We start from the raw sequence: 57671 nt of genomic DNA on the forward strand, positions 1-57671 counted from the left end.
GCTATTTTTAAAATCTGCCATGGTATCGTAATCACGTTGAAAAAAGAATTGAAAATGAGTACATAAGGAATTAAGAACAAAAAACCTATTACATGGAAAATAAGAAACGGTACCACAAGATATGGGAAGAATAAAAGGAGTAAAAGCAGCATAAGTAAAAAAGGCATAAAAATCAACCTGCCTTTGTGGTGGAAGTATTGCTTTTATTATATCAAACAATTTTATTTTGTGATATGCTTGTAGAGTATCGTGATTAAATGTCACTATGAAGAACGAGGTGCGTTAATACTGTTTTGATTCCACTATAATCTGTCTTCTGTGGATACCTTTAGTTTTGATTTTAGTAGCGAGTTCACTTAGAGAGAGGTTTTTATTGCGAATGTAAGCCTCTTTTTCTTCTTTAATTAGATCCTGTTCGCTATATTTCTTTACTATAGGGATTTCGTAGTTAGAGTCTACTACCTCTAATAACCAACCATTTATTTTGAGTAAACTAACTAGCTCAGCCTTAAGTCTGTCAAAGTCAGTGTCTTTTATAACTGGAGCCACAACTGGCGAGAAAACAGATTGGCTCAGATTAAAATAATAGTTCCTACCACCTCTTCCTTTCTCAAGTAATTGATCCGAAATAATATCTCGAATTTGGTAAACCCTAAATATAACTAAATAACCTTCTTTTAAAACGTCAAAGTATTTACATGGAGCCTCTGGATGCCATATCGAAAAAAAGCCTTCTTCATACAGTTTCTTAAACAATTCTGGGATAATTCGAACTTTTAGCTGACAATCAACATAAGCAATAAAGTTTAACGAGAAATTCTTACTCGATATAATGTTTAGATAATTGACTCCAATTTCAGATAATCTATAATCAGGCCCTGACCGTTTGGCATAAAGAAGAAAGGGCCCGGTTCTATTTTCGGGAATAGGCGATTTCTTGCACAAAATAATCTGGTGAGAGTGTTTGAAAGGTATTTTGCCATATGACATAGCAAATACATTAATTTTTTCATCTCTTAGAGCAAACTGTATTTCCAAAGTAAAACCTCCCCATTTTCGAACGATTTCACCTAACATTGGATTAGCGAACTCGTTAAGTTCGTTAGAACACCCATCCCCCCTAACTTTTCCGCTTTCTGACGCCAGCAAGTCCTGGGTGAATACTGCTCCAGTATTTATCACCTAATAGTAACTTTGTCGCAAATTCCTCTGCCCACCGCTCATTTCATTCTTTGTTCCCCACTAATTATGTTATAAGTCCACACCCTCACCAGATCCACCGGCACACAGGAGTTGTAGGCGTACTATTTCAAACTTGCGACATCACCGATAGCATAGATGACCTGGCCACCACGAAAGATATCGGGGGTGAATACCAGTTCTAAACCAGTAGCATCTTTGGACACTTCCCAGGCTATTTCGCCGCGAAGTTTTCTGCTAGGGCCAATCTCCCCGTCAAGAGAACTTTTGATATCTGTCAGGAATGCTTGATTTAATTCGTATCCTTCTGAGTCATACAGGGAGAACTGCATCATTGATGATAAATTTATAGTTTCATCACCCAAATTTTCTACGGTAATGTCAGGAATTACATATATATGGCCTTCCTTTGCTTTATCCCACTCTCCGCCGGTAGAAGTACGTACACTATTGACTGTAATAGCTACATTGCCTATCGTAACTTTGTCTCCGATGGAGTAAATCTTGGCTTTTTCCTGTTGGCCTGTTGCTTCTGACGATTGTTCCGAGCCCTCTGCGGAAGGTTCATTTCCTACCATAGAAAAAGCTTTAGCAATATTACCAGTTACAGCATTAAGCAAATCGTCATTATCTTGACTGATCTTCCAAGTTCCATTAGCTTTGACCAAATTTATTTTTACTTGAGAAGTAGTCATTGGAGCATTGGGGTCGGAAATGCTGTTTTCCAAGTATTGTTCTAACATTTTATCTACAGCTTCTTGCGAAGTACTTTCTGAAAACGCTGCTGCAAAAGCCATAGGCAGCATTTCTTGAATGGCCTTCCCGACTATTCTGAGTAGGTCCGGCGAAGTAATTTTGGCGTTTACTACAGCGGTATCACCGTCAACTGAATAGTCCCCGACTTCATAAGTAATACGGGACAATATTAGTTTGGCTGTTTTTTCGGCTTCCTCATTTTCGAAATAATTTTCTACCAGGTTCTTATCAGAAACGACAAATGTTTTTGCCGTTTCAATATCGCCATCCTGCAGAGCTTTCAAGAAGTCATTTGTCACCTGTTTAGGTGTTGGGCCAGCCGAACAGCCGGCTATTACCACTAACACACCCACCAAAAGGACCGATAAGTATTTTTTTAAAAGGTTCACTTTCAACACCCTTTCATTCTGTTTGTAATTGGAATTCACGCTGCTTATGAACGCCTGTTAGCCGTATTTATCCCGTACGCTCTCCGTACTGTACCATCCCCCTTCCTCGGCTACATGTTCAAATGACTTCAGCTGAATATTGAAAAGCTCACGCCTTTTACCTTAATGCCTGTCATCATGAAATAAGCGTTCAGAAACATTAGTTTCCGGTGAATGTCTTAAATTGTTCTTTCGAGTGTTATATTCAATTCGTACAAGTATTTTCAAAAATTCTGCGTAAGAATAAATTGCCGCCCAAACTACCACTCCGACTATAATCACCAACAAGAACCGGAGAAACGGGTCTAAATTCTCTACTAACATTGCTACCCCGATCATTGAGATGGCGCTCACAACAACACTCATGATAGTAAAAATTGTTATAATGATGTGAATCGCCGGATAGTCTCCCACTTTTATACCCCCTCACTCCGGCCCCCACACACCATCAAATCATAAATCGGTGGAAGCTCACCTATTGGAATTCTTTTGATCTTTTCCCTCTGCCGTTCCAGGACCAACTTTGCCCGTTTCGCCGATACCCTGGCTTGCATGTAGGCGATGACGAGGCCGGGTTTTTTGGGTTTTGTGGTGTTATGCCTCCCCTTTTCAACGTGACCGGATACCATGGAAGATCCTCCCCGGGCTGGCATTTGTGTCAACTCCCTTAATTTAAGGCCATAAACCTAATTAAATAATGAAATAGAATCAGTTTCTATTGTTAAGATAAGATATTTGAATTCTTCGGCTTTTGCAGGAGTGACTACCAGTGTTACTTTGTTCCATGAGCCAGGCTTGAGCTCGTCAACAAACTTTTTTTCAAATGAGTTAGGTTTACTATCAAATGCGGTCAACCCTTCGTCCATTTTTTCAAAGCTAGAAAACAAAGTTTTTGCCCAATAACCTTTTAGAGTAAAACCGTTATAAGTGGCATAGGAAGGATTTCCGATACTTAAAAACACTTTAAAGCCATCTAGATATGGCACGACATCCAACACTGAAACTAAAAAGGTTCCAGTTTCAGAATCTAGTCTGACATAACCGCCTGGTGTTGTCCCAATAATTGCAATTCTATGTCGGTATTTTTGATTGAACTTTAAGTCTAAAATGTCTTGTTCAGCTTGACTTAACCTGTCATTTATCTGCCGAATATCATTTATTTTAGTCTGCATTGAGGAAGATCTGATCTTTTAAATTTTCGTTTTGTTTAGAAATCTTGCTAAGATTCATTAGGCTAATAACACTTATTGCGATAGCTATTAACGCAACAAGTGACACTAAAAGAAGCTGCCATGACTTTTCCTTTTTTTGTTCAACAAAAACATCGGTTTCTTTATTTAAAGAAAGGGTTTCTTCTGTAACTGCAACTCCCGTTTCTTCTAGTGTCGCAAGTTGTTTGCTAAATTCACTACAGAACTTACCATCGCTTTCAGTCCCACATTCTGGGCGCTTCATGAAAATCCCCTTTCTCTAAACATGTTTTTTATAAAACACACGGCGCTTTCCCCATAGGCAGGCTTGTCCTCTCCCGGGAGCATCTCCGGCGCAAATTGATTGGCCTGCCGCTCGTATTTACCACGGGTGCCGTGCTGTTTAACAAGGTATTGACGGCCATTTTGATGAACCTCCAAGCTGCTTACATTTTACACCACCTCTTTTGTCTAAGATTGTCTAAGTTTGTCGAAACCCCATAAGAAAGCGAAAACTACTACCGGTTGTTGTTGGTAGTAATTCTGTTTGGCAAGTATAAAATGCTGAATTCGGCAATTAAAAAATACATAGTTCGTTTGCCATCACGCTCAAAGATATGTTTTTTAAATCAGAACATCAGTTCGCTAATTTAGATTCTTAGTTCTGTTTAGCTTGTTTCATCCGGGATAGCCGACAGTGCCTTCTGCAAACGATAACTTTCACCTTCAAAAGCCAGTATGTGGGCACGTTAAACAAAAGCTCCGCTCCGTCACGGTGTAGGGGTACAAATCCCAGTTCGTCAATGATGAGAAGATCCGCCTTTTTTAGGGCGTCCATTGCCTTCCCCAGACGCCCTTGACGGTGGCTTTCCAGCAAGAAGTTCACAAGATCAAGGCAACGGTAAAAGCGGACTGTCTTTCCTTCTGTACAGGCCCTGATTCCCAGAGCAATAGCCAAATGAGTTACCGTTGCAATAGGTAGATCAGCAGTGTATACAAAAACTTTTAAAGGTTGGTTTTGGCAATAGCATAGCTAGCCCGACCTAGGTCGAGTTTTTGAGAAAAGAATATTTCGGATTGGGACGGTATCTATATGGCCTTTATCACTCCCATATGTCGAAATAGCTTGTTCTCATCGTAGGCTTCACGACGGCGCATGCATACGTACATAACCGTTACTAGTTTTGAAGCTACATGCCCCAAGGCCACTTTGGGGGGGTTCGGCATAGGGTTGCCGGCCAGAAGGCGCTGATAATAGTGCTTGAAAGGGTTGTTTCCAGTGCGTTCACCAATTAGCTGCATGGCCATCAGGTAAAGCTCTCTGGCAGATAAAGATAAAGCGCCTGACCTTGTTCCATTTTGGTAACAAGACTGTTAGTTCTACTCTGTGTGCCGGGTAACATCGTAGGTAACTGGCGTTACACGCATATACGCCTACAGCCGACAAATGGCTTGGGATATATCTGGTTGCCAAGAAGGTTTTAGGTTCTGTTGGCTGCAGTGAAACTATTTACTTGTCGATTTCCGGTTTAAAAAAATTCTTAAAAAGAAGGAATTTTTTTATGTAAGTAGAATAAATTAACAACAAAGGGGATAAAGTTACTCCACTTACTCCAGAAGGGAATGAGATTGTGCAGCTATCACGCCAGGGAGATTATGCTATTCGGACTGTTTTAGAATTAGCAAAAGTCTATCCGGAAACATTAGCCATAAAACATATTGCTACCAAACAAGATATTCCGCTGCCTTTTTTAAAAAAAATAATTCAATCATTAGCCAAAAGCGGGCTGGTGGAAACTATCCGGGGTGCTCAAGGCGGCGTTAAATTATGGTCACCTCCGGAAAAAATTACATTGCGGCATATTATTGAAGCTATAGACGGCCCTATAACCATTAACCGCTGCCTCATGGGGGAAAACGTCTGCTTTCGCCAGCCTACCTGCGCTGTACATCGGGCCTTGGCCCAAGCCAAACAGAGTTTTCTCACCGAACTGGAAAAGCACAGCGTGGGATCGCTCCTGGCAGCGGAAGCTAAAGCAAGAAATCAAAAAACAAAATCACAAAGGTAATTAAGTTTTGCTCAAAAGGGGACAAAGTGGGTCTACTTTATCCCAAAAGGAGGTGTTTACTTATAAAAAAACGACACAGTCTTGTGAGCAAATGAATTTTTAGATTGGTTAATAAAAGGAGGTTTGCTCTATGGGTGATGCTGTTCTGCTCTCTAAAATACAGTTTGCAGTATCGGTAGGTTTTCATTATTTGTTTCCACCGTTGACTATTGGTATGGCCTGGATCATATTTTTCATGCAATCAATGTATTTAAAAACTAAAAATGAGCAATATGACCGCATGGCTTATTTCTGGATAAAAATTTTCGCCATCAGCTTTGTAATCGGTGTAGCCAGCGGAGTGGTGATGGAATTCCAATTCGGCACCAACTGGTCCGAATATTCCCGGTTTGTGGGAGATGTTTTTGGTGCACCTCTAGCAGCAGAAGGCGTATTTGCTTTCTTCCTGGAATCGGTTTTTGTCGGAGTATTGATTTGGGGCAAAGATAGAGTTTCACAAAAACTTTACTGGGTCTCTTCGTTAATGGTTGCCATCGGTTCCACATTATCAGCTTTCTGGATTATTGTAGCTAATTCCTGGATGCAGACTCCCGCCGGGTACCATGTAGTAAATGGTAGAGCAGAGTTAACCAACTTTTTTGCGGCTGTATTCAACCCTTCCACGGTGCCAAGATATCTACATGTAATAGATGGAGCTCTCATAACCGGTTCTTTCTTCATAATGGGTATTTCTGCTTATCTGCTGCTCAAAGAACGGGAAATAACCTTTGCCAAAAAATCATTAAAAATTGCCCTTACAGTGGCAGTAGTTGCTTCTTTACTTCAGCTGCCCCTGGGGCATTTCCACGCCGTACAGGTAGCGGAAACTCAACCTGTCAAACTGGCAGCTTATGAAGGGCTTTTTGATACTACCGCGGGAGCACCCCTATCTCTATTTGGCATACCTAATGCCGAAGCGGAAACAACATATTTATCTGTCAATATTCCCAAAATGTTAAGTTTTTTAGTTGCCGGAGATACCTCAGCTACCATTAAGGGGTTAAAAGAATTTCCCAGGGAAGAATGGCCGCCTCTGGGCATTACGTTCCAGTCCTATCACCTGATGGTACTGCTAGGAATATATTTCCTGGCCATAACGGTTTTCGGTATTTTCCTGCTATCCCGCAAGAAGTTATACAATAACAAGACATTCCTTAAGGTATTAATGTATTCTATTCCGCTGCCCTTTTTAACCAACGAGCTCGGGTGGATTGCAGCGGAAGTTGGGCGCCAGCCCTGGATAGTATATAACGTAATGAAAACCAACGAGGCCGCATCCATTGTGGTGCCAGGTATTCAAGTTTTGCTATCCTTAGTCGTTCTGAGTTTAATCTATGCCATTTTGTTTAGCATCTGGATTTTCCTTTTGAAAAGAAAACTGCATGTGGGCGTAGATGAACCAGTTATCAGCGGTAAGCAAGAGGAGGTGACGTCATAATGTCATTGGCCGTACTGCAGACAATATGGTTTTTACTGGTAGCAGTGCTTATTCTGGGTTATGCTATATTAGCGGGGTTTGACCTGGGCGTAGGAAACCTGCATTTATTGTCCAACCAAAAGGAAAGAGAACAAAACTTCTACAATATCGCTCCGTTTTGGGACAGCAACCAGGTGTGGCTCCTCACCGGAGGCGGTGCCCTATTTGCGGCCTTTCCCCACGTTTATGCAACGGCATTTAGCGGCTTTTACCCGGCTTTAATGCTGTTACTGCTAGCCATGATTGTTCGGGCTGCAGCTATTGAATTCCAGCATTTGCTCCCCGAACCGGAATGGAAAGCAAAGTGGGACTGGGGATTTGGGATAGGTAGTATTGTAGCTTCTACTCTATTTGGGGTTGCCATGGGCAATGTCCTGCGGGGACTGCCCCTGGACTCGACGCACAATTTTACGGGAAGCTTCTTTGGTTTATTAAACCCTTATTCCCTGGTTGTAGGATTGCTGGCATTGACCATGTTCACCTTACACGGCGCCTCATTCCTGGTGGCTCGCAGCCAAGGTGACCTGATAAACAAAGCTAAAAGGTGGGGCAGCACTACGTGGAAATTCTTTGCCGTCCTTTTCACAACCGTTACAATTTGGAGCTACTTGGCTGTACCTCGATTATTTGAAAATTTCTTTGAGTTACCCATTTTATGGGTACTGCCCTTTTTAGTAATAGCCGCCATAGCATACTATCCCAAGGCCCTTGAAAATGAAAATCGCTGGATGCCGCTGTTAGTATCAACAATTAACATTGCGGGATTAATCGGTATAGTAGGCGCCAGCCTATTTCCCAATATGATACCGGCTGTACCAAATCCAGCAAATAGCTTAACCATATATAATGCTTCCTCCACCAAACTGACACTAACTACCATGCTAATAATTGCATTACTGGGAGTTCCACTAGTAATCGCTTACACAACCTACGTCTACCGCAAGTTAATGAAAGATTACTCCCAGACAGGTAAATTACACAAAAAAGCAAATATGGGCTTTTAGTTCTCCTACATATCCCCATAATGCCTCTCTTCACCGAGGATATGCCCGGAAACCCACTCCGGGCATATCCTTATTTTTGTGCGCCCGGCATGGGCGTTAACTTGGTGGTGAAAGTCCGCTGCAGGCGAGGCAGCACGAGTCTGCTAGCCAAGGGCAAGGGTGTCCATCGCGAGGTGGAATCCGAAGGAAGCCGGCGGCAAAACCACGGCCCGACGTACAGGAACCATATTTGAGGCTAGCGGCAGTTGGATGAGCTTGCATAACAAAGCGAAATCCTTGCCATCGAAGGCTACCGGGAGTAAATGTGGCGGGTAGATGGATGGAAAGACAACGCTCTTACCCGGGGAGGCCTGCCGGATAAGCCAGGTAGAGCTGGCAACCCGTGTCGAGCCCTGTGCCGCCTCCAGGAAGCGTTTCCGTTGCTCGTCGGTGAATGGACTCATGAATTTGAGATAGCAAATTTATATAAAAAGGCTTGTCGTCTATATTAACAAAAATCTATACTACAAAATTAACCTCCAGCAGACAAAAACTTCAAACGAAATGCTTTCACTATTTCATTGCAACGATCTTTGTCAGCACGAAAAATTAATTGAGTAGCTGGTATTTTAATAGTACCAAATTTCCGATATTGCTCTTCTCCAACCTCAACTTCCCAATCTGAACCCCAAAATTTTCCTTGTTCATTATAAGAATCGCTAATAGATGTAAAGTATTCTATCAGATACTTCCTTGGTATACCGCTTTCAATCTTTATCTCTACTATCTTTGGCATTTGTTTTTCACCTTATTTCTAAAATAGTGAATCAAAAGGAGCAGGAACAACTGGTAAGAGTTCAAACGGCATTGTATTCAGCCAATAATCTTTCAAAAATGACAGGGACCGGCAATATCTCTTTTATCTTAAAAACGTTTTTCCCCGCAAAGACGATTCCGTCGTTAACCAGTCCTCCGCGGGAATTGGTGAGAGCTTTCAAGATACAGTAATCCTTGGAACATTCTTTTAGGCAGCTCATGCATCGCTGAGGTTTTGGAGCCTGCCCCTGCTGTATTAATTCTACGAAAGGGTTTTTGATCGCTCTTGCCGGCAACCCGACCGGGCTCTTAATTATTACCGTATCTTCTTGTGCTGCCCGCAGATACATTTGTTTAAACTCCTTCGCCACTGAACATTCTTCACTTAACACAAATCTGGTGGCCATTTGAACGCCGCTTGCACCCAATTTTACCATGTCGGCCATATCTTGACCATTGACTATTCCCCCTGCGGCGATTACAGGTATTTTTACTACTTTTTTTATTTCCGGTACGATTTCTCTTACCGATCTATCAGTTCCCAGGTGTCCCCCGGCCTCAACACCTTCAGCCACCACTGCTGCTGCTCCGTACTTTTCAGCAATGTAGGCTGCCTTGGCCGACGATACTATAGATACAACGGGTATACCGGCTTCTTTACCCCAGCGGAAAACATCCCGGGAAAAACCTGCTCCCGTAAAAATAACGTCAACACCTTCATTTATTGCCGTGCGAACCAATTCGGCAAATTGCCGGGCGGCGTACATAATATTTACGCCAATGATACCTCCGGCGGCCAGCGACCGGGCTTTGCGGATTTCTTCCTTGAGCCTCTCCAGCGACATTCCGGTAGCTCCAATTACACCAATACCGCCGGTTTTTGCTACTGCACCGGCCAGTGAAGCAGTGGAAACAAGTACGGCCATACCGCCTTGAATAATGGGGAATTTTGGAATCAAATTACCAATACGCAATTTAGGTAATTTCAACTATCTACCCTCCCAACTAGAAGTCTTGGTTTAATGAACAGGTCAAGCAATTAATTTCTTGTAAAAAAGCCCATTCTTTGAGGTTTTATAAACTTCAACAAAAGAAGCCATTAATCCTTTATTATGTTTATTAATTTTTTTGTTTTTTATAATTTGGGTGCAAACCTGATAATTACTGGAACTGGGAGGTGCCAAATCCTTACTCGGCCTTTTCAATTTTATCCTGGCAAACAAATCTGCTGGCCGATTTGTAGCCGGTCAGGATCGATGCCTGGATTAAGCTCTATTAACCGCTGCACGGTGGTACCTACCTGCTGCGCGATACTCTGCAGGGTGTCACCGGCACTGACTACCCAGTATATTCCTGAAGGGCACGGTGGTGAACCAGGAATACATATTAACTGTCCGATCCTTAAATTTCTGGGATCAAGACCTGGATTCAATCGCAATATGGCTTCAACCGTGCTGTTGATCTGCCGTGCTATTTTATACAGAGTGTCCCCATGCCGAATCTTCCAGTATCGTCCGCTAGGACAAGGCGGCCGTTGATTATTTACCACAGTTACACCTCCTGCCTAGTTTACCTATATCCATGCTATGCGTTTTAAACGTTAAATGCCAGTATATCGCCTGCAAAATAATATCTGACTAAATATTTCAAAAATTAAATAAAAAATCTGCAATTTTGGGAGGATTTTTTAAATATATATAGAATATAAAATCCGAACAAAATCATAAGGTTTGAGGCAGCAGGTGCCCCTGAGGGGGAGAATAGGGAAGTCCGGGTAGAATCATGTCTACATGATTCTATAAACGGCGCGGTCCCGCCACTGTAGTCGGGAGAGTTTCCTCGGGTTACCACTGGGGTATTACCCTGGGAAGGTGAGAGGAAAACAATGACCCGTGAGCCAGGAGACCTGCCTGTTTGCCGACAGCCGCTTGAGGATGATGGTAAAGTCCTCAACCTTCGGGTTGAGGACTATTTTTTTTAAAAACCAAAGGAGGGATGTTAATGTCGCTATTAATGAGTGCCCGGAAGGGGATAGTCACGCCTGAAATGGAACAGGTTGCCGACCAGGAAGGGGTGAGTGCGGAAATTATAGGACAGGGAGTTGCCGAGGGTAAAATTGTTATACTCCGTAATCTTCAGCGCCCTAATGTTGTTCCGGTAGGGATAGGTAACGGGTTGCGTACTAAGGTAAGTGCAAGCGTAGGCCTTTACGGAAATCAAGCTGATATTGGGGTTGAAGTCAAAAAAATTAAGGCGGCTGTTGAAGCGGGAACCGATGCCATTATGGAGTTGAGCGTAAGCGGGGACATTGATGCCATGCGCAGGGAGGCCCTTGCTACAACTTCGACGCCGGTAGGAACTCTCCCACTATATCAGGCCATGGCCGAAGCAAGTGTAAAATATGGTTCCTCTACCGAGATGAAAGTTGAAGAACTCTTCGAAGTTATTGAGCGCCAAGCTGCCGATGGGGTTGATTTTTTGGCCCTTCACTGTGGTACTACCATGAGCGTGGTGGAACGGGCCCGAAAGGACGGTAGAATTGATCCTCTGGTAAGTTACGGAGGTTCCCATCTCATAGGGTGGATGTTGCATAATCAGAGAGAAAACCCGCTTTATGAGCACTACGACAGGGTGCTCGAGATTGCCCGCAAGTACGATGTTACGGTTAGCCTTGCCGATGGGATGAGGCCGGGGTGTCTTGCAGATTCTCTGGACGGCCCCCAGGTGGAGGAATTGGTGATCTTGGGAGAACTCGTGAGACGGGCTAGAGAAGCAGGTGTTCAGATAATGGTCAAAGGGCCGGGCCATGTACCTCTCAACCAGCTGAAGGCAACGATCACTTTGCAAAAAAGTCTTTGTAAGGGGGCTCCGTACTTTGTTTTCGGTCCCGTTGTAACCGACATAGCTGCTGGTTACGACCATATAAGCGCTGCCATTGGGGGTGCGATAAGTGCCTGGGCAGGAGCTGAGTTTCTATGCTACGTAACACCAGCCGAACATCTTGGCCTTCCCGATATAAACCAGGTGCGAGAGGGGGTGATCGCTGCTCGTATTGCCGCCCATGCTGCGGATCTGGCTAGAGGACTACCGGGAGCAGAAAATTGGGATTTGGAAATTTCGCGGGCCAGGAAAAATATGGACTGGAAAAAGCAAATCGCCCTGGCCGTTGACCCGGCACGGGCCGGGCAGGTGAGGAAAGAAAGAAGCGATGATTTTGAGTCCGAATGTACAATGTGTGGAAAATACTGTGCCATGGAGGTAGTATCCCAGTACCTGGGTGCTGCCAAGCATAATTGTTAAGAGAAGGGGTGAAAATCAATGACTCAAGTTTTGGCCGCACGGGCAGGTGAAATTACGCCGGAGATGGAACTGGTTGCCGCCCAAGAACAGGTGGATGTTGAGTACATCCGGGAGGGAGTGGCCGCCGGGAGAATCGTTATTCCCAAAAACGTTAAACGGAAGCAATTTAAACCTTGCGGTATCGGACAGGGGTTGCGGGTTAAGGTAAATGCCCTTTTCGGCACTTCCAGCGACCGGGATCAGATTGAGATGGAGGCACGTAAGCTGGCGATTGCCGAAGCGGCAGGATGTGATGCGGTGATGGATTTGAGCACCGGTGGAGATATCGACGGGATGAGACGATTGACCCTGGAAAGAGCTAACGTGCCCGTAGGTACGGTCCCGATCTACCAGGCGGCAATCGAAGCCATTGAAAAACGAGGCAGTATTGTAGCCATGACTGCTGATGACATGTTTGAAATGGTCGAAAAACAGGCGGCAGAGGGCGTGGACTTTATGGCCATTCATAGCGCCCTAAATTTCGATGTCCTGAAACGCCTGCAGGCAACGGGCAGGGTTACCGATATCGTAAGCCGGGGAGGAGCTTTTCTGACCGGCTGGATGCTTCATAACCAAAAGGAAAATCCTCTTTACGAACAGTTTGATCGATTGTTGGCCATCCTGAAGGAATATGATGTTACCCTTAGCCTCGGTGACGCTATCCGTCCCGGATCTACCGCGGATTCCTTGGACGGAGCTCAGCTTCAGGGTATGATCGTTGCCGGCGAGTTAGTGGCCAGAGCCCAGGCCGCCGGAGTACAGGTTATGGTGGAAGGACCGGGACATGTTCCCCTGCACCATGTAGAAGCAACCATGTTGTTACAAAAGCGTTTATGCCATGGCGCACCCTACTTTATTCTGGGGACCCTGGCCACTGATGTGGCTCCCGGTTACGACCACATTACCTCAGCTATTGGCGGAGCTATCGCCGGTGCGGTTGGTGCCGATTTCTTGTGCTATGTAACACCGGCCGAGCATTTGGGGCTACCGACGGAAGAAGATGTAAAAGAAGGGGTTATTGCTGCCCGGATTGCCGCTCACGCTGCCGATCTTGCCCGGGGGAACAGGAAAGCGTGGGAAAGAGACTTGCAGATGGCACGGGCCCGGGTGGCGCTTGACTGGGACAGGCAGATTGAACTTTCAATAGATCCGGAAAAAGTAAAAGCAAATATAAAAGAAAATGGAGTAGGGGAACACCAATGCGCTGTTTGCGGGCCTGGGTGTGCCGCGCAGGTGGCAGCCAAGTATTTTGGTATTGCCTGAAAGGAGCGGTAAAATCTTGGAATTCTTGCTGGCGCTACAGTTTTTGACCCGGGTACCGGTAACCATTCGCAGTCCTGTAGAAACTAGAAATCTTGGCCGCGCTGCGGCTTACTTTCCGCTAATTGGACTGCTTATAGGAATTTTCTCGGCCGTACTGTATACTTTGTTAACTCCTTTTTTAACAACTCCGGTAAGTGATTTAATGGTTATTGTGTTCCAGATTGTGGTAACGGGCAACATGCATATAGACGGCTTAATGGATGCCGCGGACGGTCTTTTCAGTGGAAAGCCCCGCGAAAAGGTCCTGGAAATCATGAAGGACAGTCGGGTGGGGGCCCATGGAGTGACGGCCGGGTGTTTGGTACTGCTGGCCAAGTTTGTACTTTGGGGACAGATCCCTGCGGCGGTTAAGGGGGAGGCATTAGTCCTAGTCCCCGTTTTAGGCCGGTGGGCTCAAGTATATGCTGCCACTTTCTATCCATATGTCGGCAAGGGTTCCGGTGCTGGTTCTTATGCCAATTATTTGGGAAACCGGGAAATAGTTTTGGCGTCGTTATTTACCTTGGGTACCATTATGTTTTTATTGGGTCTGAAAGGCAGCCTTTTAGCAGGGGCTGTTCTCTCAGGTACAGCTATCCTTGGATTGTACGTGTCCAAAAGAATTGGAGGCATTACGGGAGATATTTTAGGTGCTTTGAATGAGTGTGTTGAGGTATTGGGATTGCTTATCTTACAATTCCTCGGCTAGTTATAAACAATTTATAAATGAGAAGAGGTGGTAGGATGAAACTTAAAGCTGTAATCGAAGGTATTGAGCCGGTTAGCCAGGAATGGCGGTTGAAGGCAAGGGATTATCTGAACAATCTGGCCATTCCCCAAGGAAGCCTGGGGCAACTTCTGGATCTTGCGGAACAGTTGGCCGCCATCAAGCAGACTTTAAAGCCTTCTATCCAAAGAAAAGTAGTGGTCACCATGGCTGGAGATCATGGAGTGGTGGAAGAGGGAGTGAGTGCCTTTCCCCAAGAAGTGACTCCCCAGATGGTGTTTAATTTTGTAGCCGGTGGGGCGGCCATCAATGCCCTTGCCGAGGTGGCGGGCGCACAGGTGATTGTAGTAGATATGGGGGTTGCCGCCGACTTAAGTGAGCTGGTTGAAGAGAGAAAGATTCTTTCCTACAAGGTGGATTACGGAACTCGCAACATGACTCGAGGTCCGGCTATGACGCGGGAACAGGCGGAACAGGCCCTGACGGCAGGAATTGAAATTGTGGAAAAGCTGGTTCAGACGGGGCTTGACCTGTTGGCTACCGGAGATATGGGTATCGGCAACACTACACCGAGTAGTGCCGTCTTGGCGGCCCTGTCCGGGCTTCCCGTTAAAGACGTAACCGGTAGGGGAACGGGTATCAGTGACGAAGCTCTGGAAAACAAAATTCGGGTTATTGAGAGGGCTTTGGAAGTGAACAAGCCTGACCCTAGGGACCCGGTAGATGTGCTGGCCAAGGTAGGTGGATTTGAAATCGGAGGAATTGCGGGGCTTATTCTAGGAGCGGCCTACTATAAAGTACCGGTGGTGGTAGATGGTTTCATCTCCTCGGCAGGGGCCCTTCTGGCCAAAGCCCTGGCTCCCGACTCGGTGGATTATATGATTGCCGGGCACCGTTCTATGGAGTACGGGCACCGGTTCATGCTGGAAGAGTTGGGGCTGAAGCCTCTCTTAGACTTGAACCTTCGCCTGGGAGAGGGAACCGGAGCTGTTCTGGCTATGAACATCGTAGAAGCTGCCGCCCAGGTGATAAACCAGGTGCTTACCTTTGAAGATGCCGGGGTATCGAGGAATATCTCCGGAGGGTCTGATGCATGAAAATCCCGCCCTACTTAAACCGCGATCCTCAGGAGGTTGGACCCCAGTACCTAGAGGACCTAGCCACGGGCTACTGGTTCTCAGAGGTGCTGTTTACAGCGGTGGAAACGGGGATTTTCACCCTCCTTGATTCTGGAGGCAAGAATATTGATGAGATTGCTGAAGCGTTAAACTTGAGCCGCCGGGGAGTGGAGCGTTTTTTACATGCCCTTTGTGCTTTAGGGTTGGTTATTCGTGATGGTTCGTTATATTTCAATACCAAAATTTCTCGGAAATATCTTGTGAAAGGGAAGGAAGATTACCTGGGAGATTCCATATTGTGGAGGAAGTATCTCCATTCTTACTGGCAAGACCTGAAGAAATGCCTTCGGATGGGCGGGAGGGTGAATTTCGCCCCGGCTCAGGAGGAACCGGAACGGCTGAGGGAGCGCATTCGAAAATATATTCGCGCCATGGACTGCGTGGCTAAAACCAAGGTAGAGGAAATTATTCCTTTATTTGAAAGTTGTTTTGTGAAGGGGGAGATTCTGGACGTCGGAGCGGGTTCCGGTGCCATAACAGCAGGTTTTCTGGAGCGTTATCCTTTGACGAGGGCCGTTCTTATGGATCTTCCTGAGGTTTTAGATTATACAAGGGAATTAATGCGGGAAAGGGGATTTGGGGAAAGAGTAGCTTATTGCCCGGCTAACATACTGGAGGCCTGGCCGGTAGGTAAAGAGCGGTTTAACTTGGTTATACTTTCCAATATAGTACATGCTTATGCGGAAAAGGAGATTCAGTTTGTTCTAGAGAGGGCTTCGGAAACGCTTAAACCGGAAGGATTTTTACTGATTCATGATTTCTTTATAGAACACTATCCCGAAAAAGCTGCCCTCTTTGACCTTAATATGTTTATTAATACTTATAACGGCAAGGTCTTTTCGGAAAAATGGGTCCGGGAGGAACTCCACCGTCAGAGCCTTTATGTAACCGAGCTTATTCCCCTGGGTACAGATACCGCCTTAATGATTGCCGCCAAAGATAAAAGAAATTTAGAAAATCTCTGCCTGGATGCGAAATCTCGTTTAGTAGCCAGAATTAAAGCCCTGGGTTTTCGAAAGGTATGTCCCGTTCCCGTAGAGACTATTCATGTTCCTGATTGGGCGGATGTGCGCTGTCGGTTTGGGTGCGAGCAATACGGAAAACCTCATTGTCCTCCTAACAGCCCTTCCCCACAAAAGACGAGAAAACTGTTGAAGGACTACACTCAGGCCTTGCTCCTGGAGGGAGAGCCGCCTACCAGGAACTTTCAATACCGGGTCTTACAGGCGGAAAAAGAGGCCTTTCAGGCGGGGTATTATAAAGCTTTTGCCTACTGGGCCGGCCCCTGCTCCCTTTGTGTTTCCTGCCCTCCGGAGGGGAAATGCCGCAGGACCCGAGAGGCCAGGCCTTCAATGGAAGGAGCGGGTATTGATGTGTTTGAAACGATCAAACGGGCGGGACTTTCGCTGAGGACACTTAAAGACCGGGATGATTTTATCAAATACTTTGCTTTATTGCTATTGGAGTGATTAGCATGCGGGTGTTGTTGGTACAAACTCCTTCGGTAGAAGGACCTTCTTCGGAAAAGGTATATCCGATCGGTATTGTTTCTCTGGCCACCCATATTCAGGATAAAGGCTATGAGGTTAGTCTTCTGGATATGAACGTGGAAAAGGATCCTTTCGGGGCACTAAAGGAGAGAATTTTGAGTTTCCGCCCGGATGTAGTTGGTTTGTCCCTTCGAAATATCGACCCCCTGGCCAATAAGACCAGTTCGCTGATACCGCCTTTCGTTGCTGCCGTTCGCCTGATTGCCGCCCTTTTGCCTCGAGTATGGATTATTGTAGGAGGCACCGGATTTTCTCTTTTCCCCGAAAGGTTGATGCGAGAGCTTCCGGAGATTCATTATGGAATTGTGGGTGAGGCAGAAATCTCTTTCCCGGCTCTGCTTTCCTCTTTAGAAAATCCACCTTTACTTAAAGGGCTTTGCTTCCGGGAAGGAAATAAAGTGCGAGTCATACCGCCTGCTACCGACTACGATATGAACCGATACGTTCCCCCTGCCAGGCGGTTTCTGAATCCATCCCTTTACCGGGACATTAACAATTACATTCCCTCTATCGGGATTGAGACCAAACGGGGTTGTCCTTTCGCATGCGCTTATTGTGTCTACCCGAAACTGCAGGGAAAGAAGTTGCGCTGCCGCCTCCCGGGAGAGGTGGTGGATGAGATGGAGGTCCTGCATAAAGAGTACGGGATTGAAAGATTTCACTTTACCGACCCCGTCCTCAATATTCCTCCTGGACATCTAGAGGCAATCTGTCAGGAATTGCTCCGGAGGGGATTAAGGGTCCGGTGGAGCGGCTTTTTGCGAGAGGATCATCTCGATGAAAATAACCTAGCCCTATTTGAGAGGGCAGGATGTGAATGTTTCTTCTTCTCGGCCGACGGGCTTTGCCAGGAGGCTCTTGATGTTTTAGAAAAAAATCTTACGGAGGCGGATATTTTAAAAGCAGCAGGCCTTGCGGCTCGAAGTGACGTAATAAGCGTATATCATTTTATGGTGAATGTGCCTGGGGAGACGGAAAAGACCTGTGAAAAAGGGATGCGTCTTCTCGAACAGATCTATGATTTACATAGTAAGAAAAAAAATTTAGGAACTGTAGTTCTGAATAATATTCGCATTTTACCGGGAACGCCTATGGAAAAGATGGCCAGACGGCAAGGGGTCATAGGTCCTGAAACTGATCTTCTTTACCCTGTCTATTACAATCCAAAGCCTTTTGATACGTTTAGGTACCGTTTGGAAACCCTTCATTTTTGCAGGAATGTGTTTATGTGGCAGGAGGTGAAAGGAAAATGAAAATTCTTTTGCTGGAGCATCCCCGGGATCCTTGCCCGGAACGATGTAACGATGTTGCTAATACCCCCCTGTCCTCAAGTCTTCTTACCGGTTATGTAGCCGGAATGTTAGAAAGCAGGGGGCATGAAGTGGAGATTGTGGAGGGATATCTGGAGGGGCTTTCCTACGAAGAAATCAGGCAAAGAATTAGGGCTGTGGAGCCGGACCTTATGGGAGTCCACTTAGTTTACCACTGGAAGATTGATTATGAACTCTTTACTTTTCTAGAACAGTTAAAGCGGGAAGAGTTTCTCCCCTATATAACCGTTTACGGATTCTATCCTACCTTTGCCTTTGAAGAGATACTACAAGCCTGTCCGGTGATTGATTCAGTTATCCTTGGAGAGCCGGAGTTAACCTTTGCCGAACTAGCGGAGGTACTGTCAGGGCGGTGTAATTCAATAGATATTGCGGGGCTTGCCCAGAGAGACAAGTATGGCCGGATCCGTTATACCCGTCGGAAACCGGTAGAGGATCTCGATCTGCTCCCTTTTCCGGTGCGAACCGAGGCCATGTTCGGCCTTCCTGAAGTAAACATTCAGGGAAGTCGAGGATGTTACGGACGCTGTACTTTTTGCTACATCAATCCCTTTTACGGTCAGAGATCTCGGTGGCGTGGAAGAAGTCCCGAAAATATAGTAGCGGAGATAGATAAGATTATTTCTGAACGAGGAAGAAAGGAATTCTACTTCACCGATCCCAACTTTTTCGGTCCCGGCCAAAAGGGACAAAAAAGAGCCCTTCACCTGGCTTCGCTGTTAAAACAACGTAACGTGCAATTTGGCATCGAGGCCCGTGTCAATGATATCCACGATGAGACTATCGGAGCGTTGGTGGAGGCAGGTCTCCGCTACCTCCTGATTGGCCTCGAAAGCGGAAGAGACCATTCCCTGAAACGGATGAATAAAATGACCACTGTGGCCCAAAATGAAAGGGCGCTCAGGATTCTGCGCCGACACGGCATCGAACCGAATATCGGATTTATCATGTTTGAACCGGATTCCTCTTTAAAAGATATACGGGCTAACTTTGAGTTTCTCCGCCGAAACGACCTTTTAAAAAATCTTCCTGTAACGGCTAACGTGCTTTACCACCACCAGATAATTTTGAAAGGAACGCCGGCTTACCAAAGACTTCAGAAGGAAGGACGTTTAAAAACATTGCCCGCGTCAACTTATGAAGGTATGGCTGCTTTTGCCGACCCGCAGGTAGCTGTTTTAGCCGATATCATGAGGCAAATTACCAATTTTCTTTTCCGACGTATGGGAAGCATCTGGAGTGGGAGAGAGGAGGAACCTAGGAATGCCCGGGAAAGATATGCCAGGTTAAACCGACTGCTGGTAGAATGGTTTGAGACTGTTTTGCATGCGTTGGAAATCGGGGAGAAATTTTCGGACGAAGAAAAGGAGGCTTTTGTGGGAAAAGCAAAAAAAGCGATAAATGATATCTTATATTTTGATTCTAAAACTCGTTGCTCCAAACAAAGATAATGCTTGCATTCAACCGGGTAGTTTCCTGGAGTGAGAAAGAAAAAAGCAGCTCGAGGCTGCTTGAAAAAGATTATTTATTTAACTTTGATTTTTCCGGTGAAGATCGCTTGAAGTTTGGCCATATCTTCGGTAAGTACCAGGTAAAGGTGGAGCGGTACAGTTACAGCGAAAACGACGGAGCCCAAGTAAATAATTACGCGATAGGTGTTGAGCATGCGAAAGATTGGATGAATTTGTACAAAAAAGTCTGGAGCATACAAAATCAAACCGCTGATAATGGTTGCCAGGTTGGTAAGAAACCACAGGGTAAAAAGCAGTTTTTGCCCCGGGTTGTACTTGCCGTAGGGTGGATGAGTGCTGGTCAGGAAAAATATATACTTGAACAGGCTGGGCAGGTTTTTTACATCACTGGGTAAGAATAAGACATCCTTGTAAGTTTTGGTGGCCACATAGTAGTAAACATATAGAATAAAATTGAAAATAAAGATGAAACCAAAAAGAAAGTGAAGTTTGCGCACGGTTCTCATTGGCACCACTAAGTTTTCATAGGGAGCGGCCAGGTAAAAACCGGTGAAGGTTAAAATAATCACGGCAAAAAATTGTACCCAGTGAAAAATTCTGTTGGGTAAAGGCTGGCGGAGCTTGGTTAATTGGATCATATATGTTCCCCCTAAATTCTATATTGCATCATGGAACCCTTAGCCTGGATAAGGTGGACTGCACAGGTAAAGCAGGGGTCGAAAGAACGGATAACTCGGCCTACCTCGATGAGATGGTCGGGATTCTCTACAGGAGTTCCTACTAGGGCTTCCTCTACCGGACCTCGTCTTCCCTGGTCATCTCGAGGGGAAAAATTCCAGGCGGTTGGTGTCACTATTTGATAACGGCTAATCCTTCCCCCTTTTATCTCTATCCAGTGGGCCAAAGCTCCTCGCATAGCATCTGTAAACCCTGCTCCTACACCGCTCTCCTTAACTTCGTAAGGAAGGAGGCTCAGCTCCGCAGGTGTCAACTGCATGAGCCATTCCTGCATCAAATTTCCGACCTTGGCCGCCTCCAGTACCCGGGCTTTGATGCGGTCCATGACGGAGATACCTTGGCGGTAGTCGCCGGAAATCCAGCCGCGGGCGAGGGGACCCGTTTCCATAGCTATTCCCTGGTAGCGGGGTGCCTTGACCCAGGAATAGGCACCGGGTTTATCCATGGAAGGATAAGTTTTTCCCTTACCGGGATGTTCTACCTCTTTGTCTGCCTCATACCAGGAATAAGTAATAGCTTCGGTTATGTACGAAGGGTCGAGTTTTTTAACCGACGGTTGTCCGTCCAGTATAATTCCCGCTGGGAAATGTCTTTCTTGACTGTTAGGTTTGGGGAAATACCCGTAACTCAGGAAATTCCCGTATCCTCTGCCTATTTGAAAGTATTCCGGGTAATAATGGGCAATAGTCTCCACATCGAAAATCATCTTTTCCTGGATAAATTCCACCAAGTCATCTAAAAGCGCTTTAAAGCGGCTTACGCGATCCGAAGTGGGAGGTACGCTTACTCCAGTAGGATATATTGCCTGCTGGTGAGGGGCTTTGCCTCCAAAAATGGCGAGCATTTGGTGGGCTTTGGCGCTGAGTTCTACCCCTTGCCAGTAATGCTGCATCAGCTGGTCGTTGACTTTTGACGGTAGGCGAAAGTCGTTGCCGGTTCGAGGTACAAACGGAGGGACATCCGGTCCTTTTACATAGTCGGGTAAAATTAATACGTAGAAGTGGCGAAGGTGGTTTTGTAAAACATCGGCTCCGTGAATGAGATTTTGTAGTAGGGTTCCATTAGGAGGAGTTTGCAAATTGAAAGCATCCTGCAGGGCATAGGCTGCGGCTATCGCATGAGCGGAAGAGCATATGCCGCATATACGCTGCGTAAAAAAAAATGCATCCCTGGGGTCCCGTCCCCGCATCATTTGTTCGAAGCCGCGATATAAGACACCGGCGCAGTAGGCATCTACTACTTTTCCCCCGGAAATTTCGATTTCTACAGAGAGAGGTTCGTGGACGCGGGTCACCGGAAAGAGCCTCTTCCTGGCCATGGTAACTGCTCCTTTCTATTTCTTGTCTGAAGCCTGGTTTTCATCGTCTTGCAGGGCCTGAGGAGTTTTTTGTGGTTGCAATTCCTTGCGGAACGCTTCTTGACTGTCCAAAATCCGATTGAGCTTTTCCATTATTTGGTCTTCGGGCATCCGGGCCGGGAGACTAGTTTTTTCCTTGGTGCCGTCAGTCATATTTTTACCGATCCGCCCGCTTATGATCGAAGCGGTGAGGTGGGTAGTAATTCCGACGGCGGTTAATCCCCCGAGGGCTTTGGCGATGCGCGAAGGGGAAGTTACCACCCCGGGGAGACGGATGTCAGGCAGATGTTGGAAAAAAGGGCTCATGCCGTCGGGAAAATCGGGACTGGCACAGCCAATACAGGGACTGTTGGCTCCTACCGGCCAGTTGACATGGTTGTTCCACTGGCGTTTGGGACAGTCGGCGTACGTTACCGGGCCCTTGCAGCCGAGCCGGTACATACAGCCCGCCTGGCCTGGTTGTTCGGCGAAAATACCGTTTTCAAAATACTGGCGCCGCGTACATAGGTCGTGAATAGTCTTACCGTAAAACATCACGGGGCGTCCTACGGCATCTAGTTCCGGCAGGCCGTAGTAAAGGAGGTGTACCAGTGTCCCAACTATCCAGTCGGGGTGGGCAGGACATCCCGGAACGTTGATTACCGGGCGTTGCAAGAATTCTCCCACGCCTATCGAACCGGAAGGATTGGGGTAAGCTGCAGCCGGTCCGCCGTGAGTGGCGCAGGTCCCAACGGGCATTACGTACTTAGCCTCCTGACCTACCCAGCGAATGACCTCCATTCCCGTGCGAAAGTCATTCTCTTTTCCCGGAAGCACATAATTGTACTTACCGTGGTCACGGGTAACTACGGCACCCTCCACTATGAGAATAAATTCACCGCGATATTTTTGAACCGCTTCTTCCAGAGCATCAACTGCCTGTTTTCCCTGCGCGGTGAGGAAGAGCCAGTGGTACCGGAGATCAACAATGTCCAGCAAAATTTTTTTGAGCCCGGGGTCTATAGAGTTATCCAGGGAAATAGAATTGCCGGTACAGGTGCCTGCCTCTATCCAAACTACAGGCAATTTTTGTATTTTACCTGCGGATAAGGCCTCTGCCAGGTCGTTGAGTAAAAATTGGGCTAAGCTAAAAGCCAAACCGCTTTGCATGCACAGCTTAAGGAATTTTCTCCGGGTAAGCATAACATCACCTTGGTTAAGTTTTTGGCTTGTTTAAAGAGCTCAGGGCAGTGCCGGCGGCTATAACAGCAGTCGTGAGCAGAACCCAGATGCTGCCCAATACTGCCGTATAAAATCCGATAACCTGGTACCCGGTGGTTTCCAGGAAAATTCCCAAAGGCATGATAAAACTACCCAATACGTAAAGATAGGCTACTGCCTTCATGAAATTAAAGTTAAACGTTATATTGTCGGTAAATAAGGACAAGATCATACCCAGCAATCCTAAGAGCGTAAGATGACTGTGGACACTCCGGTGCTGATCCATCGTTTCCTGGGTCCTTTCTGCTTTTACCAACCATTTTTCCGCCTGCCGGAGTTCTTCCCGGGTAGCCATCTCCACCACCATTTTCATATTTTGCAGGCGGGTATCCCTGATATCAGAAAGAACCAAAATGGCATATAGTGATCCGTAGATTATTCCGGCTAGTGTTAAAGCCATTCCTCCCCAAAAAAGGATTTTGGAAATATAAGTCTTAATGGCCGTTCCCTCCTGTCATTTGACTCCATTAATTATTGTTTATTAATGGTTTAGTACTTATGTATTGACATAAAAAAACAGGGTTTAAACCCTGCTGGAATTAAAAGGGAGAAAATGTTCCTCTTTTAAGTCCTTTCAGCTTAGGTTTTGATATCCCCTTATGTTGAATTAGCACTTTAAAAACATTTCCTAAACCCTCGGGCATTATTAATTTTTTCACGGCCAGACCCATTTTATAGGCTTCCTGAAAATTGTCCAAAGTTTGGCGGATTTCTTCAAGTTTTTCCAGGATCCCCAGATTGATAAGAAAGCGGGACTGGGTGGTAAAGCCGGTAAACTCCAGCCCAACCTTTTCCCCATATTTCACCAGGGCGGAAAAATCTACATGAGCAGTAATATCCTGTTCTCCAATCAAGGTATAGGGATTCTGGTGGGCTTGATGACGGTGATAGCACATTAAAGTTCCGGTAGTTCTTTGAGGTCCGTAGAGCTCTCGAGCGGGGAAACCATAGTCGATCGTAATTAGAAATCCCTGGAGGAGTTTTCCTGCTATTTGTTCCAGCCAATCCAACATCACCAGGTTTATCTCTGCTATTTGGCCTTCTTCCAGTTTTATCTCTAGTTCCTGGAGATATTGCTCCAGCTTAGGAGTAAAAGGAGGGCCAAGAATTTCCAAGAATCTGCCTTGCTCATCGACAGTAACATAAATTTCTTTCAGGCGTCCTCCTACCTGTCTTACCCGGTGAACGGGAAAAGCGTCCACCAGTTCGTTGGAAAAAATACAACCGCAAAAACCTTGACCTCCGTGTATCTGATCCAAATTTTCTACCCATTGAACTGAGTTTGGAAGGAGAGATAACTGATTCAACAGTTTTCTTTGCTCTGCAGCCAGATGCTGGCTGGTTTCTATAATAAAATATTTCATGTAGCTGGCAAGTTCCGGGGCATTTTCGGATAAATACTTCAAAATATCGTAAGCTAAAAAACCTTTTCCGGCACCAAATTCAACTACTACGAAAGGGTCTGCCGGCAAAAGGTGGGCCATTTCTAGTAACTGTTCGGCCAGCATTTGGCCGAAAATAGAATGAACATGGGGACTGGTGTAAAAATCTCCTTGGCGGCCGATGGTCAATTTGGCGGAGTTGTAATAGCCAAGCTCCGGATAGTAAAGAGCCATTTCCATGAACTGGGCAAATGAAATTTTACCTTTTTTCCTTATCCGCTCCGAAATAATTTGACCGAGAGGTGTAACCGACAAAGACATCACCTTCTCTCAGGTTTTTACATATTTTTATTGGTACGAGTTATACTAAACAAAAAAGTTTGCAGGAGGTAAATGAAATGACCGAGTTCATCGATAATGCCGAGGACAGTTTCAAGTGTGCGCGGTGCGGAAATACCTTCCCCATTTACGGTAATTCCCCGGCCAGATGCCCTATCTGTGGTTTTCAGTGTACGGCAGAAACCTGCTCACCGGTAGATGCATCGGACGAAGGGTACTGAAAAGGAGGATAATCAGTGGTTGATGCCAGAAAAACTAACAAAAAAGAAGAACCCCGTAAACATTATAAAGACCTGGCTTTGGTACCGGAACTGACTGGTTCCGGGACTATGATCAATCTTGATGCTCATTCCGAACCGCCGGAAGCGCCCAAAAATTGGGTTCCTAATACTCCGGAGGAACGGAAAAAACATGAAAAGGGAGAAAAGGGAAAACCGCGGCCCGAATAATTGGGAGATAAACTACGGTATAATTTATACTCAAATTATATGCAAAAGAAAGAAGGATGTCCAATTAGCATAATTTTCACAAACATTTTAACATTAAAACATTTTTGTGAAAGATTGCACAAACTGTTTTGTCTCCTTATAATAAAAGTAGAGGAAAATGAACGTAGGAGGGGAGCGGGTATGGCTCCGGTCAGTTCAGCTCTAAAAATTCCTCCGGTCGCTCCCAAAGTTATTAACAAGGTAGGCAGAAAAGCTGTAGTTGTCACTTATACGGGTCCAGAAGAAATTATGAAGTACGAAATGGAAGCTGATCTAAATAATTTCCGGCCTGCGGAGAGACAGAAGGAAGCTTTAGTGGAGATCGCCGGACTGGAAAAAGGAAGGGTTGTAATTGCCCGCCGGGGTAATAAAATTATAGGTTACGTAACTTTTCACCCGCCGGAGCAGTTTGAGCGCTGGGGACAGGGTAACCTGGATTGCATACTGGAGTTAGGGGCTATCGAAGTCAGTCCCCGCTGGCGTAACCAGGGTATAAGCAAGGGACTGCTGGAGGTAGCATTTGCTAATCCGGAATTGGAAGACTATATCGTTATTGCTACGGAATATTACTGGCACTGGGATTTAAGGGGTAGTGGTCTGTCGGTATGGCAGTACCGCGATCTATTGCAAAAGCTATTTGGTCGAGTGGGCATGAAACCGGAAGGCACTGATGATCCGGAGATAATTTCTCACCCGGCCAATATGTTGATGGTTCGCGTAGGTTCGCGCGTGAGGCGAGAAGATTTAATGGAATTTACTTTATTAAGATATAGAAAGTGTAGCTTAATTTAGCTAAATTACAAGATGTAAACTTAGAAGAAGAGCAGGCCGCTGTCTGGCCTGCTCTTCTTTCACTTCAAGATGGCCCAACTGGGAAGGGTGCTGAAATCAATACCCCACACCACTGGCAGATAGAACAGGGTCAGGCCGGTGATTAAAATTATTCCCATTATGTTTAACCAAAAACCGGCTTTGGCCATTTGCGGAATGGTAACGTATCCCGTACCGAAGACGATGGCGTTGGGTGGTGTCGCTACCGGTAACATGAAAGCGAAAGATGCTGCTATGGCTGCGGTAATCATTAAGGCGTAGGGATGTATTCCCATAGCGACTGCCATAGCTGCCATAATGGGCATCATCATACTGGCAGTGGCGGTATTGGAGGTAACTTCGGTCAGGAAAATGGTGAGGGTGACTACCGCTGCCGCGATTACCAGCATGGATGCGCCTTCCAGTCCTGCCAGTTGGTAGGCGATGTAATTGGCCAACCCAGTTTTCTTGAAGCCATCGGCCAAAGCTATACCGCCACCAAATAGTAGGAGGATGCCCCAGGGAATCTTAACGGCTGTCTCCCAATCCAGCAAGAATTTGCCACGTTTTAAATCTACAGGAATTAAGAAGAGAACTAAAGCCCCGAGAATGGCTATAGTAGGATCACCCAACTTCGGGAAAATAGGTGTCAATAACCACTTGCGAGTAATCCAGGCCAGAGCTACCAGGGTGAATACAATCAAGACCTGGGTTTCCTGTTTACTCATCGGACCTAATTTCTTGATTTCTTCCGAGATAACTTTCATCCCACCGGGTAACTCTCTAAGTTTGATGGGGAAAGCGACTTTAACTAGGTAGATCCAGGTCAATATTAAGCTTATAACGGCAATAGGTACACCGTACATCATCCAGCGGGCAAAGCTGATTTCCTGCCCGAACATCTTTTCCACTGCCGCAACCAGTATATTATTAGGCGGAGTCCCAATGATGGTGGCTACACCGCCGATGGACGCGGCATAAGCGATACCCAGCATAAGGGCTGTTCCGAAATTGAACTTGCCCGGTGAAAGATCCACATCTCTGGTAGCAGCCGCTTCCGCCGTGGCTTTAGAGGCATGCTCACCTTTGATAAGAGAAGCTACCTGTAGGATAACGGCCAGACCGATAGGTGTCATCATCATCGTCGTTGCGGTGTTGGAAATCCACATGGACAGGAAGGCAGTTGCTACCATGAAACCTAGTACAATCCGATTAGGTCCGGTACCGATCAGTCGAATAATATTTAGAGCAATACGCCGGTGCAGGTTCCAGCGCTCCATGGCCACGGCGATGAAGAAACCACCCATAAATAGATAAATATTGTAATGGGCATAGGGAGGTGTTACCTCTTTATAAGACATGGCTTTGGTTAACGGGAACAGAACAATAGGCAATAACGAGGTAGCCGGAATCGGTATCGCTTCCGTGATCCACCATGTCGCAATCCAGGCTGCACTGGCTAGGGCTCCCCTGGCTTCGGGTGTCAACGGAAAAACTTCCTTAGTTTCGGGGTTAATAGCATCGGGCAAGGGAAGAATCAATAAAAGGACAAAAAGCACAGGACCGAGAATAAGGCCGATTTTTTGACGTGTACCGTAACCGTTAGGACCCTCATCCCCTCCGGCTTTACCCAATACTTCTTTGGCGAGCTTCTTTTCCTTTTCGCTCAGTTTATTATTTTGTTCAATAGCGGCAGTAAAGTCTAATTTGAGCAGGCGTTTGGTTTGAACATGAAGTGTCCACATATATTGCCAGAAGCTTCTTATAGCATTACTCACGCTACTCATCAATTTCCCTCCTTCAATACGAATTTGTCATAAAAGAAATTGCTCCCTACTCTGTAACCACCTCCCTTAGTTTAATAATTCAAGTATTTCAGAAAATTCAGGATCGGTTACATTTTAGAATGTTCGAGGTAAGGGAACAATAATTTGAACATATTGATATTATTGTTCATTCCGTTCATGGGAGGGAATTTATGCCATAAATTGGACTTTTGCCGGGGAAAGGAACCTGGCCCTAAATGTCGAAACCTTTGGTCGAGGCCGGTGAAAGGAGTCATACAGGTGAAGGGTCTGAAAATGCAGACTAAAATAACATTGCTCTCCTTCGGATTGGTGGTAATTTCCATAATTATAGGTGGAATTGTTCTGGTAGAGAACTTTACCTCGGTATTGGAAAAGGAACTGGGTTCCAGAGCCCTGGCTATTGCCCGGACGGTGGCGCAAATGGAAGAAATCCAGCGTTATGTGGGTAAGCCGGGAGGGGAAGAGGTTATTCAACCTATTGCGGAGAAAATCCGTCTGGCTACTAATGTCGAATACATTGTGGTTCTGGACATGAACAAAATTCGTTATTCTCATCCTTTGCAAAAAATGATTGGAACAAAATTTTCTGGTGGGGATGAAGGCCCGGCTTTTGCTGATCATGAGTATATTTCCCGGGCAGAAGGGGTGCTGGGACCTTCAGTGCGGGCTTTTGTGCCCATCAAAACCAACGAGGGTACGAAACAAGTAGGGGTGGTAGTGGTGGGCGTACTTACTCCTACCGTTTCAAAAATTTTGCACGGTATCAGAATGCGTTTGTACCTCTCTCTGTTGGCTGGGCTGGCCGTAGGAATTTTAGGTTCGATGGTGCTGGTCAATAACATTAAAAAGAGTATGTTCAACATGGAACCGGAAGAGATAGCTAGACTTTTGGAAGAAAGGATTGCTGTCTTCCAGTCGATCGGGGAAGGAATCATTGCTATTGACAAAGAAGATAGGATAACTATTATTAACGATGAAGCCAGGAGAATAATCGGAGTGGAAGGAGAAGTTGTCGGCAAATCTATCTGGGAGGTTATTCCCGACAGCAATCTGCCGGCAACCGCCAGAACGGGAGAGGCTCAGTACAATCAGGAAAGATTGATAAATAATACGGTTATTTTGGTTAACCGGATACCCATCAAAGTTAAAGGAGAAATTGTTGGAGCAGTAGCTACTTTTAAGGATAAGACAGAGGTAAGCAAGCTGGCGGAAGAGCTGACCGGAGTGAAGAAGTTTATAGAGGCCCTGCGGGTGCAGAACCATGAATATATGAATAAACTGCACACTATTGCCGGTTTGATCCAACTGAAGAAATATGATAAGGCTCTCGATTACATTTTTGCCGAGACCGAAGAACAGCAGGAATTGACTCAATTCCTCAGCCGCCGAATTAAGGACTACAGTGTGGCAGGGCTTTTGCTGGGTAAATATAGTAGGGCCAAAGAGTTAAAGATAGATCTGGTGATTGACAAAAGCAGCCGTTTAACTTACTTGCCGCGAGGAATTGACAGTAGTGCTCTGGTGATCATTCTGGGGAATTTGCTGGAAAACAGTATGGAGGCAGTAGAGGGGTTGGAATTTGAGCGAAGAAAGGTCTTCTGCCGGTTGGAAGAGAAGGAAAAAAGTCTAAAAATTGTAGTGGAAGATACGGGAAGAGGAATCCCGAGAGAACTGGTGGGCAGAATTTTCGAGCCCGGTTTTTCTACCAAAAAGGGTAAGAACCGTGGGGTAGGACTGGCCTTGGTTAAGAGATATGTAGATAATGTTGGCGGAAAGATCTCCGTGGAAACGGAGGAGGGAAAAGGAACTCGAATTACGGTAGTATTACCCGTCGACCAGAAATCGAAGGGGTGAAAGTTATGATTCGTTTGGTTATTGTCGAGGACGATCCTATGGTAATGCAGGTTAATTGGGAGTACATTGAACAGATCGGCGGATTTGAAATAGTTGGTACGGCTAAAACGGGAACCGAAGCCCTTCAGGTGATTGAGGAACTGCGGCCGGAACTGGTTATTTTGGATATCTACCTGCCGGACATGGACGGAGTAGAAACGCTCCTGGAATTAAGGAAGCGGAACATTCCTACCGATGTCATCTTGGTTACGGCGGCGCGGGATGTGGAAACTATTCAGAAAGTCTTTCGTTATGGTGCGGTAGACTATATTATCAAACCGTTTAAGTTTGAAAGAATAAAAACAGCTTTGGAATCTTATAAAGAACTCTACCAAAAAATGAATCAAAAGGAATCCCTTGATCAGGAAGAGATCGACCGGATAAGAACAATCACCCCTGCTACTTCTAGGGAAACTTTGCCCAAGGGGCTTTCGGAGGTAACTATGAAGCAAGTTTTGCTCTACCTGCTCAAAAGGAAGGAGAGCCTTTCTGCTGAGGAAGTGGCGGAAGGTATTGGTCTGTCGCGCGTAACGGCCCGCAGATACCTGGAATATTTAGAGAAAATAGGCAAAGTAGAGCTGGAGATGCAATATGGTTCGGTAGGCAGACCGGTTAACCGCTACTACATTAAATGATAACTTTAAAGATAAGATTTAGCTGAGGAAGGACCAGGTGATTAACATGGAATCCGAGAAAAAAATTAGGATAGGTATTTTCTGGCTGGTATGTGTACTTGTAGTGTTAAGCCTGGGCGGATGTTCTTCGCGGGCCCGGGACATGGAACAGGTAAGCAAAGAAGAAAGAATTGTTATACGCTTTTCCCATGTGGTTGCGGAATCTACTCCCAAAGGCCGGGCTGCCAAACGCTTTGCCCTATTGGTAAATGAGCGTACCAATGGCAGAGTAGAAGTGCAGGTTTATCCCAATTCTCGCCTGTACAAAGATGGGGAGGAGTTTAAGGCTCTTCTGGAAGGGAATGTTCAGCTAATTGCACCAGCTACGGCCAAGCTGACGGAATGGTTCCCTGAATGGGCACTGTTTGACCTTCCTTTCCTTTTTGAAAGTTACGAGGAAGTTCACCGGGCCATGGATGGAGAAATTGGCAGGCGATTGTCGGATTTGCTTCTGAAGCGTAACATGATGGCTTTAGCTATGTGGGACAACGGATTTAAACAGGTTAGTGCCAACAGACCCTTGCTTTGGCCGCAGGACTTTGCGAGTCTAACCTTCCGCATTATGCCCAGCAAGGTTTTGGAGGCCCAATTTGCTCAACTAGGAGCCAAGACGGTAGCCATGCCATTTAATGAAGTTTATTCAGCACTGGAGAGTGGCATGGTAGATGGAGCGGAAAACCCTCCTTCTAACATGTTAACAAAGAAATTTTACGAAGTTCAGTCTCATTTAACGATCAGTAATCACGGATATTTGGGATACGTGGTACTGACTAACCGCCAGTTTTGGGAGAGCCTTCCGGAAGATATCAGGAAAGTCTTGGAAGATACTTTGCGTGAAGTTACCCAGTGGGAGAGAGAAATAGCAGCCCAGGAAAATGAAAAGGACCTGGAACTGATTAAAAAATCGGGTAAAATTCAGGTGCATTATTTAACTGAGGAGCAGAAAAAAGCATGGAAGGAAGCGCTCCAGCCGGTTTACCGGCAAATGGAAGAATTTATAGGTAAGGACCTGATCGAAATGGCCCGAAAACTCTAGGGGATGAAGCAGGATGAGTCTTAGCCAGGAGATCAAGAACTATGCCGAGGGTTTGGGGATAAACCGGGTCAGGATTTGCGGGCCCGAGCCTTTCGAGGAATTGCTGCCGTTACTTCAAAAAAGAAAGGAAGCCGGTTATGGTACTCCTTTTGAGGAACGGGACCTTCAGTTGCGTATCGAACCGCGACGACTGCTGCCGGAGGTTCGTTCCATAATTGCGGTGAGTGTATCCTACGGTGGGAAAGCCGTGGGAAGTCGGGTTCCCCAGGAATTAAAACCGGGTATTTCATATCATGCTTGGGGCGAGGACTACCACCGGGCACTGCGTCGGCAGTTAGAACAGTTGGTTGATTTCTTGGAAATCCGGGTAGGCCGGAAAGTACAATCCCTCATTTGTGTAGATGCCACCCCTTTGGTGGAACGGGCGGTAGCCAGGCGTTCCGGTCTCGGCTGGTACGGGAAAAATTGTTCCCTTATAACTCCTGATGAGGGGTCGTGGGTTTTTCTGGGAGAGATTTTGGTGGATGTAGAATTGGATCGGGATTACCCTCTTGACCACCGCGGGTGCGGCAACTGTTCGCGGTGCCTCGAAGCCTGTCCCGCGGGTGCCCTGCGGGCTCCCTATACCCTTGACTCTTCCCGCTGTTTATCTTATATCAGTCAGAAGTCAGGCTTCATACCTGAGGAGTTCCGTTCTTTATTAGGTACTCGCCTTTACGGATGCGATACCTGCCAGTTGGTATGCCCTTATAATCATTCCCCGGAGCCTGTGAGTCAAGCGTCAATTGCCAGGCCAGAGCGGTTTACGGCAGAGCTGGTTAAGGTCCTCAGTCTTAACCGGCAGGAATTCTATCAGATGTTCGGTTTTTCCGTGCTGGCATGGAGGGGGAAAAATGTTTTGGCCAGAAACGCGGCGGTGGCTTTAGGTAATCTGGGCGATGAAGATGCAGTGCCTGGTTTAAAAAAGGCTTTGTTGGAACATCCCAGTCCCACGGTAAGAGGGCATGCTGCCTGGGCCCTGGGCAGAATAGGAGGAAGTTCGGCTGGAGAGGCTCTGGTAAGAGCTAAAAAAATGGAAACAGATTCGAGAGTTTTGAAGGAGATTGAAAGGGCGTTAGTATGATTTTTAATTCTAGGAAGGACAATCTGATAAGAATGACGAATCATAGCGGAGAACGGCATGAAATTTTAGTAGAGCAAGGATGAAGCAGGAATGGCTACTGTTAAACTAAGCGTTCTAGGTGAGATGTGTCCGTTGCCTATAATCAAGGCGGAAGCCAAGTTTAAACAAATGCGGGAAAAGGATACCTTGATAATAGAAACTGATCATAGCTGCGCTCCCCGGTTTATTGTGGAAAGGATGAGAAATTACCGCTGTACCATTGAGGTTAAGGAAGTAGCCTTTGGAATATGGCACGTTATTATTACCAAAGGAGTGTAGTTCTTAACAAAATCCTCTTTCTTTGGACTTGAGGAAGTCAAGAAATTTCTTTTGCAGGAGAGTTTGTTGCCGACCAGGCAGATACACGGCTGTAAACCGGTGCCGGAAAGAAATACCTTCAACTTTAAGTGCTTTTAAAACTCCGGTATAAATCTCCTTTTTTATGGCCAGTCGAGGAAGCACGGTAACTCCTCTACCTGCTTCGACCGAAGCTTTAATAGCATCGAAACTGTTGAGTTCCATAACTATGTTCAGATCATCAAAGCTTAACCCCTTCTTTTGTAGTGCCTTTTCAATAGTACGCCTGGTACCTGAACCTTCCTCCCGGGCGATAAAGGGAAATTCTTTCAATTCTTCAAGGGTTACCGTGTTTTTATCTTTCCAATCATCATTGTTGGGAGTGACCAGCAGAAGTTCATCGTAGGCCAGGACGCTGCTGATAAAATTTTCTTCTTTTTCCGTGGGACCTTCTACAATTCCTAAATCAATTGTTTTATCTAAAAGTTTTTGCATTATTTCTTCTGAGTTGGCTACCGTCACCTTTATCTGGGCACGAGGATATTTCTCTTTGAAGATATATATGCTGCAGGGCAGCGCATAGCCGCCTACAGTACTGCCGGCTCCTATGGCCAGTTCTTCGTTGTCCATGTTTTTTAGTCGTTCGATTTCCTGGTGAAGATTTTGGTTGAGGATGGAGATCCTCTTTGCATAATATAACACGGCTTCGCCGGCTTCCGTAGGGATTACTCCCCGGTTGGTGCGTTCTAAGAGGGGCAGTCCGAAATGTTCCTCCAGGGCCTGGATCTGAGCGCTGAGGGCTGGCTGGGTTAAATGCAGTTCCCGGGCCGCTTTGGAAATACTTCCCTCTTGCACCACTTTGCAGAACGCCATCAGTTGGGTTAAAAGCATAAGGCATCTCCTTTCGCAGTCAATTTTTTTTAACCAAACTTTGTGATTTTTTTCTCAAAAGATGGTGCGAAAAATTATACAAAAATAATTGCAGGATATAGCAAAGAAAGGCAGTATTTATTTAAGTGTATAATATTATAATCTTTCGCTTGAATAGAAGTTTTTCCTGCCTGAAGAAGGTGGAATAATAATGTTTTTGAACAGTTATTTTGGTAAACTTAGCAAACCGGTAGCCTCCGGTATTTTTATACTGATCACTTGTATATGGTTGTTAACTGACCGTTCCCTTGGATTATTGTGGCTGTTCGGAGCGGGCTTTGGCATAATTATGCAGCGGTCTCGTTTCTGCCTGGCGGCACCTTACCGGGACCTGTTCCTGTTTAGATCCACTTCTCTCCTGAAGGGTCTAATACTTATCCTGATTATTACCACTGCCGGGTTCGCGATTATTCAATTTCAAACTATTGGCTTTGACTCCCGGCTGCCCTCTTATTTTAAGCCCGTCGGCTGGTTTACCGTAGCGGGAGCACTGCTTTTCGGTATGGGTATGGTTCTGGCCGGCGCCTGTGTTGCCGGTAGCCTGGTTCGCTTAGGGGAGGGGCATGTCCTCTATGTAGGGGTGCTGGCTGGTGTGGTGGCGGGGAGCCTGGTGGGAGCCTATCATTTCGGATGGTGGACTCATTTCGCGGTGCAAAAGCTGCCACGGATTTTCTTGCCCCATCTCTGGGGCTGGTCCTGGGCCGTAGGGGGACAACTGGTCCTCTTACTGGGTGTCTTTGGTTTGCTAAGCCTTTATGAAATACGAAAAGAACGGCAGCGGGAAGCAAGCAGTATGGTTGCCGCTGCTTCGGAGTCTTTTACTTTTAAATCTCTAGGCCGGAAACCCTGGCCTGTCTGGCTGGGAGCAGTTACCCTGGCCTTATTAAACATTCTGCTTCTGTATGTTCATGGTTACCCCTGGTGTGTGGCCAAAGTTTTTACATTTATAGGAGGTCATATAGGGCAGCTGCTGGGTTTAGGAGTAAACAAAATTTACTTTTTCCAGCTCCCCTTTGCGCGCCAATTTTTACAGGCAGGCCTGTTGAACAATCCTATATTCGTTCTCGATGTAGGAACTGTATTTGGCTCATTTTTGGCGGCAGTTGGCACGGGTGAATTCCGCCTTCGCTGGGTCAAGATTCCCAGGCAAGCTTTGCTTGCAATCGCCGGCGGTGTACTTATGGGGTATGGAGCCCGTATTGCCATGGGTTGCACCGTAGGAGCCGTTCTGAGTGGCGTATCGTCCATGTCCCTTCACGGGTGGTTATTCATGACCTTTTTGTTTCCCGGTGCTTATGTCGGGACCAGGCTGCTTTTGCGTTATCTCGTTTAAGAGGAAGAAGGTTAAATTAAGTCCGGTCCTTTGGTAATTCCCGGTTAATGCTTATGGAAGTACAATAGCTAGTGCTTATGGCTATAGGAGTTGTCTATCGGATTTTGGGATGTTGCAAAACTGAAAATGACTGCCAGATCTGGGTTTCAGGAATTTTATAGTGAAATCAGCGATAGATTCCCTGCCGGAGCGAACGGCAGGATTTTTTTTTTAGGGGACAGAAGTCCTTTTATACGCACGGAGGAAAAGCCCATAGATGACGAACAAAAAGTTATAAAAGTAATCCCGGGACAGCCGGGAAGGTTGTAACATTGGTCTTACCTTGCGAACTCGGTAGGTGGCCGTGCGGGCTGTGGCAGCTCTGGCAACCGAGTTCAACGACCTTTTATCCCGGGTGGGGCAGGCACCCGGGGTAAATAGGTCGGCATATAGAAGGGGTTATTCCGGAGGTCCCAAAAGCGCTCCATTTATTTTGGAAAAGATTTGTGAAGTGTCGAACAATCTCGAAACCAGGCGGTTAACCGCTTGGCCATAAAGTCCGGCAAATCTTAACCGGGAAAGGAGGGTAGAGAGAATAGGTTGGCCGGAAACAACAAAACAGTTAAGAAAGGAGGACGTAGCTTGAAGAGGCTCAGTCTGGTTCTTATTTTGAGCCTGGCGTTCATTGCCCTCTTCGCTACCGCCGCTTGGGCCGAGCAGGCCAAGTACAGTGCCGTAGACGATCAGGGCAATAAAGTGGCCGGTGCAGTATACGAGAGATATTACAAGGCCACTCCCAAGGAGTTCCTGCCGGACGGAGCAGCAGGTTATCCCTACGAGATTTACCTGCCTAATGAAGAGAATCCGGCGAACTACCGTATCCACAGTAACTATACTAAAGATACTGACGCCTGTGCTTCCTGTCACGCAACCCACACCGCTGTAGGTGCCTCCTTGCTGCAGTGGTACACGGTATATGAAACCTGTATGGCCTGTCACGACGGTACGGTAAGCACTACTTATAACGTTCAGGACGGCCGTATCGGTTCTACCGGTGCCAACGCCTTCGGCGGTATGTTCGGTTCGGGTGACGAAGCTTACCTTTCCAATCACAACGTGACCGGTGCGGTGCAGATTTCCGCTGCGCCTGGCGGCAGTGTAGTCGGTAACAAGGTAACCACCGACTACGGTAAAGTGATCACTCAGTGGGCCGCCGAGTTCGGCTGTCAAAGCTGTCACTCGCCTCACGGCCAGGGCGGCAACGCGCGGATTCTGCATCCAGACCCCAACGGCGTGGCTAGTGCGAGAAAGCCTGCCGGCGGATTTACCTATGTGGGTACATTAAGTGATGTTGACGGAACCACTACCGGTATCGTCAAGGACGGTACAAGCTACAAGGTATACTTCAACGGTAAGCCTGCTCTCCTGATCAAGGGATATCCGTATGGAGTAACTGTATATAACGATGGTAGTAAGACTTATGGAGCTACTGTAGATAATAGCAACGGCTACACCGTAATTTCTGGCGTAAACCTTAGTGATAATGTTGCGGACAAGGTCTACGGTACTCCCGCCCTGCAGGTCAAGATGGATATTAATAACTACCTGCAGGCCAACGAGAGCGTACAACATATTTCCGGCCTGAACAGCTTCTGCGGCGCCTGTCATACCGACTACAATACTGAAAACGTGGTAGTAGATCCTACTGAAGGAGCACCCAATGGTTCCGGTAAAGTGCTGAACGGTACTTATTCGGAAGCATACCGTCACCAGGTGGGTATGGAATGGCATGGCACTGAACCCAATATGGCCTTCGAAGAAAACAACCGGGTTACCTGCCTGACCTGTCACTTGGCTCACGGTACTTCCCAGGAATACTGGGTAAGGACTCTGGATGACGAAGGTTACACGGCGGAAATGGCAGTTGAGCTTTCCGGTTCTTCGGCCCTCAAGCGGAAACCCAATATGGGTACCTGCGAGACCTGCCACCAGAAGGGCGAGGGCAACGAGGGCTACCTGGCACTTGCGGGTATGGAAGGAGAGTACCAGCAGGTGGACCGCACTGCCGACGTACTCTTCAACCAGAAGGATGCCGACTACGTTGGCGGAGCCGAGTGTGCTAAGTGTCACCAAGATCATGTAAGCGGCTTCGGCGACACTGCCCACAGCAACGTTGCCATCAGCAGCACCAACTTTGCCAGCAACGACCTGCTCTTTACTGCGGCCAAGAAAGCAGAATATGTCGACACCAATATCTCCTGTGAGGCCTGCCACGGACCTGGCGGCAACCACGTGAAGGTGCCTTCGGCATTGAACATCTATAACCCGGCTTACGCTTCGGCGGAGAACGCCACCAAAGTCTGCCAGCAGTGTCACGAAAGTGCTACGGCCATGCTGGATGCCGATAATGTTGCTAACGAAGACTTGGCTCAGTACAACGAATTTGCCACTAGTGACCACTACACCACCGGTATTCTGAGCTGTAGTACCTGTCACAGCAGTCACGGTTTGAATTTCGAGGGCGTACAGTTGAAACGCGCTGCTTCCACTCTCTGTTCCGAGTGTCACGATCAGGTTGTGGACCTGGACGGCTACATGCCGGCCATTGCCGGACCGAGTAAGGTACGCACCCACGCCTTCCAGGAGGACTACCCGAATCATGGCATAGACAACGGACCTCTGGGACTGCACAACTTCGAATATACCGACTCCTCGCTGTGTAAGGACTGCCACAAGGATGCAGAAGCCGACCTGAAGAACTCCGTACACTACACCATGAAGACTGAAATCCGGCCCAACACCATCTTTAACCTGGCAACAGATGAACCGCTTACTGGATATTTTGGTATGTTCAACCGCTTCTGCCCGCTCTGCGGTGGCAATGTGGCCATCAACTGGGCAGGCGCCATACCGTTCAACAGCACTGTTTGGGGTGGCGACAGCGATGTATGGCGTAAAGGCGGTTGCTCCAAGTGCCACGTTGGAGGCGTAACGGAGGTTAACGGTGTAGACGTAGCCGACACCACCCTTGACTGTCTCATCTGCCACGCCAAGGATTACAACGCGAAGAAGCGTTACGTCGAGGGAACCGACTTTGCTACCGGTAGTGACATGAGATGGGTCATGGGTGCCGAGAACCAGGTTGCCAGCGTGACGGCAACGATCGGTAAGCCCGGCGGCCAGTATTGTCTGCGCTGCCACGAGGAGCCCTTCTACGGCAAGCGCGGTACTTCTTGGGAATCTTTGGAAGCCCAAAAAGCAGCCTGGTTGGGACCCGACTCTACTCCTTGGACGGCTGACGACGATCGCAGTAAGTTCTCGCCCTTCCTGAGCGATCCGGACCTGACCAGGGCTGACGTACACGAAGAAGCCGGTGTTGAGTGTGCCGACTGCCATAAGGTTCGCGACCACCTGATCGCCCGGGGTACCATGATGACCGACCTGTGGGCCAACGACCTGCCCGACGTGGCGGTTGACTGCGAACAGTGCCACAATATGGGTACGGTACACAACAACGCTGCCGGCCTGACCGAGTCCCAGCGTGACAAGCTGGCCAGCAACCACAACAAGGTAGCCTGCCAGACCTGTCATATCGTGGGCGGCGGCGGTATGAGCGGTAGGGACTTCTCCAACGCTATGCCCATGCCGGCCTTCATGGACGGTACCTACCAGGCCAGCGTTGTTGAAAAAGCCTACCTGCCCGGCGCTTCCGGCCTGTACTTCTGGGTACAGACCATGTATGGGGATGCCAACGGCGACGGCAACCCAATCGAACATCGCTACATCGAAGCAGTTAACGACGATATGGCTCAGGGTGAAAAACAGCCTCTGGTCTACAAGTGGTGGAACGGTACCGCCTACAATAATAGCCAGCCTATAGGTAGCGAATTCGACGGCAAGATCTATCCCTTCAAGCAGGTTACTGCTATAGCACCGTATCTGGAAGAGTACAACACAAGCGACAAGCTGAATCCGGACAAGTTCCCGGCCCTGCCCATGGTTGGTGGTAAGCTGATCAAGACTGGTCAACCCAAGGATGCCATTGAGGCCGGACTGAAGAAGACGTTGCCCACTTCCGGTATTATAGATAGAGCTACGGACCTGAATGGCGATACCACTTACTACAGCCAGGCTTCCTACGACCTGTCCAATAGTGCCGACAGAGACCTGCTTGCCGTTGAAATGGCGGCCAAGTGGGATGCCCTGTACGGCGCAGGTGCCAGTAAAGTCGGAGTAGGTACCTGGAACGCTGATGGTTATCTCGACGCAGGACGTACCCGGATGAACATGTGGCTCGGCGTCAGCCACGGTATTACCAAGACTGAAGCCCTAACCTGCACCGACTGCCACAGCAGCAACCCGGTTATTCCGCTGGACGACCTGTTCAGTGCCGATCGCGCTGCTGAACTGAAGACTGTTGATACCAACTAATCTGGATCAACGGCAACAGCACCTTACCTTTCTCACCCGCGGACTGCAGGGGCGACCCTGCAGTCCACTTTTTTCCTTTTCGCTACAGTTTAACGGTAGCAGGAATCCGGGGGAGTGATTGCGAAATAAAGAGCGGGACCTAGACAGGGAGGGAACAGTTGTGCGGACAATGCTTCGTGTTCTGGTTGTAGCCATTTTGTTAGGGGCAATTTTTTACTTTGCCGGGAGCGGCCTGCTAGAGGGCACTCCCCTGGAGGGAATGGGAAAAGACCTGGCTCGTCTCCCGGAGGTATTAAAGGAAAAGGTGGCACAGGTTATGGCCCGTAGGCACCAGGAGGATTTAGTCGCCCAACGGGAGGAGCCGGAAAAGGCTCTGGAAAAGTTCTACCGGGCGGTGGCCAGGGGCCGAAAGGATTCAGTGGAACAAATGCTTTCCGTTCAGAGCCGGATTGATCCGGAAAATGTAACTGGCGCCGAACTGGCGGGAGAGGAGATTAGTTTCAAAAGCACCCTGATTCGGGATGACACGGCGCGGCTCTATTTTTATCTCGGCGGAGAGTATTTTATGGCGGTTATGGACCGGGAGCAGGAACGCTGGAAGGTGCGGGAAATTAAGGCTATGGAATAAACCCGGTGGGCAATTATTCTTACCCCTTTAGTAAAGCAGGAAAAGGCAGTGTGAGGACGAATAGATTGTTAGAGTAATGGTCAGATGTTTCCCCCGGGGGGCTGAGGGATGAAGGTACTGATCGGACTGCTGAAATATCGCTGGATTCGCAAAACTCTTTTTCTTATGCTTTTAGTGGTTGGTAGTTACTACTTTTTCAGCTCCTTTGACCTCGAGCCCTATGAAGACAAGTTCATCGAATTTATGGCGAGGCAGGACCCTCCCGCCCTGGTACGGGGGGAGGAGAAGCCTTTCGTGGGTTTTCAATTAGACACCCGCAAAAGAATACCGGAGTTGAAGGTAGACCTGGAAGAGACTATTCGTTACAAAAAGGAGAAGTGGGTGGCCTTCAAAACCGGTGTGGCCAAGACATTTCAGGCCCTGGGGAGCATATTTTGGTTCAACGGAGAGGGAAACGGCACCCGCTCCCAGCCCCCAGAGGCGGTGGCGGCGACTAGCAGACGGTTGGGAGAAGAGGATATAAGAGAAAAACTGCAGGAAATGGTAAACATCGATGCCGGTACTGCCGCTATCCTGAGGGAGAATATCCATCAGGCCGCCCTGGCGCTGTACCAGTTTATTACCGTACGGGTATACCGTTACGGAGATGAGCGGGTAGTCGTGGCTCAAGACGACCAGGGACGCACGGTAATGCTCCCTTATGATCCCAGCCACCGCATTCTTCAATGGGCGGATTATATCCAGGCGGCGGCGGAGAAGTATGATCTCGATCCTGCCCTCATTGCGGCAGTTATAGAACAGGAGTCCGGGGGCAACCCCCAGGCAGTAAGCCGGGCGGGGGCAATCGGACTGATGCAACTGATGCCGGGGACGGCAAAGATGTTGGGAGTGAACCCCTATGACCCGGTACAGAACATAGAAGGGGGAACTCGCTACCTGGCTTGGCAACTGAAGGAGTTTGGGAACCTGACCGAAGCGTTAGCGGCCTACAATGCTGGTCCGGGTAATGTGAGAAACGGGCGGTATCGTTATATTGCGGAAACCCAGAACTATATCCGCCGGGTGCCTCGCCTTATGGAAAAGTACCGGAAATTAATGAAGGAACTGTAAACCGCCGGGCAATTTTCCGGCGGTTACTATTTTATCCGGGCCAGGTCCTGCTGGGCGCGGCGAATCTTGGCCTCAATTTGTTTGATTTTGGCGTTATACCTTCCCCCGTGGTTGGTTTTGAGAAGCAGCTGCCGGTAAGCTTCACCCTGGGCAATGTAAATTTGAAGTTGTTCCTTTTTGCTGAATTTGCTGAATTTCATTTTGTGTCCCTCCTTCTGCATTTATTCTTACCATAAATTGGCAAAATCAAACCTAATGGCAGAAGGAATTATAAAAACAGGGAGACTTGAAAATTACAGGCGTCTGCTCAGGGCAGGTGGTAACGGGTGTTTTGGCGGGGAAGATTGGCGTCTATTTTGGTCTTAATGCTGGTATTGCTGTTGGGAGGGTGCAGCAAATCACCGGCCAAAAAGCCTGCATCTTCACCTCCGGCTATCGGTTTCAGCGTGGCCACGATGGAGACTGATGTTAATAAAATAATTAGAAAATATGTAACTCAAAGAGCGCGTAAAGACCGTATAAGAGTTGTTTGGCTGGACGCCCGTATGAATCCGGAAGAACAGCGAAAGCAGGTGGAAAAGTTAATCAAGAACAAAGTTAAAACGGCAGTGATCCATTTTGTTAACCCCGGTCAAGCCGGGGAAATAGTCAGGTTGCTTCAGGAGAAGGGGATAAAAATAGTAGCCCTGCATTCACTACCGGACAACGTACCACTAGATGGGTTTGTCGCCGCCGATGCTTACCGGGCCGGGCAACTCCAGGCAGAATTTATTACGCAACAATATAAAAAGGGAGCGCAAAAGGGAGATATTATCCTTCTTTTACGGGGAAATCCGGAAGATTATATAACGTTGCAGATGACAGCAGGGTTTAAAGAAGTGATAGAAGACTTTCCCCAACTACAGGTTGTAACTAGGGATTACAAGGATTGGGATCCTACGCTGGCCCGACAGGATCTGGAGCAGTACCTGAGCCAACAAGGAAGTAAGGTGGGAGCGGTGGTCGGGCAAACCAGTCAGCTCGCCCTGGCCGCAGTAGATGTTCTAGAAAAACTGGGAATGGCTGATAAAGTGGTTACTTTAGGGGCGGGAGCGGATAAACCTGCGATCCAAGCCATTGCCGAAGGTAAACACGACGGTGAAATCGACCCCATGCCGGAGATGCTCGCGTCGGTTGTTTACCAGGCCTCTCTCGATTTAACCTCCAAACAGCACTGGGATTACGATTTTCAGGGGACCAACGGGGTCTATGACGTCCCGAGCAAAATTATTCCGGTACGAATGATAACAGAAAACAACGTATATTTAGTGGAACAGCGGGCAGGTCCACTGGAGAAAAGAGAGAAGACCGGCTCTTCCGCATCTCAGAGCGGCTCGGGAAGCCAAGAGAAGGGGAAAGGGTCTGGTGGGACTAAAACCAAGTTGAAGATAAAAACCCGAGAGGGAAAGACTCTAGAAATAGAGATTGAGGGAAAAGTTGAAAAACTGGAGATTGAAGAGAGTAAACCGCAAGAAAAAAGCCAACAGGGTGGAGATAAACAAGGACAGTGAATAGCCAGGGCTATTTCACTGTCCTCAGGATTTTATTTCAGAAACTCAAATGCTTCCGGTTGCTGGATAAAAGCCCCGTAAAGGGAAGCATTTTTTACAGCTTCGGTAGGTTGGGGTAAGTTGGGTGCTGCCACCATTCTAAGTGCTACGGAGTTCTGATAATAAGGATTTTTAACAAATTCCCCCTGGCCTTTTTCATTTTGAATGTAATAATATGCCGCTCCTCTCTTGGCAGCAAAGGGTTCGTAAATAGAAGAGAAGTTGGCTTCCACCAGGTTGGCCATAACCAGGGGCTCATTTCCCGGGTTAATGGTTATGTGGCCGTATCCCGGGGGAATATATACCTTATCCCCTTTTTTCGCTTCTACTACCAGTACCTCCTCTACTTCCCCTCTCCGGTTATTTTTCTGCAAGAGATAGAGGGCTTCTCCGGAAAGCACTTCATAATATTCCGGGTAGGTTTCGGAAGACTGGGGTTTAAGGGGATGGAAATGCCCCACCGTTTTTATGTACTCCTGACCTATTAGTCCTGGAAGAATTACGGTAATGTCATAACGGATGTCGTGTTGGAGAAATTTTTCCCGGTCTTGGCGCCAGTGAACGCCGCGATACATGTAATACAGGGGCCTATCATCTAACGGTACAGTCTGAAAAAGTACTTCACCTGCATCTATTAGACGGCGTACCGCTGGTTTTGGCTCATATATATCCTCTTGGTAAAACACCAACTGACCTTCTTCCGTCAGGCCAAAATCTTTCCCGAAAATCATGGAACAACCTCCCCGTAATATGGTACCGGTGTCGGTTTTTCTCATCCATTATACCCTATTTTATTCTTTAAAAAAAGGCCAGCTTCCGGGAAGCTGGTTGGAAAGGTGTTTTATACTCTAACCATGGTCTGGCCGCAGCAGCGACCTTCGTTCTGCGCAGTTTTTCCGCAGGACCGACAAACATATGCCCCTTCGGTAACCATCGACTTTCCGCAGCAGAAGTCGGGGAGTTTGGCGGTACGACCGCATTGGGCACAAACATATGCCACTTAATTTCACCTCCCTGTCTTCATTATTACCAAAAACAGGGTATACTATAATACCATCTCCCCGACAATATTATTAAATATTATTATCCGTACATTTCTTTGACCACTCGCGTAAGGATACGCTTTTCTTCCTCCTCGAACATGCGCTTGACCGAAAACTCAACTACGGTAGTAAGGGAGTTGTCAGGAAGCTGGTATATTTCTGATTTAACAATGGTGCCAATTCCTATAACCTCACCGCTACGGGTTACTAGAAGCACATCCATGCCCACGGGATAAACTAATTTATGTCCAGTGCGGAAAAAGCCTAAAATAATATTCCCGGAGGTTCTTTTCCACAGGAGAAGCTGGTTGTCTGCCTCCTGTTTTTCTCCTGGTTTATCGGGCAACTCGTCCACCGGCAGGCGAAGCAACCAGGTAAACTCATATTTATAGCCCATTTTATCACCTCGTCATTATTTTTTTTCTTCGCAAGCATATTATTCTTAATGCATATTATTCTTAATTTACTTAAATTTTCCTCTATTTAATGGTTGAATGGCAGGAAAACGGATCTTATATCAAGAAAATGGTCTTGGCTGTTTTCTGAAGGTATTGAATCCAGGAGGGAGAATAATGTCAAAACAATCTCCAAAAACAATGAATAAAGCGGTGAGTGCCGGTTTAATGGACGGGAAAACCTGGTTACGCTATTCCATAAGTATTTGGGACGATCTTGTTAAAAGTCCTGAGGAACGCAAGTTTAAGCACCCCGCTATGTTTCCATCCCAGTTGACCGACAGGCTTATCGAAATATTTTCCCTCCGGGAAGGCGGCCTTGTTCTCGATCCGTTTATGGGTAGTGGGAGTACTCTATGTTCCGCCTACCGCCGTGGTCTACCGTCAGTCGGTTTTGAGCTGTCGGAAGAGTTTATTGCCATGACGAGAGAGAGGTTGGCGGCCATCCGGGGAGATCCGGACAACTACCCGCGTATAATTCAGGACGACAGCAGACGATTGCAGAAATATGTATCACCGGGCACTGTCGGCCTGTGTATCACTTCTCCGCCCTACTGGGATATTTTAAACCAGCGGCGTACAGCCGACGGCAAACCGATTCGCAATTACGGAATGAACCTGCGGGACCTGAGCAGTATTAGCGATTACCATGAATTTTTGGGGGCTTTGCAGCAAGTATTTGCTCAAATCTACGAGGTGCTGATTACCGGTGCCTATTGCATAGTAGTAGTAATGGACATCCGTAAGAAGGCTGTCTTTTACCCGTTTCATATGGATATTACTTTAAAACTTAGAGACGTAGGTTTTACCCTTGACGACATAATCATCTGGGATAGGCGCCGGGAGTATAATAATTTACGCCCCCTGGGATATCCTTACGTCTTTCGCGTCAATAAAGTCCATGAATACATCTTGATTTTCCAAAAAAAGTAAAAATAGTTGTTTCTGAAACCAATGTCAGGCTAACTCTTTTTCTGCTTCTCAATGGAGTTAGCTTTTTTTCTTCCTTCTTCTCTTCAGGAATGAAACTTCTTTTTAAACAAACGGTGCATATAAATATAGTAACCTCCAGTCATGGCTCGGAATTTAAAAAGGAGGAGGTATCTATGGATATTCTAAAACGTCTGGAATTACACAGACAAGAAGAACAAAAACTGCGTTGGGAAGGAACCTTCCGGGATTACCTGAAGTTAGTTATAGAAAACCCCAAAATTTGCCGTCTGGCCCATGAACGTATTTACGATATGATTGTTTCTGCTGGAGTGGAAGAAGTAGATGGAGTTAAAAAATACAAATTTTTTTCCTCGGAAATTTTTGGACTTGACAAAACATTAGAACGGCTAGTGGAGGAGTACTTCCATTCGGCAGCCCGGAGGCTAGATGTACGGAAAAGAATTCTTTTGTTGATGGGGCCGGTAAGCGGCGGAAAATCAACCATCGTTAACTTGATCAAAAGAGGACTGGAGAAGTACACCCGTACCGATGAAGGAGCCGTATATGCTATCAAAGGATGTCCCATGCATGAGGAACCACTCCACCTTATTCCGAGGGAACTGCGGGAAGAATTCCAGCAGGAGTACGGCATTTATATTGAAGGAACTCTCTGCCCTTCATGCCGCCTGATGGTCGAAGAGAAATATGGAGGCAGGGTCGAGGATGTTCCCGTTCAGAGGATTGTTTTTTCCGAAGAGGATCGGGTAGGGATCGGCACTTTCAGCCCCTCTGACCCTAAGTCACAGGATATAGCTGACCTTACGGGAAGTGTTGACTTTTCCACCATTGCTGAATACGGCTCTGAATCTGATCCACGGGCATACCGGTTTGATGGAGAACTGAACAAAGCCAATCGGGGCATTATGGAGTTTCAGGAAATGCTGAAATGTGACGAGAAATTCCTCTACAACTTGTTGAGCCTATCCCAGGAAGGCAATTTTAAGGCGGGAAGATTTGCTTTAATTTATGCGGACGAATAGAGTGTAACTTCATGAGACTAATTTTTTATTTTCTCTGATTAAGCTTTAGAGACTTCGTATTTTTCGCATATGCCGTTGGAGCTCGGCTTTTTTCTTTTCTACGCAAATATCCGTATCTACTGGTAGAGTTTCTTTTTTGTAAAAGCTCTGCTGAAGGGTGAGAAGATACAAGATACCCGGTTTGTGGAAGTTATTGTTTCATACATCTCATAAACTATTATGTTATACTAGTTATAAGAATTTAAGAATTTGAAGGGGTGTACTCTTTTGAATGGCCGAAGGTTGTTGCTTCTAGTAATAGGCCTGGTATTATTATTATTTTTTGCCGGTTGTAGCAGAACCAAAGATTATCCACAAATTAACTTTCAAGATTTAGAAATAACCGAAAGTTTTAAAAAGAACACCGAGCAGGATTCATTACGCGTAGCTTTATCATCGATTACATCTACAAGAAAGAGTATATCCTATTACGAAGAACTATTACGTTTATTGGAGAAAACTTTAGGTCGCCCCATAGAAGTAGTCCAACGTAACACCTACGCGGAAGTAAATGAGCTGTTACGTACCGGTCAGATTGACCTGGCTTTTATCTGCACTTATAGCTATGTTACGGGTCATGACCAGTTTGGTTTGGAACTGGTTGCCGCACCGGTAAGAGATGGAAAAACCAAGTACCAGTCATATATAATCGTCCGTAAAGATAGTGAGATAGATTCTTTTGAACAACTCGAAGGGAAAAAGTTTGCCTTTACAGACCCTATGTCCACGACGGGTTATCTTTATCCTATGGCTCTTTTGAGAGAGCAGAATAAAGAACCGGAGAGCTTTTTTTCTGATTATAGCTTTACTTACAGTCACGATAATTCCATTAAGGCGGTACAACAGGGCGTCGTAGACGGAGCGGCGGTGGAGAGCCTTGTTTTCAAGCATATGGCTGAGAAAGAACCGGAAATCATCAACGATCTTAAAATAATCAAGAAATCTCCTGCATATTTTTCACCTCCGGTGGTGGTCCGGCCCGGTTTGCCGGAGGAACTCAAGAAACAGTTGAAAGAGTTTTTCATAAATCTGGATTCTAGTGGAGAGGGAAGGTATATTTTGGACAAGATGGGCCTGGAAGGTTACCGGCAGGTGGAGGATTCAGATTATGATTCTGTCCGGTTACTGGGAAAGGTAGTGCAGAGTCATGAAAAATAAATTGTTATCCCGTCTTTTTTACACCGCGTTTAACCTGGTTGGAGTTAGAGCGAAAATTATGGGTATTGCTGTGATGCTGGTGCTTCTCTTAGGTACGTTGCAAATCTGGCAGGTAGAAACCAGTTTTACTAGGATTTTGCGGCAGGAGCTAACTAAACAGGGTGTCTCCTTAGGGCGTTACTTAGCGGCTCGGAGCGAGAATCTTTTGTTAACCAATAATATTTATGGCCTGTACGAGCTGGTCCGTGACACTATGGATAACAATCCGGAAGTGAAGTACATCCTGCTTATAGATTCTGAGGGCCAGTTAGTCATCAATAGTTTTGGTAAAGGTATTCCCCGCGGACTGTTAAATTTTAATAAAGTGGGGGAAGGACAGGAATACAGTCGGCGGATATTTTCCACGGGGGAAGAGCTGGTGCAGGATGTGGCGATTCCTATTGCCAACGGCAAATTGGGCCAGGTGCGACTGGGATTATCTGAAATCGGTATCGTTACCGCCGTGGAAAGAATGCAGAGCCAGCTCTGGCTCAGTACTTTAGTGATCTCACTTCTAGGGGTAGGAGTGGCGTACCTGTTGTCGGCTTTAATTAACCGGCCTCTTAGAGAGTTGGTAACCGCTACCAAGAATATTGGGGAAGGAAAGTTGAGTTACCGTGTCCCGCTGGACTGGATCAAAGATGAATTGGGACAATTGGCAAGAGCTTTTAATGAAATGGCTGATAAATTACAAGAAGCAGAAAAGGAACAAGCCCGGCTGTGGCAGGAGGTACTAAGAAAAGAAAGGATGCGTCGATATCTGTTAAGTAAAATAATTTCCGCTCAGGAGGAAGAGCGGCTGCGTATATCGCGGGAATTGCATGACGAGACGGGACAGGCTTTAAGCAGCGTTAACCTGGCCTTGGCTTCCTTGGACGGTGTACAGGACCCTCAGGAGTTTCGTCGAAGAGTGAAATTGATGCAGGAGACGGTAACTAAGGCGCTGGAAGATATTCATTTGTTGTGCCGGCAACTGCGCCCCAGTGTGCTGGACAAACTGGGCCTGGCGGTGGCTGTGCAACGTCTGGTCCGGGATTGTTCCATGCGCTGGGGGAAAGATATCGGACTGACGGTGACCGGTTTTGATACGGAGATTATTCCGGATGAAGTGAAAATAGCTGTTTACAGGATTGTTCAGGAGGCTCTAGGAAATGCTTTGCGCCATTCTCAAGCGGAAAATATCAGTGTGGTACTTCAGAAAACGGAAAATAAAATTCTGGCCATCGTGGAAGATGACGGTGTCGGTTTTGATATAAATGAAATGCAGAACAAGGATATTGAGGAAAAACATCTTGGGCTTTTTGGTATGCAGGAAAGAGCAGAATTACTGGGCGGAAAGTTAAATATAGAATCAGCTTTGGGTAAAGGGACTACTATATACGTTGAACTACCCCTGGAGGGGAGGGTTAGTCATGCAACAGAGAAAGTTAAAAGTGCTGTTGGTGGATGACCATGTGGTCTTACTGAGCGGCCTGTGTTTGCTGTTAGAGAATACAAATGATCTGGAAGTGGTGGGTAAAGCTACGGACCGTATGTCGGCCCTGGAACAATGCCGAAAACTCAAACCGGATGTATTGCTGCTGGATATAAACCTCGGGGATAATAGTGGGCTTGATTTAATACCGGAAGTCCAAAGGATTAGTCCCGAAACCAATATATTACTGCTTACCATGTATGATGAAGAAGATTATTTGCAGCGCGCGTTGGAACTTGGTGCTAGAGGATATATTCTCAAAAAGGCTTCGGACCAGGAGTTGCTGGCGGCGGTGAGGGCGGTAGGTCAGGGGGGCACTTACCTTGATCCTGCTATTGCTACTTCGGTGGTTAATTTGGCTTTGGGGAGGAAAAAGAAAGGTGAAGAAAGACCTTCCAGCAATGGTGTGTTGAGCTCCAGGGAAAAAGAAGTTTTGGGATTGGTGGCTTTAGGATATACCAATCAACAGATTGCTGATGAGTTAACCATAAGTATAAAAACGGTGGAGACGCATAAGGCTAATATCAAGGAAAAGCTGGGGATAAAAAAGCGGTCGGACCTGGTACGTTATGCCCTGGAAAACAACTTGATGCCTGAAAAGTAAGGATGTTTCTAGCGTAGGTATTAAAAAGTAATAAAAGAGAAGGCTTCGAGCCGGCTGTGCATATGACAAAATTAGACCTTCTTAAAATTTTTCCGGTTAAAACCCCGATTCGTCGGAGGGCGTTTCGGGGTTTTTTGCTGAGCATTTTAGATATGATGCCCGATACAAAACAAAACATAATTGTGCCAAAATGTACATAGAAAGCTGCCCATAAGGAGGGAGAGGGTATTCTTGCATAAATTGTGGAGAGGAGTGAGCAGATGGCTGAAAAACTTTACGGAATGGTGATTGATCTGCGTCGTTGCGTAGGCTGTCACGCCTGTCGCGTAGCTTGTAAAAGCGAAAATAACGTGCCGTTAAAGGTATTCCGCACGTGGGTTAAAGATGTGGAAAAAGGTATCTATCCCAACGTCAGCAGGCATTATCTGCCTCGCCTGTGCAATCACTGCGCTAACGCTCCATGTGTTAAAGTTTGTCCGGTGAAGGCTTCCTACCGGAACGAAGATGGAGTAGTGATGATTGATTACGACAGATGCATCGGCTGCAAATATTGTATTGCTGCCTGTCCCTATGATTCTCGGTTTATTAACCCCATACGCAAAACGGCTGAAAAGTGCGATTTTTGTTATCACCGGGTAAGCCGCGGGTATGAGCCCGCCTGTGTTTCGACGTGCGTGGGAGGGGCCAGGGTATTCGGTGACTTGAACGATCCCAAGAGCTCTGTTTCTCAACTTTTAGCCCGTAATGCTGTACAGGTATTAAAGCCGGAACAAAATACCAGGCCTCATGTCTACTATATTCAGGCAGATAGAGGAGTCATGGGAGCTAACTTGAGAAGAATGGTGGGGGGTGAATAAAATGCCGGAATTAAACTATTTTTTTAATGTGGAACACGAGGTTTATTGGGGAATATTAATACCTCTTTACTTTTTCTATACAGGTTTGAGTGCTGGTTCCTTTGTAATTTCCAGCCTGGGCACCGTATTTGGGATTGAAAAGTATAAAGGTGTGGCCAAAGTGGGAGTGTTAATGGCCATAGTATTATTGATAATCGCCCCTATTCACCTAATTGCTGATTTGTCCCAACCGGCACGATTTCTTACTTTGCTCTACAGGGTTAACCTGCAGTCGGCTATGTCTTGGGGTGTATATCTATTGATGCTCTATCCCCTTGACCTACTGATCTACGCTTACTTTCTCTTTAAAAAAGATAAAACAGAAAAGGACCAAAAGTTGGCTAAACTTTTTGGTACCTTGGGAGTACCGTTGGCCTTGGCGGTACATGGTTATACCGGTTTTATTCTGGGTAATGTACAGGCGCGGGCTTTATGGCATACCGCACTAATGCCCTACATTTTCCTGATGTCGGCTGTAGTTTCGGGTACGGGCATGCTAATTTTAGTGATTATGTTTACAGATCGATTCCTTTCCCCTGCCAAAACCATTCTGCTCGAGCGTAGGGCCTTGCTGGCAGATATCGGAAAACTGCTCATGTGGTTTATTGTCGCTGATGCCGCTTTGTTGTTTAGCCATCTGGTGGTCCTGTGGTACGGCAATGAAGCTGGCGCGACTGCCTTATGGTATCTTTTCGAAGAGGAAGCAGTGCCCTTTATAGGTATAGAGTTGATATTAGGGATGGTGGTTCCCGTTCTGTTACTGGCATTTCGCCGGACGAGAGAAAATCTTTTCACCTTAGGACTGGCTTCTTTCCTCACCATGGTAGGAGTGCTGGCCATGCGTATTAATTTTGTGATCGGAGGTCTTAAAATACCGTTGAGTGGAGAGGAACCGGTTCGGTACTCTGTCACCTCCTTTGAGTTAACTACAGCTGTGGTATTAGGAGCCATTACCTTGGTTGCGTTATATGCATTATACCGAATGCTGCCCATTTATGAGGAAAAAGATAAACCGATCAGGCCGCATGCAGGTCCATCATCCGCTGTAGGGGAGGGTATGAGATGAAAATAACCAGAAGAAGTTTTATAAAAGGTGCTTCTGCTCTCGGAGTTATTAGTGCTCTAGGTGGGGTCAGCCAGGTTTTTGCTTCCGGCAAGAAAGTGCCGGAATATATCGCCGGTGCTCCCTTAAAAGATGCGTTAGCGGACGAAGAAGGGGTTGAGATTAAGTACAGTGTTTGTTTGCAATGCCACAGTGCCTGCACTATCCGGGTCAAAGTTGAGAATGGAGTTATCAGGAAAATAGACGGTAACCCTTACAGCCCTATGACCATGGATCCGCCTATTCCTTATGATACTCCACCCGAGGAGGCTAAAAAATACGTTGGGCGCGTCTGTGCCCGGGGACAGGCGGGGATACAGACCTGTTATGACCCCTATAGAGTGACACAGCCTCTCAAGCGCGTAGGCCCGAGGGGTTCGGGCAAATGGCAGCCTATTAGCTGGGAACAGGCGCTGACGGAAATAGTAGAAGGCGGTGACCTTTTTGGAGAAGGTCATGTAGACGGGCTCCGCGCCATTCGGGATTTGGAAACACCAATTGATCCCGGAGCACCAGAACTCGGCCCGAAAGCAAACCAGTTTGTCTTTCTGGCGGGTAGAATCGAACACGGCCGGAAAGAATTTTCAAAACGATTCGTGAAAGATGCTTTTGGATCTGTTAACTGGTTCGAGCATACCTCTATCTGTGAGCAGAGCCATCATATTGCCTTCAAACAGACGATGGGAGGGAAAAGCCACTTTAAACCTGACTTTGATCACGCCCAATATATAATCTCCTTTGGAGCAACCTACGGTGAAGCCAACTTCCCTATGAACGCTCTGGGACGCAAGTTGGCGGATTTCAAACTGCGTGGGGGCAAGCTGGTAGTGGTAGATCCCAGAATGTCCAACACGGCAGTAAAGGCCGACCGCTGGGTACCTATTAAACCAGGTATGGATGGCGCTTTGGCTATGGGTATGATTCGCTGGATAATAGATCATGAGCGTTATGACAAGCGTTTCCTGCAGAATACCTCTAAAGAAGCGGCAGCCAAAGACGGTGAAAGCAGTTGGACCGATGCCACCTACCTGGTGCGCTTGGATAACATGAGCTTGTTGCGAGCCGGTGATGCCGGTCTGGGTGGCAGCCCCAACGCCTACGTTGTGCTGTCGGATGGCGAACCGCAGGTTTATACTCAAGTGGATCATGGAGATTTGGAGGGAGAAATTGTAATCAACGGCATCCGTTGCAAGACGGTCTTTACGCTGCTGAAAGAACGGGCCCGGGAATATTCCTTGGCTGAGTATGCGAAATTTGCCGGAGTGGAGGCTGACCTCATTGCCACGCTGGCTGACGAGTTTTCCGCCCATGGCAAGAGAGCGGTGGCAGACTTCTACCGCGGCCCGGTGCAGCACACTAACGGATTTTATAATGGGCGGGCTATTATAGTGCTGAACCTGCTGGTAGGAAACATTGACCACAAGGGTGGTTATGCCGTTGGCGGCGGGCATCTCCACGAAATGGGTGGTAAACCGGGTAATCCTTATGACTTAGCGAAAATGCATCCGGGAAAGGTGAAGGCAAAAGGCGTTCCCATTTCCCGGGAAAAATCGCGGTATGAGGACAGCACGGAATTCAAAAAGAATGGTTATCCGGCAAAGCGGCCGTGGTTTCCGTTCAGCGGTAATATTTATCAGGAAGTAATGGCGGGGATCGCCGATCAGTATCCTTATCCCATAAAGGCATTGTTTTTGCACATGGGGACACCGGCTTACTCCACACCGGCCATGAAGGACATCATTATCAACACTCTAAAAGATACCAGAAAGGTTCCGTTGTTTGTCGCCTGTGACATTTTGATCGGGGAAACGTCCATGTATGCCGATTATATTCTGCCTGATGTTACGTATTTGGAGCGCTGGGGCACTCCGCATACCGCTCCGACCATATTAACCACAGTCAGCAAGGTGCGCCAGCCCGTGGTAAAGGTACATCCTGAGACCAGGTCCCTGGAGGAAATACTGATTGATTTGGCCAAACGTCTCAATCTCCCTGGATTCGGCAAGGACGGATTTGGTCCAGGCTTAGATCTCGAAAAACCGGAAGATTGGTATCTCAAAATGGTAGCTAACTATGCCTACGGGGATAAACCCGGTGACGCTGTGCCGGGAGCCACCGAAAAAGAGAAAATTCAGTATGTTTTAGATCGCGGGGGGCGTTTTGAACCGGTGGATCAGGCTTACGATGGTGACTTGCTTAAACATCGTTATGGTAAGCTATGTACTATTTACGCGGAAAAAGTTGCCCAGGCCAAGCACAGCATCACCGGCGAGCCATTTGACGGTCTTCCTAGGTTCGAGCCCATTAAGGATATGAAAGGGAATTTGATTACCGATGATGATTTCCCATTTACGTTAATAACTTACAAGTTGCCGTTCCATAGCCATGCACGTACGGCAGTGGATCCCTGGTTGATGGAAATCCTGCCGGAAAACTATGTGTTGATCAATGCTGCAGATGCTGGAAAGCTGGGAATCAAGACTGGCGACAAAATAAGGCTTATTTCGCCCACCAATCAAAAAGGTGAAGTGGGTAAGGCTAAAGTTGTGCAGGGGATTCGTCCCGGTGTGGTTGCGGTTTCCGGTCATTACGGCCACTGGGCTTCGGGTGCTTTACCGCAAGTTGTTGATGGACAAGAAACAGGGTACGATGCTGGCAGGGGTACAGGTATTAATCCCAATCCCGTGATGCGGATCGACACCAGCATTGGAAATGTGGGAATTGAGGATCCGATCGGCGGAAGTGCAGCTTTTTACGGTAAAGTAAAAGTAGTAAAAGCATAGCCTGTAAGCGAATAATTCTAAGGCGGCTTTCCGCTTCAGGGAGTGCCGCCTTGGACTTTCTCATTGTTTTTGGGGGTGAAATTATGAGATTAGCTGCTGAATTGGCTGTAGCTAGAGCTAATGTCTACGGATTTCTGGCAACCTGCTACTTGAAAAAACCATCCGAATGGCTCACTAAGCTTAAAAAGCAAGGTAAATTTGACTTGGTAGGTATTTTTGGTACTGAAGGGAAGAATTTACAGAGACAGCTAAACGATTGTCTTTCTCCTTGCTCCCGGGGAAAATTGCAACATTTAGACGAGGAGTTTCATGCGTTGTTTTCCGTTCCCGGTGACAAATATCTTACTCCATACGAGTCATGTTACCGAGAGAAGAAATTGGATGGCTCGTGGGGCAATAATTGGGGATGCAATACCGTAGAAGTGCAGTTCTTGTACAAAAGAGCAGGGGCAACCGTCCTTGATGAGTTAGGGAGACTCCCGGACCACTTTGGCGTGGAGCTAGCATTTTTAGAATATCTCTGCCTCGGAGAAGAAAGCTCCATTAGAGCCGGTGATTTTGAGCAAGCGGGAACTTATCAAAGATGGCAGAGAGGCTTTTTAAACGACCATCTTCTGCAATGGAGCGAAGAGTTCCTTTCTCGACTGGAGCAGTGTTCGGAAGAGGAGCTGTATTTTGCCATTGCTGCCGTGACACGGGAATTTTTAATTGCTGATAGCAGTTATTTGACTGCTGCAACCATGGAAAATTAAGAGGGTGGTGGGAATTGAAATTCTGGCGTCCGGTAATTTTGCTTTTGCTTCTGGCACTGGTTCCGTCCGGCTGCACCACCGAAAAGGGGGTAAAACAAAAAGACTTACATTTGAATCTAAAATCGGAAACGGCGCTGCCCACGAGTAAACAGACAATACAGCCAATACGGTTATCTCTATCCGGATATCAATTTGACCCTTTAAAGGGAGAGCCGACAGTCCCGCCAAGCCTGGATCAGGGAGCGTGGTACTCTGAGGGAAAACGGTTGTTCCTGGTACAGTTAAAACAATTTGGCCCTGAAGTGAATCGCTGGAAAGAGCAGGCTCGAAACAAAGGTATGGAGTTTTTGGATTTCACCGAGGTAAATACTTACCTGGTATGCGCTGACAGCAATCTGGCGGCCGATTTGAGGCAGGATGACTTTGTCAGGGCGATTGTGGACTATAAGCTGGCGTATAAATTGTCGCAGGAGATTTTGTCCGAATGGGAGAATTACGTTGGCCCACCGGCAGGCAATGACCGTACCTGTGCTTTAAGCGGCAGCAAACACTTTTTACTCCGTTTAAGGAAACCCGGGGATCGGGAGGCAGTTGCTGAGGCTGTCCGAGAGAATAACGGCCGGGTGTTAGGTCCAAATTCGTCACAAAGTATTGTGCTTAATATCGTGGCTCCACCGCAAATTTTACCAAAGATAGTACATTTACCACAAATACTAGGTGTCAAGGTGGCGAAAAATACCGGTTCAGCCATTTCTGATGATATTGTAGAATGGGATTTCGGTTGATAAAACTGCTGTCCCCGTGCCGTGTGCACTGCCTGAAACATTAGTATGCGAGGGGTTCGGAGGGTCTCTGTGCTGTCTTGAGACCAGGATTTGGGGGTGAGGTGTTGCCGGATGGAAATTCCTGCGGGACTGGCCTTGTTGGCCGGGTTTGTATCATTTTTGTCTCCTTGTGTTTTACCTCTTGTGCCTGCGTATTTTTCGTACCTAGCAGGTAGCTCAGCCAATTCAGCTAGAGGGGCAACCTTTATCAGGGCTTTTGGGTTTGTAATGGGATTTGCCACCGTCTTCGTGACCATGGGAGCGACTGCAAGCACTATTGGCAAGCTGTTGATAACCTATAAGGCCATATATGTTAAAGTCAGCGCAATAATCATTATTGTCTTTGGATTAAGTCTCATGGAAGTAGTGCGACTAAGGCCCTTAATGCGCGAAAGACGTTTTAGCTTCGGCTCATCGGCCGCAACAAGGCCAATGGGAGCATTAATTCTGGGAATGGCTTTTGCAGCAGGCTGGACACCCTGTGTGGGACCGGTGTTAGGGAGCATACTGCTCTACGCGGGGTCTGCGGCAACCGTAAAAGAGGGAATAATAATGCTGGTTGTTTATTCAATAGGGTTGGCCGTACCGTTTCTTTTGGCCGGCCTGGTTATGGAGCGGCTTAAGGTGTTTTTGCAACGTTTCGGCGAATATTTGCCGTGGATTTCCCGGGCTAGCGGACTAGTGATGGTGCTTTTTGGGTTGCTGATATTTTTTGATAAATTGGCATGGCTCAGCTTGTTGATACCAGAAAAATTTAATTTTTAAGCATGGGGCTAACACCCTTTCTGACTTGCCTGGACAGGATAGAGGGAGGCAAGAAACATGATGAAAAAGGCTCTTACAGCGATTGCTGCCGTAATCGGCATCGTCTTTATATTTGTTATCGGAAGCCGCTATGTGCGCATTACACCAATGGAGCCAACACAGAACGGATTACCGGCTTCAACGGCGGATTTGCCAGCGTCATCAGATAGTGATACATCCGTTGCGCCAAGTTTTACCCTGGAAACTTTAGGTGGGAAACCTGTATCCTTAAAGGAGTTTCGCGGAAAACCGTTGGTTTTGAATTTCTGGGCTTCGTGGTGACCAAATTGCAGGGAAGAAATGCCTGCGTTGCAGGCATTTTATGAGAAATATGGCAACGACAAAGTTGTATTGCTGACGGTAAACATTATGCAAAGAGAAACGGTCAAGGGAATCCAAGAATTTATGCAGGGAAACGGCTATACGTTACCAGTGGCCCTAGATAGGCAGGGGTTAGCCAGCAGGCTGTACGGGGTAAGCGGGATACCCGCTACTTATTTCATTGATGCGGCAGGGCGCATCCGGTCAAAGCATCTAGGTCCTCTCAATATAAATATTTTGGAAAAAAATGTCACAAAATTATTTTCCGGTTCCGGATGAGTTTAAAAGGGTGTTAAACGCGCT

The 57671-nt window shown here is 46.9% G+C and carries 54 protein-coding genes, 2 pseudogenes and 1 riboswitch; of the genes and pseudogenes, 35 read left to right on the forward strand and 21 right to left on the reverse strand.

The window, feature by feature from the left end; all coding sequences use genetic code 11:
- Nucleotides 1–282: 282 nt before the first annotated feature.
- The 8 genes from KKC1_RS01585 to KKC1_RS01625 form a co-directional block, all read right to left on the reverse strand.
- Nucleotides 283–1038, reverse strand: a complete 756-nt coding sequence (locus KKC1_RS01585; RefSeq protein WP_143288651.1) for a hypothetical protein — start codon at nt 1036–1038, stop codon at nt 283–285.
- Between the two features lie 266 nt (nt 1039–1304).
- Nucleotides 1305–2345, reverse strand: a complete 1041-nt coding sequence (locus KKC1_RS01590; protein WP_192868021.1) for a DUF4352 domain-containing protein — start codon at nt 2343–2345, stop codon at nt 1305–1307.
- 162 nt (nt 2346–2507) lie between these two features.
- On the reverse strand, nt 2508–2798 hold the full coding sequence (locus KKC1_RS01595) for a hypothetical protein (RefSeq protein ID WP_088552770.1): 291 nt from the start codon (nt 2796–2798) through the stop codon (nt 2508–2510).
- Between the two features lie 2 nt (nt 2799–2800).
- Nucleotides 2801–3013 (reverse strand): hypothetical protein, encoded by a 213-nt coding sequence (locus KKC1_RS01600; RefSeq protein ID WP_088552771.1) that lies wholly within the window; start codon nt 3011–3013, stop codon nt 2801–2803.
- 57 nt (nt 3014–3070) lie between these two features.
- On the reverse strand, nt 3071–3556 hold the full coding sequence (locus KKC1_RS01605) for a DUF3251 domain-containing protein (protein WP_088552772.1): 486 nt from the start codon (nt 3554–3556) through the stop codon (nt 3071–3073).
- The gene (locus tag KKC1_RS01610; RefSeq protein WP_088552773.1) at nt 3546–3839 is read right to left on the reverse strand and encodes a hypothetical protein; all 294 of its coding nucleotides are present in this window, start codon (nt 3837–3839) and stop codon (nt 3546–3548) included. The genes KKC1_RS01605 and KKC1_RS01610 overlap by 11 nt, the downstream gene beginning before the upstream one ends.
- A 393-nt stretch (nt 3840–4232) precedes the next feature.
- A complete protein-coding gene (locus KKC1_RS01620) occupies nt 4233–4532 on the reverse strand; it encodes an ATP-binding protein (RefSeq protein WP_202819910.1) in 300 nt (99 codons plus the stop codon).
- A gap of 131 nt (nt 4533–4663) precedes the next feature.
- Complete coding sequence (locus tag KKC1_RS01625) at nt 4664–4882, reverse strand: hypothetical protein (RefSeq protein WP_192868022.1); 219 nt, start codon at nt 4880–4882, stop codon at nt 4664–4666.
- A 323-nt stretch (nt 4883–5205) separates the two neighbouring features.
- Between KKC1_RS01625 and KKC1_RS01630 the strand changes: the two genes are divergently transcribed.
- From KKC1_RS01630 to cydB, 3 genes are all read left to right on the forward strand, one after another.
- On the forward strand, nt 5206–5643 hold the full coding sequence (locus KKC1_RS01630) for an RrF2 family transcriptional regulator (protein WP_192868023.1): 438 nt from the start codon (nt 5206–5208) through the stop codon (nt 5641–5643).
- Nucleotides 5644–5773: 130 nt separating this feature from the next.
- Entirely contained in the window at nt 5774–7120 is a 1347-nt protein-coding gene (locus KKC1_RS01635; protein ID WP_088552776.1) for a cytochrome ubiquinol oxidase subunit I, read from the forward strand.
- A complete protein-coding gene (cydB, locus tag KKC1_RS01640) occupies nt 7120–8163 on the forward strand; it encodes a cytochrome d ubiquinol oxidase subunit II (RefSeq protein WP_202819911.1) in 1044 nt (347 codons plus the stop codon). Before KKC1_RS01635 ends, cydB begins: the two co-directional genes overlap by 1 nt.
- Before the next feature lie 511 nt (nt 8164–8674).
- On the opposite strand, the gene KKC1_RS01650 is transcribed toward cydB, so the two are convergent.
- The 3 genes from KKC1_RS01650 to KKC1_RS01665 all read right to left on the reverse strand — a co-directional run bounded on the left by KKC1_RS01650 (nt 8675) and on the right by KKC1_RS01665 (nt 10507).
- A complete protein-coding gene (locus KKC1_RS01650) occupies nt 8675–8938 on the reverse strand; it encodes a MoaD-like domain-containing protein (RefSeq protein ID WP_088552777.1) in 264 nt (87 codons plus the stop codon).
- A gap of 61 nt (nt 8939–8999) precedes the next feature.
- On the reverse strand, nt 9000–9947 hold the full coding sequence (locus KKC1_RS01655; protein ID WP_088552778.1) for an NAD(P)H-dependent flavin oxidoreductase: 948 nt from the start codon (nt 9945–9947) through the stop codon (nt 9000–9002).
- 218 nt (nt 9948–10165) lie between these two features.
- The gene (locus KKC1_RS01665) at nt 10166–10507 is read right to left on the reverse strand and encodes a LysM peptidoglycan-binding domain-containing protein (protein WP_088552780.1); all 342 of its coding nucleotides are present in this window, start codon (nt 10505–10507) and stop codon (nt 10166–10168) included.
- 174 nt (nt 10508–10681) lie between these two features.
- Nucleotides 10682–10886: riboswitch (cobalamin riboswitch) on the forward strand.
- A gap of 73 nt (nt 10887–10959) precedes the next feature.
- Here KKC1_RS01665 and thiC point away from each other — a divergent pair.
- The 7 genes from thiC to KKC1_RS01700 are packed head-to-tail and all read left to right on the forward strand — an operon-like array spanning nt 10960 to nt 19836.
- The gene (gene thiC, locus KKC1_RS01670; protein WP_088552781.1) at nt 10960–12258 is read left to right on the forward strand and encodes a phosphomethylpyrimidine synthase ThiC; all 1299 of its coding nucleotides are present in this window, start codon (nt 10960–10962) and stop codon (nt 12256–12258) included.
- Between the two features lie 18 nt (nt 12259–12276).
- Nucleotides 12277–13560, forward strand: coding sequence for a B12 lower ligand biosynthesis ThiC-like protein BzaB (gene bzaB / locus KKC1_RS01675; RefSeq protein ID WP_088552782.1), 1284 nt, complete (start codon nt 12277–12279; stop codon nt 13558–13560).
- 16 nt (nt 13561–13576) lie between these two features.
- Nucleotides 13577–14308: an adenosylcobinamide-GDP ribazoletransferase gene (gene cobS / locus KKC1_RS01680; protein WP_088552845.1), complete on the forward strand. Its 732-nt coding sequence runs from the start codon at nt 13577–13579 to the stop codon at nt 14306–14308.
- A 35-nt stretch (nt 14309–14343) separates the two neighbouring features.
- Nucleotides 14344–15423 carry a nicotinate-nucleotide--dimethylbenzimidazole phosphoribosyltransferase gene (cobT, locus tag KKC1_RS01685; RefSeq protein ID WP_088552783.1) on the forward strand — a complete coding sequence of 360 codons (1080 nt, stop codon included), beginning with the start codon at nt 14344–14346 and terminating at the stop codon, nt 15421–15423.
- On the forward strand, nt 15420–16973 hold the full coding sequence (locus KKC1_RS01690) for a DUF2284 domain-containing protein (protein WP_088552784.1): 1554 nt from the start codon (nt 15420–15422) through the stop codon (nt 16971–16973). The genes cobT and KKC1_RS01690 overlap by 4 nt, the downstream gene beginning before the upstream one ends.
- A 5-nt stretch (nt 16974–16978) precedes the next feature.
- Nucleotides 16979–18307: a B12 lower ligand biosynthesis radical SAM protein BzaD gene (gene bzaD, locus KKC1_RS01695; protein ID WP_088552785.1), complete on the forward strand. Its 1329-nt coding sequence runs from the start codon at nt 16979–16981 to the stop codon at nt 18305–18307.
- Nucleotides 18304–19836 (forward strand): B12-binding domain-containing radical SAM protein, encoded by a 1533-nt coding sequence (locus KKC1_RS01700; RefSeq protein WP_088552786.1) that lies wholly within the window; start codon nt 18304–18306, stop codon nt 19834–19836. The genes bzaD and KKC1_RS01700 overlap by 4 nt, the downstream gene beginning before the upstream one ends.
- A gap of 74 nt (nt 19837–19910) precedes the next feature.
- On the opposite strand, the gene KKC1_RS01705 is transcribed toward KKC1_RS01700, so the two are convergent.
- From KKC1_RS01705 to KKC1_RS01725, 5 genes are all read right to left on the reverse strand, one after another.
- The gene (locus tag KKC1_RS01705) at nt 19911–20495 is read right to left on the reverse strand and encodes a cytochrome b/b6 domain-containing protein (protein ID WP_088552787.1); all 585 of its coding nucleotides are present in this window, start codon (nt 20493–20495) and stop codon (nt 19911–19913) included.
- An 11-nt stretch (nt 20496–20506) separates the two neighbouring features.
- A complete protein-coding gene (locus KKC1_RS01710; RefSeq protein ID WP_088552788.1) occupies nt 20507–21913 on the reverse strand; it encodes a nickel-dependent hydrogenase large subunit in 1407 nt (468 codons plus the stop codon).
- Nucleotides 21914–21928: 15 nt separating this feature from the next.
- Complete coding sequence (locus KKC1_RS01715; RefSeq protein WP_088552789.1) at nt 21929–23134, reverse strand: hydrogenase small subunit; 1206 nt, start codon at nt 23132–23134, stop codon at nt 21929–21931.
- 13 nt (nt 23135–23147) lie between these two features.
- Nucleotides 23148–23612 (reverse strand): hypothetical protein, encoded by a 465-nt coding sequence (locus KKC1_RS01720; protein ID WP_088552790.1) that lies wholly within the window; start codon nt 23610–23612, stop codon nt 23148–23150.
- Nucleotides 23613–23751: 139 nt separating this feature from the next.
- The gene (locus tag KKC1_RS01725) at nt 23752–24909 is read right to left on the reverse strand and encodes a class I SAM-dependent methyltransferase (protein WP_192868024.1); all 1158 of its coding nucleotides are present in this window, start codon (nt 24907–24909) and stop codon (nt 23752–23754) included.
- 83 nt (nt 24910–24992) lie between these two features.
- Here KKC1_RS01725 and KKC1_RS15940 point away from each other — a divergent pair, with 83 nt between their 5' ends.
- The 3 genes from KKC1_RS15940 to KKC1_RS01735 all read left to right on the forward strand — a co-directional run bounded on the left by KKC1_RS15940 (nt 24993) and on the right by KKC1_RS01735 (nt 26213).
- Nucleotides 24993–25154, forward strand: a complete 162-nt coding sequence (locus KKC1_RS15940) for a hypothetical protein (protein WP_153802836.1) — start codon at nt 24993–24995, stop codon at nt 25152–25154.
- Between the two features lie 15 nt (nt 25155–25169).
- Entirely contained in the window at nt 25170–25382 is a 213-nt protein-coding gene (locus tag KKC1_RS01730) for a hypothetical protein (RefSeq protein ID WP_088552792.1), read from the forward strand.
- A 180-nt stretch (nt 25383–25562) separates the two neighbouring features.
- Nucleotides 25563–26213 (forward strand): GNAT family N-acetyltransferase, encoded by a 651-nt coding sequence (locus KKC1_RS01735; protein WP_088552793.1) that lies wholly within the window; start codon nt 25563–25565, stop codon nt 26211–26213.
- Nucleotides 26214–26272: 59 nt separating this feature from the next.
- On the opposite strand, the gene KKC1_RS01740 is transcribed toward KKC1_RS01735, so the two are convergent.
- Nucleotides 26273–28018 carry an SLC13 family permease gene (locus tag KKC1_RS01740; protein ID WP_088552794.1) on the reverse strand — a complete coding sequence of 582 codons (1746 nt, stop codon included), beginning with the start codon at nt 28016–28018 and terminating at the stop codon, nt 26273–26275.
- A gap of 273 nt (nt 28019–28291) precedes the next feature.
- Between KKC1_RS01740 and dcuS the strand changes: the two genes are divergently transcribed.
- From dcuS to KKC1_RS01765, 5 genes are all read left to right on the forward strand, one after another.
- Nucleotides 28292–29893 carry a DcuS/MalK family sensor histidine kinase gene (gene dcuS, locus KKC1_RS01745; RefSeq protein ID WP_088552846.1) on the forward strand — a complete coding sequence of 534 codons (1602 nt, stop codon included), beginning with the start codon at nt 28292–28294 and terminating at the stop codon, nt 29891–29893.
- A 5-nt stretch (nt 29894–29898) separates the two neighbouring features.
- On the forward strand, nt 29899–30567 hold the full coding sequence (locus KKC1_RS01750; RefSeq protein ID WP_088552795.1) for a response regulator: 669 nt from the start codon (nt 29899–29901) through the stop codon (nt 30565–30567).
- A gap of 46 nt (nt 30568–30613) precedes the next feature.
- Nucleotides 30614–31642 (forward strand): TRAP transporter substrate-binding protein, encoded by a 1029-nt coding sequence (locus KKC1_RS01755; protein ID WP_088552796.1) that lies wholly within the window; start codon nt 30614–30616, stop codon nt 31640–31642.
- Nucleotides 31643–31655: 13 nt separating this feature from the next.
- Complete coding sequence (queG, locus tag KKC1_RS01760) at nt 31656–32765, forward strand: tRNA epoxyqueuosine(34) reductase QueG (protein WP_088552797.1); 1110 nt, start codon at nt 31656–31658, stop codon at nt 32763–32765.
- 90 nt (nt 32766–32855) lie between these two features.
- Nucleotides 32856–33083 carry a sulfurtransferase TusA family protein gene (locus tag KKC1_RS01765; protein WP_088552798.1) on the forward strand — a complete coding sequence of 76 codons (228 nt, stop codon included), beginning with the start codon at nt 32856–32858 and terminating at the stop codon, nt 33081–33083.
- A gap of 3 nt (nt 33084–33086) precedes the next feature.
- On the opposite strand, the gene KKC1_RS01770 is transcribed toward KKC1_RS01765, so the two are convergent.
- A complete protein-coding gene (locus tag KKC1_RS01770) occupies nt 33087–33992 on the reverse strand; it encodes a selenium metabolism-associated LysR family transcriptional regulator (protein WP_088552799.1) in 906 nt (301 codons plus the stop codon).
- 190 nt (nt 33993–34182) lie between these two features.
- Here KKC1_RS01770 and KKC1_RS01775 point away from each other — a divergent pair, with 190 nt between their 5' ends.
- The 4 genes and pseudogenes from KKC1_RS01775 to KKC1_RS17265 all read left to right on the forward strand — a co-directional run.
- Nucleotides 34183–35364 carry a YeeE/YedE family protein gene (locus tag KKC1_RS01775; RefSeq protein WP_088552800.1) on the forward strand — a complete coding sequence of 394 codons (1182 nt, stop codon included), beginning with the start codon at nt 34183–34185 and terminating at the stop codon, nt 35362–35364.
- A 621-nt stretch (nt 35365–35985) separates the two neighbouring features.
- Nucleotides 35986–39774: a cytochrome c3 family protein gene (locus KKC1_RS01790; protein ID WP_192868025.1), complete on the forward strand. Its 3789-nt coding sequence runs from the start codon at nt 35986–35988 to the stop codon at nt 39772–39774.
- Between the two features lie 160 nt (nt 39775–39934).
- Nucleotides 39935–40402 carry a hypothetical protein gene (locus KKC1_RS01795; protein ID WP_088552804.1) on the forward strand — a complete coding sequence of 156 codons (468 nt, stop codon included), beginning with the start codon at nt 39935–39937 and terminating at the stop codon, nt 40400–40402.
- Nucleotides 40403–41125: 723 nt separating this feature from the next.
- Nucleotides 41126–41494 (forward strand): annotated as a pseudogene (locus KKC1_RS17265) (lytic transglycosylase domain-containing protein); the annotation flags it as partial.
- Between the two features lie 44 nt (nt 41495–41538).
- Here the strand turns inward: KKC1_RS17265 and KKC1_RS15945 are convergent.
- A complete protein-coding gene (locus tag KKC1_RS15945) occupies nt 41539–41712 on the reverse strand; it encodes a hypothetical protein (protein ID WP_153802837.1) in 174 nt (57 codons plus the stop codon).
- Between the two features lie 126 nt (nt 41713–41838).
- On the opposite strand from KKC1_RS15945, the gene KKC1_RS01805 reads away from it, so the two are divergent.
- Entirely contained in the window at nt 41839–43062 is a 1224-nt protein-coding gene (locus KKC1_RS01805; protein ID WP_088552806.1) for a sugar ABC transporter substrate-binding protein, read from the forward strand.
- A gap of 32 nt (nt 43063–43094) precedes the next feature.
- On the opposite strand, the gene KKC1_RS01810 is transcribed toward KKC1_RS01805, so the two are convergent.
- Complete coding sequence (locus KKC1_RS01810) at nt 43095–43832, reverse strand: glucose-6-phosphate isomerase family protein (protein WP_088552807.1); 738 nt, start codon at nt 43830–43832, stop codon at nt 43095–43097.
- Between the two features lie 352 nt (nt 43833–44184).
- Nucleotides 44185–44541, reverse strand: a complete 357-nt coding sequence (locus KKC1_RS01820; protein WP_143288654.1) for a hypothetical protein — start codon at nt 44539–44541, stop codon at nt 44185–44187.
- Nucleotides 44542–44716: 175 nt separating this feature from the next.
- Here KKC1_RS01820 and KKC1_RS01825 point away from each other — a divergent pair, with 175 nt between their 5' ends.
- The 12 genes and pseudogenes from KKC1_RS01825 (at nt 44717) to KKC1_RS16665 (ending at nt 57647) form a co-directional block, all read left to right on the forward strand.
- Complete coding sequence (locus tag KKC1_RS01825) at nt 44717–45532, forward strand: DNA methyltransferase (RefSeq protein ID WP_238134163.1); 816 nt, start codon at nt 44717–44719, stop codon at nt 45530–45532.
- A 173-nt stretch (nt 45533–45705) separates the two neighbouring features.
- Nucleotides 45706–46569: pseudogene (locus tag KKC1_RS01830) on the forward strand (protein prkA); the annotation flags it as partial.
- A 270-nt stretch (nt 46570–46839) separates the two neighbouring features.
- Nucleotides 46840–47769, forward strand: coding sequence for a substrate-binding domain-containing protein (locus KKC1_RS01835; RefSeq protein ID WP_192868026.1), 930 nt, complete (start codon nt 46840–46842; stop codon nt 47767–47769).
- Nucleotides 47759–49258: a sensor histidine kinase gene (locus KKC1_RS01840; RefSeq protein WP_088552810.1), complete on the forward strand. Its 1500-nt coding sequence runs from the start codon at nt 47759–47761 to the stop codon at nt 49256–49258. The genes KKC1_RS01835 and KKC1_RS01840 overlap by 11 nt, the downstream gene beginning before the upstream one ends.
- On the forward strand, nt 49221–49886 hold the full coding sequence (locus KKC1_RS01845) for a response regulator (protein ID WP_088552811.1): 666 nt from the start codon (nt 49221–49223) through the stop codon (nt 49884–49886). Before KKC1_RS01840 ends, KKC1_RS01845 begins: the two co-directional genes overlap by 38 nt.
- Before the next feature lie 260 nt (nt 49887–50146).
- On the forward strand, nt 50147–50743 hold the full coding sequence (dsrO, locus tag KKC1_RS01850) for a sulfate reduction electron transfer complex DsrMKJOP subunit DsrO (RefSeq protein WP_088552812.1): 597 nt from the start codon (nt 50147–50149) through the stop codon (nt 50741–50743).
- Between the two features lies 1 nt (nt 50744).
- Nucleotides 50745–51848 (forward strand): NrfD/PsrC family molybdoenzyme membrane anchor subunit, encoded by a 1104-nt coding sequence (gene nrfD, locus KKC1_RS01855; RefSeq protein ID WP_088552813.1) that lies wholly within the window; start codon nt 50745–50747, stop codon nt 51846–51848.
- Nucleotides 51845–54667, forward strand: a complete 2823-nt coding sequence (locus KKC1_RS01860) for a molybdopterin-dependent oxidoreductase (protein WP_088552814.1) — start codon at nt 51845–51847, stop codon at nt 54665–54667. The genes nrfD and KKC1_RS01860 overlap by 4 nt, the downstream gene beginning before the upstream one ends.
- Before the next feature lie 83 nt (nt 54668–54750).
- The gene (locus KKC1_RS01865; protein WP_143288655.1) at nt 54751–55419 is read left to right on the forward strand and encodes a TorD/DmsD family molecular chaperone; all 669 of its coding nucleotides are present in this window, start codon (nt 54751–54753) and stop codon (nt 55417–55419) included.
- Between the two features lie 14 nt (nt 55420–55433).
- The gene (locus tag KKC1_RS01870) at nt 55434–56204 is read left to right on the forward strand and encodes a hypothetical protein (RefSeq protein ID WP_088552816.1); all 771 of its coding nucleotides are present in this window, start codon (nt 55434–55436) and stop codon (nt 56202–56204) included.
- Between the two features lie 111 nt (nt 56205–56315).
- Nucleotides 56316–57008 (forward strand): cytochrome c biogenesis CcdA family protein, encoded by a 693-nt coding sequence (locus tag KKC1_RS01875; RefSeq protein WP_088552817.1) that lies wholly within the window; start codon nt 56316–56318, stop codon nt 57006–57008.
- A gap of 147 nt (nt 57009–57155) precedes the next feature.
- Nucleotides 57156–57647 carry a TlpA family protein disulfide reductase gene (locus tag KKC1_RS16665; protein WP_238134164.1) on the forward strand — a complete coding sequence of 164 codons (492 nt, stop codon included), beginning with the start codon at nt 57156–57158 and terminating at the stop codon, nt 57645–57647.
- The last annotated feature ends 24 nt before the right edge of the window (nt 57648–57671 follow it).

It is taken from the genome of Calderihabitans maritimus, assembly GCF_002207765.1.
Taxonomy (GTDB): Bacteria; Bacillota; KKC1; order Calderihabitantales; family Calderihabitantaceae; genus Calderihabitans; species Calderihabitans maritimus.

Coding starts and splice junctions, on each gene's coding strand:
- KKC1_RS01810 (WP_088552807.1), bottom strand. CDS start 43,832: ATGATTTTCGGGAAAGATTTTGGCCTGACGGAAGAAGGTCAGTTGGTG.
- KKC1_RS15940 (WP_153802836.1), top strand. CDS start 24,993: ATGACCGAGTTCATCGATAATGCCGAGGACAGTTTCAAGTGTGCGCGG.
- KKC1_RS01860 (WP_088552814.1), top strand. CDS start 51,845: ATGAAAATAACCAGAAGAAGTTTTATAAAAGGTGCTTCTGCTCTCGGA.
- KKC1_RS01715 (WP_088552789.1), bottom strand. CDS start 23,134: ATGCTTACCCGGAGAAAATTCCTTAAGCTGTGCATGCAAAGCGGTTTG.
- thiC (WP_088552781.1), top strand. CDS start 10,960: ATGTCGCTATTAATGAGTGCCCGGAAGGGGATAGTCACGCCTGAAATG.
- KKC1_RS01650 (WP_088552777.1), bottom strand. CDS start 8,938: ATGCCAAAGATAGTAGAGATAAAGATTGAAAGCGGTATACCAAGGAAG.
- queG (WP_088552797.1), top strand. CDS start 31,656: ATGAGTCTTAGCCAGGAGATCAAGAACTATGCCGAGGGTTTGGGGATA.
- KKC1_RS01755 (WP_088552796.1), top strand. CDS start 30,614: ATGGAATCCGAGAAAAAAATTAGGATAGGTATTTTCTGGCTGGTATGT.
- cobT (WP_088552783.1), top strand. CDS start 14,344: ATGAAACTTAAAGCTGTAATCGAAGGTATTGAGCCGGTTAGCCAGGAA.
- KKC1_RS01820 (WP_143288654.1), bottom strand. CDS start 44,541: ATGGGCTATAAATATGAGTTTACCTGGTTGCTTCGCCTGCCGGTGGAC.
- KKC1_RS01770 (WP_088552799.1), bottom strand. CDS start 33,992: ATGCTTTTAACCCAACTGATGGCGTTCTGCAAAGTGGTGCAAGAGGGA.
- KKC1_RS01740 (WP_088552794.1), bottom strand. CDS start 28,018: ATGAGTAGCGTGAGTAATGCTATAAGAAGCTTCTGGCAATATATGTGG.
- KKC1_RS01735 (WP_088552793.1), top strand. CDS start 25,563: ATGGCTCCGGTCAGTTCAGCTCTAAAAATTCCTCCGGTCGCTCCCAAA.
- KKC1_RS01625 (WP_192868022.1), bottom strand. CDS start 4,882: ATGGCCATGCAGCTAATTGGTGAACGCACTGGAAACAACCCTTTCAAG.
- KKC1_RS01600 (WP_088552771.1), bottom strand. CDS start 3,013: ATGGTATCCGGTCACGTTGAAAAGGGGAGGCATAACACCACAAAACCC.
- bzaD (WP_088552785.1), top strand. CDS start 16,979: ATGCGGGTGTTGTTGGTACAAACTCCTTCGGTAGAAGGACCTTCTTCG.
- KKC1_RS01610 (WP_088552773.1), bottom strand. CDS start 3,839: ATGAAGCGCCCAGAATGTGGGACTGAAAGCGATGGTAAGTTCTGTAGT.
- KKC1_RS01750 (WP_088552795.1), top strand. CDS start 29,899: ATGATTCGTTTGGTTATTGTCGAGGACGATCCTATGGTAATGCAGGTT.
- KKC1_RS15945 (WP_153802837.1), bottom strand. CDS start 41,712: ATGAAATTCAGCAAATTCAGCAAAAAGGAACAACTTCAAATTTACATT.
- KKC1_RS01865 (WP_143288655.1), top strand. CDS start 54,751: ATGAGATTAGCTGCTGAATTGGCTGTAGCTAGAGCTAATGTCTACGGA.
- KKC1_RS01775 (WP_088552800.1), top strand. CDS start 34,183: ATGTTTTTGAACAGTTATTTTGGTAAACTTAGCAAACCGGTAGCCTCC.
- nrfD (WP_088552813.1), top strand. CDS start 50,745: ATGCCGGAATTAAACTATTTTTTTAATGTGGAACACGAGGTTTATTGG.
- KKC1_RS01720 (WP_088552790.1), bottom strand. CDS start 23,612: ATGGCTTTAACACTAGCCGGAATAATCTACGGATCACTATATGCCATT.
- bzaB (WP_088552782.1), top strand. CDS start 12,277: ATGACTCAAGTTTTGGCCGCACGGGCAGGTGAAATTACGCCGGAGATG.
- KKC1_RS01845 (WP_088552811.1), top strand. CDS start 49,221: ATGCAACAGAGAAAGTTAAAAGTGCTGTTGGTGGATGACCATGTGGTC.
- KKC1_RS01825 (WP_238134163.1), top strand. CDS start 44,717: ATGTCAAAACAATCTCCAAAAACAATGAATAAAGCGGTGAGTGCCGGT.
- KKC1_RS01710 (WP_088552788.1), bottom strand. CDS start 21,913: ATGGCCAGGAAGAGGCTCTTTCCGGTGACCCGCGTCCACGAACCTCTC.
- cydB (WP_202819911.1), top strand. CDS start 7,120: ATGTCATTGGCCGTACTGCAGACAATATGGTTTTTACTGGTAGCAGTG.
- KKC1_RS01690 (WP_088552784.1), top strand. CDS start 15,420: ATGAAAATCCCGCCCTACTTAAACCGCGATCCTCAGGAGGTTGGACCC.
- KKC1_RS01700 (WP_088552786.1), top strand. CDS start 18,304: ATGAAAATTCTTTTGCTGGAGCATCCCCGGGATCCTTGCCCGGAACGA.
- dsrO (WP_088552812.1), top strand. CDS start 50,147: ATGGCTGAAAAACTTTACGGAATGGTGATTGATCTGCGTCGTTGCGTA.
- KKC1_RS01875 (WP_088552817.1), top strand. CDS start 56,316: ATGGAAATTCCTGCGGGACTGGCCTTGTTGGCCGGGTTTGTATCATTT.
- KKC1_RS01605 (WP_088552772.1), bottom strand. CDS start 3,556: ATGCAGACTAAAATAAATGATATTCGGCAGATAAATGACAGGTTAAGT.
- KKC1_RS01705 (WP_088552787.1), bottom strand. CDS start 20,495: ATGATCCAATTAACCAAGCTCCGCCAGCCTTTACCCAACAGAATTTTT.
- KKC1_RS01765 (WP_088552798.1), top strand. CDS start 32,856: ATGGCTACTGTTAAACTAAGCGTTCTAGGTGAGATGTGTCCGTTGCCT.
- KKC1_RS01840 (WP_088552810.1), top strand. CDS start 47,759: ATGAAAAATAAATTGTTATCCCGTCTTTTTTACACCGCGTTTAACCTG.
- KKC1_RS01635 (WP_088552776.1), top strand. CDS start 5,774: ATGGGTGATGCTGTTCTGCTCTCTAAAATACAGTTTGCAGTATCGGTA.